Here is a 56,162-nt window from a genome sequence, read left to right on the forward strand (position 1 = left end):
CAACCACCACCGCTGCCACACCGCACTCGGCGGCAAGCCACCGATCAGCCGCGTGAACAACGCTCCGGGTCAATACAGCTAGACGCCGTCCCGGGCGTCCGGCTCGGCGCGGCTGATGTCCGCGAGCGCCGACGCCGGGTCCTCGGCCTCCGCCACGTCGCCGAGGCTGACGATGCCGACCGGCAGCCCGTTCTCCACCACCGGCAGCCGGCGCACGGCGTGCTCGCGCATGAGCGCCACCGCCGTCTCCACGCGCTCGTCCGGTGTCACCGTGACCGGGTCCCTCGTGCACACGGCCCGGGCGCTGACGGTCATGGGGTCGGCGCCGTCGGCGACGGCCCGCACCGTGATGTCACGGTCGGTGAGCACGCCGATCACGTCCTGACCGTCGGCCACCACCACGTCGCCGATGTTCTGCGTGCGCATCAGCTGCGCCGCCTCGACGAGCGAGGCGTCCGGGCGCACGGCGACCACACCCGGAGTCATCACGTCCTTGACCAACTCGGCCTTCACCGCTGTCTCCGTCCGTTGCCGGGCCGACGGGGACACCGCGGCGCACCGGGCGGGTGCTGCCGCGGTGTCCCGCGCGGGTCCCTACGCGTACTCCTGCGGACCGGTCTCCCGGGCCCGGACCAGGGCTTGGGCCAGCTCCTGGACATTGCCGTAGTGCTCCTGGCGCGGCAGCCGCTCCAGGGCCTCGACGAGCCCGTCGGGCGCCTGCCGGTCGCGCAACTCGCGGGCCAGCTCACGCGGACTCGCGGGGAACACCCTGCGGCCCAGGATCCTGGCCAGGTCCAGCCGCACGGACTCCAGGTCCGTCGGCCCGCGGCCCGGCGTCACCGGACCGTACGCGACGTCGGGGTCGTCCTCGGCGGCCGGCTCCGGGTCGTGCCACTCCTCACTGCGCGTGGGGTGCCCGGACCTGAGCAAGCCCTGCAGTTCGTGCTTCATCTCGTCGTCCCGGTGGACGCTCAGCCGGTCGCTGCCTCGCTGCATGTCTCCCTCCAGACCTTCGGGGGTCCGCACCGCGTACCCGAACACCGGGAGCCGACACGGATCCGGCGCACCGGATCGGCGGGTCGCACTGGTTTGCGCCACCGGCCTCGGGAGACCCGGATCGCACCCCCCACTCATCTCTGGGGAAGGACACGCCATGGCGTTGCTCGCTGTGCTCATTCCGCTGCTGATGCTCGGAGTGGTGCTGGTGCTGGGCCGTTACGAGGAACTGCTGCTTCCGCAGGGCGACACCGGCCGGCGCGAACCGGCCGGCGCTCCCGTCGCCCCCGCGGCCGCTACTTCTTCTCCCGCCCCGGCAGGAACTCCTGCACCTTCGCCTTGAAGCCGCGCCTGACCACCGATCCCCGGTCCGCGTCACCCTTCAGGATCGACGCGGCGGTCGCCTCCATCTGCTCCCAGGTGGCGTGCGGCGGGATCGGTGGTACGGCCGGGTCGGTCAGGAACTCGACCACGGCCGGACCGTCCGCCTCCAGCGCGGCCCGCCAGGCCGCCTCGACGTCCTCCGGCTTCTCCACCCGGATGCCGGTCAGTCCCAAAGACCGCGCGAAGGCCGCGTACTGCACGTCCGGCAGCTCCTGCGACGGCAGGAACGACGGCGCGCCCCCCATGGCCCGCAGCTCCCAGGTGACCTGATTCAGGTCCTGGTTGTTCCACACCCCGATCACCAGCCGCGGATCGTCCCACTGGTGGCGGTACTTGGCCGCGGTGATCAGCTCCGCCATGCCGTTCATCTGCATCGCCCCGTCGCCGACCAGCGCGATCGCCGGCCGGTCGGGGTGCGCGAACTTCGCGCCGATCACGTACGGCACCGCGCAGCCCATCGTCGCCAGGGTGCCGGAGAGCGAGCCGCGCATGCCCGGGCGCATGGTGATGTGCCGCGCGTACCAGTTCGCCGTCGAACCCGAGTCGGAGGTGACGATCGCGTTGTCCGGCAGCAGCGGGTCCAGGGCGCGGGCCACGTGCTCCGGGTTGATGGGATCGGCCTCGAGGGCGGCCCGGCGGTCCATGACGTCACGCCAGTGCGTCACGTTGTCGCACACCGTGTCGTACCACTCGCGGCCGCGGCCGCCCTCGATCAGCGGGATCAGCCGCTCCAGCGTGGCCCTGGCGTCACCGATCAGGTTCACCTCGTAGGGGTAGCGCATCCCGATCATGTGCGGATCGATGTCGATCTGCACGGCCCGCGCCTTGCCGAACTCCGGCAGGAACTGGGAGTAGGGGAACGACGAGCCGATCGTCAGCAGCGTGTCGCAGTCCCGCATCAGCTCGTACGACGGGCGCGTGCCCAGCAGGCCGATCGAGCCGGTGACGTAGGGCAGTTCGTCGCTGAGGACGTCCTTGCCGAGCAGCGCCTTGGCGACGCCCGCGCCGAGCAGTTCGGCGATCTGCTCCACCTCGGCCCGCGCGCCGGCCGCGCCCTGCCCGACCAGGATGGCGACCTTGTCACCGGAGTTGAGGATCTCGGCGGCCCGCCGCACCGAGTCCTCGGAGGGCACCGCCGTCCACGAGCCGCGGTCCAGGCTGGAGGGGACCATCTTGAACTCGTGCGTCGGCGGGGAGTAGTCGAGCTCCTGCACGTCGCCGGGGATGATGACCGCGGTCGGGCAGCGGCGCGCGTACGCGGTGCGCACGGCCCGGTCCAGCACGTTCGGCAGCTGCTCGGGGACCGTCACCGTCTCCACGAAGTCGGAGGCGACGTCCTTGAACAGCGCGTGCAGGTCCACCTCCTGCTGGTAGGAACCGCCCATCGCGGTGCGGTGCGTCTGCCCGACGATCGCCAGCACCGGCACATGGTCCAGTTTGGCGTCGTACAGACCGTTCAGCAGATGGATCGCGCCCGGCCCCGACGTCGCCACGCACACCCCGAGACGGCCGCTGAACTTGGCGTAGCCGACGGCCTGCAGCGCCGACATCTCCTCGTGCCGCGACTGCACGAACCGCGGCTCGTTCTCGGCCCGGCCCCACGCGGCGAGCAGGCCGTTGATGCCGTCGCCCGGATAGCCGAAGACGTGCTCCACCCCCCACTCGCGCAGCCTGTGCAGGACATGGTCGGAGACCTTGGTGCTCATGTACGACCTCCCGGACGCGTGGGGACGGAGCCGTCCCTACGAGTCACCCTGCGCGACGGCGGAAAACGCGCGGGCCGGGACCCGGGTTTGCGGGCGGGGGCCGGGGGCAGGCGCACCCCAGTGCTTCGGACAGGAGGCACGTCCGTGGGAGCGGCCCCGTGCGCCGCCACCGGCGCCCTCGTCCGCACCGTTTCGGCGTTCCCACGGTGACCCGTCCAACCCAGAGCACTATCAAGGGAATTGCGACGCATCATGCAGACCCGAACCAGCGCCAGGCAGCATCCCCACGACGACGCCCCCGACACCGCCGGCGCCTTCCGCAGGCTCTCCACGCTGCCCGCGGGCCCCGAGCGGGACGCGCTCCGTGACGAGATCGTCGAGGCCTGGCTGCCCATGGCGGACCGGCTCGCCGGACGCTTCCGCAGCCGCGGCGAGAGCTTCGACGACCTGCGCCAGGTCGCGGCTCTCGGCCTGGTCAAGGCCGTCGACCGGTACGACCCCGAGCGCGGCCACGCCTTCGAGAGCTACGCCGTGCCCACCATCACCGGCGAGATCAAGCGGCACTTCCGCGACCACATGTGGACGCTGCACGTGCCCCGCCGGGTCCAGGACCTGCGCAACCGCGTGCGCTCCGCCTGTCAGGAGCTGTCCCAGACGGTCTCCGACCGCCGGCCGACCGTGGCCGAGATCGCCGAGCACACCGAGATGAGCGAGGAGGACGTCCGGGCCGGCCTGGAGGCGCTGGAGAGCTTCACGGCGCTGTCCCTGGACGCGGAGCTGCCCGGCAGCGAGGACGGCTACTCCCTGGGCGACGCGCTCGGCGCCACGGACCCGGCGCTGGACACCGTCGTCGACCGGGAGGCCGTCAGGAGGCGGCTCGCGGCACTGCCGGAGCGGGAGCGGGCGATCCTGTACATGCGGTTCTTCGACGACATGACGCAGAGCCGGATCGCCGAGGAGCTGGGCATCTCGCAGATGCACGTCTCCCGGCTGATCAGCCGGTGCTGCGGGCGGGTGCGGGAGCAGGTCATGCGGGACGTCGCCTAGGCCGCGTCCGCGCGGTCCCTTCGTCCGCCCGCCGGGCACGACCGGGTCCTCGTTCACCCGGTCGGCGGGATGCCGTCCCGCGAATGGGGGCCGGCCGCGCGCGGCGACGGGCCGGGCTGGCTGTGATGGCAGCAGGGCCTTCCGCCGCCGCCCGAAGGAGCTCGCTCCATGCGCCGCACCCCCCGCGTACTGTCCGTAGCCGCCCTGACCGGCTGGGCCCTGCTGGGCCCCGCCCCGGCGGTGCTCGCCGAACCCGCCGCCGAGGTCGCTCCCGCCACCGTCCGGCCCGGCGGCACGCTCACGGTCTCCGTCACCTGCGATCCGGCCGGGGGACCGCCGCCCGAGACCCTCGACGCCACCTCGCAGGCCTTCGAAGAGGGCACGGTGGCGCTCCGGAAGGTCACCGGCAACGACGACGAGCTGTCCGGCCCCGCCTACCGCGGCACGGCCCTCATCGTCTCCGCCGAGAACTTCGAGGGCGACCCGGACGCCCTCGGCGAGGACTCCGCGTGGACCGTCGACGGCACCTGCCCGGCCGCCCCCGGCGGGGAGGGCAAGCAGTGGAGCGCGACCTTCACGGTCGCCCACGGCACAGGCCCCCACCCGCCGTCCCACCGGCCCACCCACAAGCCCCCGCACCACCCCTGCCCGACGCCGTCGCACCACCACGAACCGCACCCCACCGCATGCGGGGAGGCCCCCGTGCAGCGCGGTGTGCGGGCCGGTGGCGGCGGGACGTTCACCGACTCCGTGCCCGCCCTGGTGATCGGCGGGGTGCTGATCGCCGGCGCGTGCGGCGCCGCGGTGCACCGGCTGCGCAACCGGGAGGGCGACGCCCACCGCTGACCTGGGCGCACACCACGAACCCCGGCGCGCGTCACCACCTCGCACGCCCCCCGCTTCCCCGGCCCGGCCCGCTCATGCTGTGACCGTCACGACCCGGGCGGGGCCCATGGGGCGGCCGCACCGTGGGTACTCAGTGGCCGAGGGACGGGACGCCGCACGGACCACCGGGCGGCGGACGGCGCAGGCGCAGAAGACGGCACGACACGGCGGTACCAGTCACTGCGGAGGTACGGATGCGGCGGACGGACCCGGAAGGCCACGGCCCGGTCCGGTTCGGGCCGCCGCTCCCCGAGGACGGCCTGCCCGTGCTGCCCGAGCTGTCCGCGGTGCTCGCGGCGGCGGCCTCCCGCGGCGGCCACGAGCCGGTCGGCGGCGGAGCCGCCCTCAGGGAGGCCGCCTGCGGCTACTGGGACCGGCGCGGACTGCACTGCGACCCCGGCCGCGTGGCCGCCGCCCCCGGCGCGCCCACCCTGCTCCTGGCGCTGACCGCGGCCCTCGGCGGTGACGTCCTATTGCCGCGGCCCTGCGCCGCCTGGTGGGCCCCGTACGCCCGTCTGCTGGGGCGCCCCGCCTTCCACGTGCCGACCCCGCCGGAGAGCGGCGGCGTGCCCGACCCGTACGCCCTGCTGGAGACGGTGCGCAGGGTCCGCGCCGAGGGCGGCGACCCGCGTCTGCTGGTGCTGTCCGTCGCCGACGACCCCACGGCCACCGTGGCCCCTCCCGAGCTGCTGCACGAGACCGTCGAGGCCGCCCAGGGGGAGGGCCTGCACCTGGTCAGCGACGAGACCTGGCGCGACACCCTGCACGATCCGCACGACACCGTGCTGCTCAGCCCGGCCGAGATGCTGCCCGACCGGGTCACCGTCGTCTCCGACCTGGCCGGCGCCCTGCTCCCGCCCGGCTGGCCGGCCGCCGTGGCCCGCTTCCCTGCCGGCGCCGACGCCGACGGCCTCCACGCGCGCGTGCTCGACGTCCTCACGGCCCTGGACGGCCGCGTCGCCGCCCCGGTCGCCGCGGCCGCCGGCCACGCCCTGGGGGAGCCGGATGCGGTCGCCCGGCGGGTGACCGCCGCCGTGCGCCTGCACGCCCGCCTGGCCGCCGCCGCGCACTCCGCCGTGGTCTCCGCCGGCGCCCTGGCCCGGCCCCCGCGCTCCGGCCGCCACCTGTACGCCGACCTCGGCCCGCTGCGCCCCGCCCTGGCCGCGCACGGCGTCGGCGACGCGCAGGAACTGGAGGACTTCCTCACCGCCCGGCTCGGCATGCCCGCGCCGGGCGGCCACCGGTTCGGCGACGGTCTCGAGGCCCCGCGCGTGCGGCTCTCCACCGGAGCGCTGCTGGCCGGCTCCGACAGCGAACGCGCGGAATGCCTCACCTCACCCGCGCCGTTGGAACTGCCGCACGTGCAACGCGCGTTGAGCCGGCTCAAGTCGGTCTTCGACGATCTCCGCGACGACGCTCAGCGAGGGGAGCCTCCGCGATGACGCAGCAGTCCGAGTCGACCACCGGACCCATCACCGGCTCGGCCACCGGCCGCGTCCCCCGGGAAGCCGACGCCGCGGCCCTCCCGTCCCCCCTGGCGGCCCCGCCCCCCGTGGCGGCCCCGTACCCGCCCCTGGCAGAACCCCGGCCCCTGGCCGAACGCCGGGTGTGGCCGCGCACCTTCCACGACCGGCTGACCGCCCCGCTCCCCGGCCTGAAGGCCATGGCCCGCTTCGCCCGCGAAGGCGCCGTCAGACCCGGCCCCGAGGGCCTGGCGGACATCCCCCGCCTGCCCTACGCCCCGGCCCCGCTGCCCCGCGTCGACGCCCGCACGGTCGCGGTCACCTGGGCCGGACACGCCAGTTGGGTCCTGCGCATCGGCGGGCTCACGGTCCTCACCGACCCGGTCTGGTCCCGCCGCATCCTCGGCACCCCGGCCCGCATCACGCCCGTCGGCGTCCCCTGGGAGGACCTGCCGCGCGTCGACGCCGTCGTCATCAGCCACAACCACTACGACCACCTGGACGCCCCCACGCTGCGCCGACTCCCGCGCGACACCCCGGTGTTCGCCCCGGCCGGGCTCGCCCGCTGGTTCCACCGCCGCCGCTTCACCCGCGTCACGGAGCTCGACTGGTGGGAGGCGGCCGAACTGGACGGCGTCCGCTTCGACTTCGTGCCCTCCCACCACTGGTCCAAGCGCACCCTCACCGACACCTGCCACAGCCTGTGGGGCGGCTGGGTGCTCACCGACCGGGACGGCCGGCGGGTCTACTTCGCCGGCGACACCGGCTACGGCCACTGGTTCTCCCGCATCGGCCGCCGCTACCCCGGTATCGACCTCGCGCTGCTGCCCGTCGGCGCCTACGACCCCCGCTGGTGGCTCAGCGACGTCCACTGCGACCCGGAGGAAGCCGTGCGGGCGGCCCAGGACCTGGGAGCGGCCCGGATGGCCCCCATGCACTGGGGCACGTTCGTGCTGTCGGCCGAGCCGGTGATGGAACCCCTCACCCGCGTGCGGGCCGCCTGGAAGAAGACGGGCCTGCCCCGCGAGAACCTGTGGGACATGCCGGTGGGCGCTTCGAAGGTGCTGTAGGAAAACGCGCCCGGAAGGGGAGCGGGGAACCGCGCGGGCAACCACACACGACCCGCACCCCGCGCATCACAGGCGCTCCCACGGACGCTGCGGCCCGACAGAGCCCTACCGCACCCGCCGCACCACACCCGGCACGACGCTGATCAGCAAGGTCAGCCCGATCGCCGCCACGACACCCTCCCACGGCTCGTCGAACAACGACCCGCCGAGGATCCCGATCAGCTGGTACGTCACGGCCCAGGCCAGACAGGCCGGGAAGTTCCCCCGGGCGAACCGCCGCAGCGGCCACTTCGCCAGCAGGCACGCCAGCATCACCGGGATCCGCCCGGCCGGCACCAGCCGGGACAGCACCAGCACGGCGACCCCGTGCCCGGCCAGCTTCTCCTGCGCCTGCGCCAGCCGGTCCTCCGGCGCCCGCGCACGCAGCGCCTCCAGCCATCGCGACCCGTTCTTCGACTGCAGGCCGCGCCGCCCCAGCCAGTACAGCGCCGCGTCCCCGAGGAACGCCGCGAGCGACGCCGTCACGAACACCATCGCCAGCGAGAACGGCGCCGTCTGGTGGAACGCCACCACCGCGGCCGAACTCACCAGCGCCCCCGTCGGGATGACCGGCACCAGCGCCCCGGCCAGCACCAGCAGGAAGAGCGTCGGATACCCGATCGCCTGCTGCGTCGACTCCGGCACCACGGACGCCGGGGTGAGGACCGACGCGGCGAGCAGGGGCAGCCCGGCCTGTGCCACGGGCCCGGACCACGTCACCGCGCCGCCGCCAGCCGCACGCTCTCGCCGTGCCCGAGCCGGTGCACGGCCGCACCGGGTGCGTGCCGGGCCGCCAGCCGTACGAACTCGTCGCCCGGCGCGTGGAACTCGTGGGGGCGCACGGCGTCCATCCCGATCGGCCAGTACGTGCCGTAGTGCACCGGCACCGCGCTGGGCGCCCCGAGACGCGCCAGCGCCTGAGCCGCCCGGCCCGCGTCCAGATGCCCCTCGCCCAGGTACGGCCCCCAGCCGCCCACCGGCAGCAGCGCCACGTCGACCGGCCCGACCTCCTTGGCCATCTCGTCGAACAGCCCGGTGTCCCCCGCGAAGTACGTCCGGGCCTCGCCGGTCACGACGTAGCCGAGGGCGGGGGAGCGGTGCGGTCCGACCGGCAGCCGCCGCCCGTCGTGGCGCGCCGGCACGGCCCGAACGACGACGTCGCCGACCGCCGTCTCGTCGCCCGGCGCCACCTCGCTCACCCGCAGGTGCGTGAGCCGGCGCAGCGCGGGCACCGCCCGGCGCGCGCCCCGGGGCACGAGCAGGCGCGTGCCCGGGGCGAGCCGCATCAGCGACGGCACGTGCAGGTGGTCGGCGTGCAGGTGCGAGACCAGCGCGAGGTCCGCGCGGTGGGCGCCGGGGGGCGGCAGGGCCCCGCGCCGGCGGCGCAGGTGCGCGAGCCGGCGCGCGAACAGCGGGTCGGTGAGCACGCGCACGTTCGAGTCCTCCACGGTGCAAGTGGCGTGACCCCACCAGGTGATCTCCACCGGCACTTCTCTGCCTCCTTCGCGCGACTCCCCGAAGCCTACGTGCAGGAGTAGGGTCGGCGGCGAAACCGGAGGTGAGGGGGGACGCCATGGTGCCGGTGCGGGTCACGGCGATCGCGAGTCTGACGCCGCTGGAGGAACTGGACCAGGATCCGTTCCTGGTCGACTCCCGCAGCCAGCACGCGATGTGCGCCCGCTGGGCCGCCGAGCGCGGCTACACGGTCAGCCGCGAACTGCTCGTCCGGGGACTGCGGCCCGACCACGGCGCCCTGTGGGACGGGGTACGGCCCGGCCTCGACCTGTTCGTGGCGCCCAGCCGCCGCGTCCTGGAGAGCGCGCTCGCCTCCGTCGAGGAGTTCACCGCGGAGTGCGCGCGGCGCGGGGTGCGCGTCGAGACGGTGGGGCACGCGGAACCGGCGTACGACGCGGCGATGAAGGCGTGCGTGCACCGCCGCCTGTCGATGCCGACGGCGGGCTACGACGGCCGCTGAAAAGCCCTGGCCGGGGGTAGGAGCCGGGGACGAAGGAGCCCTGCCGGGCGTTGTGACACCGTGGGGGAGGGCCCCAGGTGGCGGCGGGCCGGGACGTGAGGTGGCTGGGCGTGCGGGGCGAGTGGTGGCGGCGGGTCGCCAGTCAGGTCGGGCGGAGTGTCGCCGTGTGGGCGGTATCCACCGTCACCATGCTGGTGCTCGCCGGGATCCTGCCGGACTTCCGGCTCCGCTCGGCGGACGGCGACAGCGCGACCGACATCGCCGTCACGGCCGCGTTCGGCGCCGGCGCCTTCGGCGTGCTGTCGGCCGTGGTGTGGCCGCTGCTGGTCCGGCTGCTGCTCCTGGTACCGGCGCTCGTGCTGGGCCTGCTGGTCTTCTTCCTGAACGGGGCGCTGCTGCTGCTCGCCCTGAACCTGAACCCCGCCGAGCGCGGCGCCGCCGCCCCGGAGACCGCCGTCGTGGTGGCCGCGGTGATGTCGGCCGTGGCGTCCGCGACCGGCGCCGCCCTGGCCGTGCGCGACGACGACGCCTACCGGCGCCGGCTGTACCGCCTCTCCGACCGCCGCCGCCGGTCCGGACCGCCACCACCGTCCAGCCCCGGCACCGTCTTCCTGCAACTGGACGGCGTCGGCCACGACACGCTGCTCGACGCGGTCGGCGAGGGCCTGATGCCCACCGTCGCCCGCTGGCTCGACCCGGGCCCCGGCGGCCGTCCCAGCCACCGGCTCACCCCCTGGCGCACCGACTGGTCGAGCCAGACCGGTGCCAGCCAGCTCGGCATCCTGCACGGCAGCAACCACGACGTCCCCGCCTTCCGCTGGTACGAGAAGGACACCCGCGAGGTCGTCGTCTGCAACCGCCCGACCAGCGCCGCCGAACTGCAGCGCCGCGCCGTCCGGCACGCCGGGCACGGCGGCCTGCTCACCGTCGGCGGCGCCAGCCGCGGCAACCTCTTCGGCGGCGGTGCCGACGAACAGGCCCTGGTGCTGTCCATCGCCACCCGCCGCCGCAGCCGCGAGAACCGCTCCCGGGACGGCTACTTCGCCTACTTCTCCGACCCGGCCAACGCCGTGCGCACGGCGCTGTCCTTCATCGCCGAGGTCGGCCGCGAGATCGGCCAGTCCACCCGGGCCCGCCTGCACAAGCAGCGCCCGCGCGTCTCCCGCGGCGGCCTCTACCCGCTCGTCCGCGCCTTCGCGACCGTCGTCGAGCGGGACGTCGTCGTCTCCGCCGTCACCGGCGACATGCTCGCCGGACGCACCGCCGTCTACGCCGACCTGGTGGCCTACGACGAGGTCGCCCACCACTCAGGACCGGCGAGCCGTGACGCGCGCAAGGTCCTGCAGCGCCTCGACCGCTGCCTCGCCCTGATCGAGAACGTCGCCGAGCACGCCCCCCGCCCGTACCGGATCGTCGTGCTGTCCGACCACGGCCAGAGCCCCGGCGAGACCTTCCGCTCCCGCTACGGCCTCACCCTCGCCGACCTGGTCCGGGCCGGCTGCGGACTGCCCGTGCCGCGCCGGGCCGAGCGCACCCGCAGCGGGGCGGAGGCCCGCGCCGCCGTCCGTGCCGCGCTGCGCATCCCGGTCGAGGAGAGCGGCGAGCGGCACCGGCCCGGGCGCCGCGAGGAACCGATCGTGCTGGCCTCCGGCAACCTCGGGCTCGTCTCCTTCCCGGACGTCGGCCACCGGATGAGCAAGGAGGAGATCGACGCCCGCCACCCCGCGCTGCTGCCGACCCTCGCCAACCACCCCGGCATCGGCTTCCTGCTGGTGCGCAGCGAGAAGCACGGCGGGGTCGTCCTCGGCGCGTACGGCGCCGAGATCCCGCTGGCCGACCTCGACGACAACCCGGGCCCGCTCGCCGCGTTCGGCCCGGGCGCCGCCGACGCGGTCCGCCGCACGCACTCCTTCCCGCACGCCGCCGACATCATGGTCAACTCCTTCCACGACCCGGCCGACGGCGAAGTCCTCGCCTTCGAGGAGCAGATCGGCTCCCACGGTGGTCTCGGCGGCGCCCAGGCCAAGCCGTTCGTGCTGTCGCCGCTCGCGCTGTCCGTGCCCGTCGAGGACGGGGCCGAACTCGTCGGCGCCGAGCAGGTGCACCGGGTGCTGCGCCGCTGGCTGCGCGAGTCGAACGGACCGCAGGTGCCGCTGGAGACCGGCGAGGAGGAGCGGGCCGCCTGAAATTCGGCTGCGCCGCACCGGCCGTCCGCCCACACTGTTCGGACCGGACGCCGCACCTCCGCGCGTCCCCGTCGAACACCCCCGAGGAGTCGCTGCTTTGCAGGCAGCCGTCACGGTCACGCCCGCCCGCATCCCCGACCTGCTGCTCGGCCTCGCCACGGTCCGGCCGGTCTTCATCTGGGGCGCCCCCGGTATCGGGAAGTCCTCCCTGGTGCGGAACTTCGCCGAGTCGCTGGGCCTGGAGTGCGTCAGCCTGCTGGGCACCCAGCTCGCCCCCGAGGACCTCATCGGCGTCCCGCAGATCCGCGACGGCCGCTCGGTGTTCTGCCCGCCGGAGGCGATCGCCCGCGACGAGCCGTACTGCCTGTTCCTCGACGAGCTCAACGCGGCCACGCCGGACGTGCAGAAGGCCTTCTACTCGCTCATCCTGGACCGCCGCATCGGCACCTACGAACTGCCCAAGGGCTCGATCGTCATCGGCGCCGGCAACCGCGCCACCGACAACGCGCTCGCCCGGCCCATCGCCTCCGCGCTGGTCAACCGGCTCACCCATGTGCACCTGGAGGCCTCCGCCAAGGACTGGCTGGCCTGGGCCGGCGGCAACGGCATCCACCCGTGGATCGTGGACCATCTCACCGACCGGCCCGACCACCTGTGGTCCAAGCCGCCGAAGACGGAGGAGCCGTTCTCCACGCCCCGCTCCTGGCACATGCTCTCCGACGCCCTGCACTCCTTCGGCCGGGACCTGGACGAGGAGACGCTGCGGGTGCTCGTGCACGGCACGCTCACGCCCGCGCACGCGCAGGCCTTCTGCGGCTACGTCAAGATCGTGCGCAGCCGGTACGGCATCGAGGCGATCATCAAGGGCGACGCCCGCTGGCCGAACCGGCCGGAGGACCGCGACCTGCTCTACTACCTCGCCGACTCCTTCCGCGGCCGTCTGGTCAAGGAACTGCCCGTCAGCAAGGAGCACATGTCGGCCAACGGCCGGCAGACCGCCTACCGCGCCAAGTCGCTGCTGGTGCAGCTCGCCGAGATCTCCGTCGAGGTCGCCCAGACCGTCATCGCCTCCGACGCCGACGGCAACCCCGTGCTGCCCTCCTGGTTCCTCGTCGAGGCGGCGCGGGACATGCCCCGGCTGGTGGAGGCGCGGCGGTGAGCCGCGGCCACGGCAAGGACCAGCGCAGGAAGAAGAGGGACCTCGCGGGGGAGGCGTTCGCCGAGGGCATGCGGCTGATGCGGGCCAACCCAACCCTCGCGGCCGTGGAGTTCGACGTCTGCCGGCAGGAGGAGTGCCGCTTCGCGCCCCGGGACGGCCTCGTCGCCGTCGACTCCGACGGCGACCTGCACGTCCACCCGGAGCGGCTCGCCGAGCCCGCCGCCTGGGCCTGGGCGCTCGCCCACGCCGTGCTGCACCTGGGCTTCGGGCACGTCCCCGCGGCCAAGGGCGACCGCGTCCAGCCCGACCGCTTCGACCTCGCCGCCCGCTGCGTCGTCGTCAACCGCTTCCTGCTCGGCTCCGCCGTCGGCGCCACCCCCGAGCACCTGCCCGCCTCCTACCCGGACGGCGACGAGGAGCAGCTCGCCGCCCGCTGGCGGCGCGCCGGACTGCCCCCGGTGTACGAGCGCTGCGGCACGGCCGGCGACGAGCCCGACCAGGTGCTGGTGCCGTGGGTGGGCTGGTCGAGCCCGCCCGACTGGCAGCTGGCCTTCGCCACCGCCCTGACCCGGACGGTGTCCGCCGCGATGGACCTGGCGGGCGGCCGCCGCGACAGCCTGGACGGCGAGGCTCCCCGGCCGCGCCCCTGGCAGCGGGCGCTGAGCTGGTTCATCTCCTCCTACCCGCTGCTCGGCGGCATCGCGTCCGGCATCAAGCTGGTCGCCGACGCCGAACTCGCCCGCGCCCACGGCATCGCGGTCGCCGCGGTCGACGCCGAGGCGGGCGAGATCTACATCAACCCCCTGCGCGGTCTCGAGGACGAGGAGTGGCGGTTCGTCCTCGCCCACGAGATGCTGCACGCCGCCCTGCGCCACGGCGACCGCTGCGGCACCCGCGACCCCTACCTGTTCAACGTCGCCTGCGACTACGTCGTCAACGGCTGGCTGACCGAGATGGAGGTCGGCACCATGCCGGAGGGGCTGCTGCACGACCCGCAGCTGGCCGGCCTGTCCGCCGAGGAGGTCTACGACCGCATCGCCGGCGACCTGCGCCGACGCCGCCGCCTGGCCACCCTGCGGGGCAAGGGCGTGGGGGACATCCTCGGCGGCCCGCTGGGCTCGCCCCGCGACTACGTCGACCTCGACGCCTTCTACCGCCGCGGCCTCGCCCAGGGCCTGGACCTGCACCAGCGGCAGGAGCGCGGCTTCCTGCCCGGCGGGCTGGTCGAGGAGATCCGGGCGCTGAGCCACCCGCCGCTGCCCTGGGACGCGCGCCTGGCCCGCTGGTTCGACGAGTTCGTGCCCCGTCCCGAACCCGTCCGCTCCTACGCCCGGCCCGCCCGGCGCCAGGCGTCCACCCCCGACATCCCGCGCGCCGGGCGGTACTTCCCGCCCGAGGAGATCGCCCGCTGCACCTTCGGCGTGGTCCTGGACACCTCCGGCTCGATGGACCGCGTCCTGCTCGGCAAGGCGCTGGGCGCGATCGCCTCGTACGCCGAGGCCCGTGACGTACCGGCCGCCCGGGTCGTGTTCTGCGACGCCGCCCCGCACGACGCGGGCTACGTGCCGGTGACGGAGATCGCCGGCCGGGTGCGGGTGCACGGCCGGGGCGGCACCGTCCTGCAGCCCGGCGTCGACCTGCTGCACCGCGCGGAGGACTTCCCGCCCGGCGCGCCCGTCCTGATCATCACGGACGGCTGGTGCGACGCCCTGCGGGTGCGGCGCGAGCACGCGTACCTGATCCCGCCGGGGGCGCGGCTGCCGTTCAGCGCCAGAGGGCCGGTCTTCCGCGTGAGTTGAGCCGGAGTGTGATCGGATGGTGGCCGGGAACCCCGAGCGACCGGGTTCCGGATACTCAGCGAAAGGAATGCGTCATGGCAGCCACGCGCTCCGCCCACACCGTGTGGGAAGGCAACCTCTTCAAGGGCAACGGCGTCGTCACCTTCGACTCCTCGGGCATCCTCACCGAGCAGCCGGTCTCCTGGGCGGCCCGTACCGAGGAGCCGGGCGGGAAGACCAGCCCGGAGGAGCTGATCGCCGCGGCCCACTCCAGCTGCTTCTCGATGGCCTTCTCCAACATCCTCGACAAGGCCGGCACCCCGCCCACCAAGCTGGTGACCTCCGCGGACGTCACGTTCCAGCCGGGTGAGGGCATCACCGGCATCCACCTCACCGTCGAGGGCACCGTCCCCGGCATGGACGAGGCGGCCTTCCTCGCCGCCGCGGAGGAGGCCAAGGTCGGCTGCCCGGTCAGCCAGGCCCTGAAGGCCACGCCCATCACCCTGACGGCCAAGCTCACCTGACCCGCACCCCGACGTCACGCGGGCCCGCCCGAAGGGGCGCGGTCCGCGTGCCGTGGACGGTACGGGCCGTGTGCCGCCCACCGGGACACGGCCCGCACGCGTCGCCGGTTCGCCCCGTGCGCCCGGGGTAGGAACCAGTCGTTTCCCCACCGACGGGCCGGAAGGAACGCGATGCTGCCGGGAACGTCCACCAGCGCGACGGCGCTCGACTCCGCCGGCCGGGACCGGACCCGTGTCCTGCTGCTGTTCAGCCTCTCCGGCCGGCTGCGCCCCCGGGACACCGGACTCGGCGCCCTCGTCGACCGCTACGACTACGGCCGCTTCGCCCCCCACCTGACGACCAGCCAGGACGTGCTCCCGCTCCCGGTCCTCGACGAGCTGGTGGCGCCCGGGCGGCTGCGGCTGCCGCACGGCGACCACGGCCTCGGCCTCGCGTCCGTGCGGATCCTCGTCGTGACCACCCCGCGCGGCGACGCCACCCTGGTCCTGGACTGCGACTTCGCCGGCGAGACCCCGGCCGGGGCCCTCGCCGTCTGGCTGGCCGGCACCTGCTTCGACCGCGAGCGCATCGAACTCGACGACCGCCCGCTGCTGCACACCCTCGCCGCCCGGCTCGGCGGCCGCCCCCCGGCCCTCGGCCAGAACGTGCACCAACTCGTCTTCCCCGGCGGCCGGTTGCAGCAGGAGCTGCTCGGCGCCGACGTGGCCCGCAAGGCCGTCCTGCTCAACGAGATCGTCTACCGCGGCAGGATGCCGTGGAACCCCGCCGCGCCCCACGACCAGAGCTTCGCACCGCACCTGCGCAACCACGGGCTCACCCTGTCCGCCCTCGGCCGGGGCGTCTCCGTCCAGGCCGGCTGGGCCCCGCACGTCGAGAACGGCCTGGCCCTCGTGGCGATCGGCATGATCTCCGCCCTGGCCGTGCTCCAGCGCACCCGCCTCGCGGCCTTCGCCCTGATGAAGGTCAACGAGCAGAGCCCGGCCGACTCGCCCACCGGGATCCGCTCCCTGATCTCCCGCCTGTCCGCGGGCGTCAACGAACTCCAGCTGGACCTCGCCTTCGGCGTCGAGGCCTACGTCGACAGCCTGCTGATCCCCGAGACGATCACCGAGGCGTTCCAGTCCTCCCTGGGTGACGCGCTCGGCATCCGCGACAGCCTGGAGAACTCGGCCCGCATGGTCGAGCGCCTCACCTCGGTGATCAGCGCCCGCTCGGCCGCCCTGGACGCCGCACTCGCCGAGCGCGACGACCGCCGCGACCGCACGGTCTCCGGCCTGGTCGCCACCGCCACGCTGATCGCCCTGCCGCCGACGCTGCTGCTGGCCTTCTTCGGCGTCAACGGCACCGACGTGGACGAGCACCGCTCCATCCTCGACCTGCGCGCCTACGGGACGGCCTACGCACTGGCCTGGCTGCCCTTCGTCGTCCTCGTCCTGACCGGCTGGATCCTGCTCAGACGGGTCCGCGCCGGCTCCGGCGCGCTGCCGCCCGCCCCCGACGACGAGTTCCCGTCCGTCCCGAACCCGCGCACGCCCTCCCGGAGCCCCCGGCCATGACGCACCATCCCGCCGTCTCCGCCCACCGGGGCGGCTGTGAACGCGCCGGCGCCGCCACCTGGGAGGCGTACCGGGACGCGCTGGAGTCCGGCGCGGAGTACGTCGAGTTCGACGTCCGCCGCACGGGCGACGGTGTCCTCGTCGTCCACCACGACCCCCGGGTCGGCGCCACCGGGCCGCCGCTGTCCGCGCTCACCCACGCGGAGCTGAGCGAGCGGGCCGGCTACGAGGTGCCCGTGGTGGACGAGGTCATGGCGCTGATCGCCGGGAAGCTGGTGGCCCACCTGGACCTGAAGGAGGTGGGCTACGAGCGGGAGGTGATCGACCGGGCGGTGGCCCTGCTGGGCGAGGACGGGCTCGTCGTGACGACGCTGGAGGACCGTTCCGTCGCCGCCGTCACCCGCTCCCACCCCGGCGTCCGCACGGCGCTGTCCCTGGGCCGGGACCGCGGGGAACTGGCCCTGGCCCGGCTGCCGGGGACCCGCCTGAGCGAGCTGTTCCCGGCCCGCAGGATCCGGGCCTGCGGTGCCCACGGCGTCGCCGTGCACCAGCGGCTGGCCAGGGCGAACGTGCTGCGCGAGGCGACCCGGCGCGGTCTGTTCACCATGGTGTGGACCGTCAACGACGACACCCTCATGCGTGCGTTCCTCGCCCACCCGCGCGTCGACGTGCTCGTCACCGACCGGCCCCGGCGTGCCGTCGCGCTGCGCGACCCGATCACCCCCACGCGGCATTGACAACAGCGCACTCAAGTTTTGTGCTGGAGAGTGTGCCGGGTGCCCTGGCGGAAGGGGACAGCGATGGGACGTGCGGTCGGGATCGACCTCGGAACCACGAACTCGGTGGTCGCCGTGCTGGAGGGCGGTGAGCCCACGGTGATCGCCAACGCGGAGGGCGCCAGGACCACGCCCTCGGTCGTGGCGTTCGCCAAGAACGGCGAGGTGCTGGTCGGCGAGGTCGCCAAGCGGCAGGCCGTGACGAACGTGGAGCGCACCGCCCGCTCGGTGAAGCGGTACATGGGCGACACCGCCTGGCGCTTCCCGGAGCACGGCGACATCGACGGCACCCGCTACCGCGCGCAGGAACTGTCGGCGCGGGTGCTGCAGAAACTGAAGCGGGACGCGGAGTCCTACCTCGGCGAGGACGTCACCGACGCGGTGATCACCGTCCCCGCCTACTTCGACGACTCCCAGCGGCAGGCCACCAAGGAGGCCGGGGAGATCGCCGGCCTGAAGGTGCTGCGCATCATCAACGAGCCGACGGCCGCGGCCCTCGCCTACGGCCTGGACAAGGAGAACGACCAGACGGTCCTGGTCTTCGACCTCGGCGGCGGCACCTTCGACGTGTCACTGCTGGAGATGGGCGAGGGCGTCATCGAGGTGAAGGCCACCAACGGCGACACGCACCTCGGCGGCGACGACTGGGACCAGCGGATCGTCGAGTACCTGGTCAAGCGCTTCAAGGGGCAGCACGGCGTCGACCTGGCCCGGGACAAGATGGCCGTGCAGCGGCTGCGCGAGGGCGCGGAGAAGGCGAAGATGGAGCTGTCCAGCTCCACCGAGACGACGATCAACCTGCCCTACATCACGGCCTCCGCCGAGGGGCCGCTGCATCTGGACGAGAAGCTCACCCGGGCCCAGTTCCAGGAGCTCACCGCGGACCTCCTCGACCGCTGCAAGGCCCCGTTCCACCAGGCGGTCCGGGACGCGGGCGTGCAGCTCTCGGCGATCGACCACGTCATCCTCGTCGGCGGCTCGACCCGCATGCCCGCCGTGACCGGCCTCGTCAAGGAGCTCACCGGCAAGGACCCGCACAAGGGCGTCAACCCCGACGAGGTCGTGGCCCTGGGCGCCGCGCTCCAGGCGGGGGTGCTGCGCGGCGACGTCAAGGACGTGCTGCTGCTCGACGTGACCCCGCTGTCCCTGGGCATCGAGACCAAGGGCGGCATCATGACGAAGCTCATCGAGCGCAACACCACGATCCCCACCCGGCGTTCGGAGATCTTCACCACCGCAGCGGACAACCAGCCCTCGGTCGGCATCCAGGTCTACCAGGGCGAACGCGAGATCGCCGCCTACAACAAGAAGCTCGGCGTCTTCGACCTCACCGGCCTGCCGCCCGCCCCGCGCGGCGTCCCGCAGATCGAGGTCGCCTTCGACATCGACGCCAACGGCATCATGCACGTCTCCGCCAAGGACATGGCCACCGGCCGCGAACAGAAGATGACCGTCACCGGCGGCTCGGCCCTGCCCAAGGACGACATCGACCGCATGATGCGCGAGGCCGAGCAGTACGCCGAGGAGGACCGCAAACGCCGCGAGGCCGCCGAGACCCGCAACCAGGCCGAGCAACTCGTCTACCAGACCGAGAAGTTCCTGCGCGACAACGCCGACAAGGTGCCCTCCGACACCGTCTCCGAGGTCGAGTCGGCCGTCGGCGAGCTCAAGACCCTGCTCGACCAGCAGGCCGACACCGCCGCCCTGCGCACCGGCGTCGAGAAACTCGCCGCGGTCAGCCAGCAGATGGGCCAGGCGATGTACGCCCGGGCCCAGACCGCAACCGAGCAGCCACACCCACCCCAGGACGGCACCACCGGCACCGCACCGCAGGACGAGGAGGGCGTGGTCGACGCGGAGATCGTGGACGACGACAAGGACCGGCGGGACACCGGGGGCGGCGCCGCCTAGGGCCCGCCCCCGGCGGGCGGCAGGGTCGCGCACACCGCGTCCAGGACCGTGGCGTACGGCGTGCCGAAGTCCGTGAGGCGGGAGCGGAGCAGCTCCAGGCCGTCGTGGTGGTCGGCCAGGAGCTGGGTGTCGCCGGTGCGGGCCGCGCACTCCAGGACCGCCGGCAGGAAGTCCGGCGGTTCCTCGCCGGTCGTCTCCAGGCCGTGGGCACGGTACAGCTCCTCGGAGGGCGTCGGGGCCGCCTCGCGCCACGCGCTGAGGTAGAGGCTGTGGTCCGGCTCCGCCTCGAAGACCTCGACGTAGTGCGCCGCCAGCTCGCGCGGCGGGGTGAGCGCCGCGTGGTCGGCGAACTCCCGCAGCGGCGGGGCGGCTTCGCGCACCAGCGGCAGCCGGGTGCGGAAGTCGTCGTCGGGGAACATCAGGCACAGCGCGGCCGCCTGGTACAGCACCTCGAATCCGGGCATCGGACCTCCTTCGGGTGCGCTCCCTCGGCTGCCCCGTGGTGCCGACGCTAGGGGCGGGCCAGGAACCACACCTGTCGGCGGGGCCCGTACGGGTCAGTACCCGTGCCATGACGTCAGCGGGTCGGGCAGCCCGCCTCAGTAGCGGTCCCGGTACTCCCGCAGCAGTTCCTCCGTGCGCTGGGCGGAGCCCGCCCGGGCCGTCATGTGGTCCAGGACCTCCAGATGCGCCGAGACCTCCTTGCGCGAGTCGAGGTACAGCGCGCCGGTCAGGTACTCGGTGAACACCATGTCCGGCAGTTCCGGCTCGGCGAAGCGGAACAGGGAGAACGGCGCGTACGTGCCCGGGTGCGGGCCGTCCCTGAACTCGGCGACCTGCAGCGTGACGCGGTCGCGGGCCGCGTACTCCAGCAGCTTGTCCAGTTGCTCGCGCATCACCCGGCCGTCGATGCTCACGGGGCGCCGCAGCGCCGTCTCGTCCATGATCACCCACAGGTGCGGCGGGTCGGCGCGCTCCAGCAGCCGCTGCCGCTCCATCCGCAGCGACACATGCCGCTCGACCGCCTCGGGACCGGCGTTCGCGATGGTGCCGGACTCCAGCACGGCCCGCGCGTACCCCTCGGTCTGCAGCAGCCCGGGCACGAAGTGCGGCTCGTAGGACCGGATGATCCGGGCGGCGCCCTCCAGGCTCACGTACAGGCTGAACCACTCGGGCAGCACGTCGTGGAACCGCTGCCACCAGCCGGGCCGGTTCGCCTCCTCGGCGAGTTCGACGAACGCGGTCACCTCGTCGTCGGCCACCCCGTACGCCGTCAGCAGGATCTGCACGTAGGGGATCTTCAGCGCGACGTCGGCGGTCTCCATCCGCCGGACGGTCGCCGGGGCGACGCGCAGCACGCGCGCGGCCTCGTCACGGCTGAGGCCCGCCGCCTCGCGCAGCTCCTGCAGCCGCTTGCCCAGCACCACCTGACCCACGGTGGGTGCGGCCCGCCGTTCGCTCACGCCACGCCTCCCCAACGTGCCCAAGTTCGCGATCAGTGTGGCATGCCCGGCGGCCCGCTTCACAGGCCCGGCGGCGTGGAGATCGCGGACCGGGGGAGCGCGGCGGCATTACCCCACGGGTAATCGACCGTGCGCCGCCCGCACGGGATCGTGAAGCCACCGGGTTCCGGGCCGGCGCACTCCGGCCCGGGACCCGCCCCATCGACCTACGGAGGATGACGCCCCATGTCCGCGACCCAGCTCGCCGCGCTCGCCCGGACCTCCGACCCCCAGACCATGCTGCGCCGCTTCCTGGCCCTGGACGCCGCCGTGACCGGAACCAACGCGCTCGCCTACCTCGCCCTGTCCGGCCCGCTGGGGCGGTTCCTCGGGGCCGACCCGAACCTGCTGCTGGCGCTGGGCGCCTTCCTCGCCCTCTACGCGGCCGGCGTGGGCCTGCTCGCCGCCCGGCGCCGGCCGCCCGCGCTCGGCGTGCGGGCGGTCGTCGAGGCCAACCTGGCCTGGACGGCGCTGAGCCTCGTGGCGCCGGTCCTGTGGCTCTCCCCGACCACGGCGGGCGCGGTGTGGACGGTCCTCCAGGCGCTGACCGTGGCCGGTTTCGCCGCGCTCCAGTACACCGCGCTCAGAGCCCGTCAGCGTCAGGACAGCGCCGTCTGAAGGTACTTCGCCGTCGCCGGGTCCGCCGGGAGCAGCGTCTCCACGGCCAGCTCGGCGACGGTCACGTCCATCGGCGTGTTGAACGTGGAGATCGAGGAGATGAACGACAGCGTCCGCCCCTCGTGCGCGATCCGCAGCGGCAGCGCGAAGTACGGCACCGGCTCGGCGGGCTCCCCGGCCGGATCCTCGTCCGGCACCGGATACGCCGCCACCTCCTCGTACAGCGCCCGCAGCTGCTCGGAGCGGCGCAGCGCGATCTGCCGTTCCATCTGCTCCAGCAGGTGTCCGCGCCAGGCCCGCAGATTCCGGATCCGCGGTGCGAGGCCCTCCGGGTGCAGCGCCAGCCGCATGGCGTTCAGCGGCGGCTCCAGCAGGGCCGGCCCGACGCCGTCGACCAGCGCCATGATCCCCCGGTTGGCCGCCACCACGTCGTACCGCGCGTCCACCACCAGCGCCGGGTACGGCTCGTAACCGCCGATCAGCCGTTCGATGCCCTCGCGCAGCGCCCCCAGCGCCGGGTCGTCCAGCGGCGTCTCCGGATAGCGCGGGGCGTAACCGGCCGCCAGCAGCAGCGCGTTGCGCTCCCGGACGGGGACGTCCAGGTGCTCGGCCAGCCGCAGCACCATCTCCTCGCTCGGCCGGGACCGGCCCGTCTCGACGAAGCTGATGTGGCGGGCCGAGGAGTCCGCGCGCAGGGCCAGCTCCAGCTGGCTGACCCGCCGCTGCTCGCGCCAGGCCCGCAGCAGGGGACCCACGCCCTGCTCCGCGGTGGACGGGTGAGTGGTCATGCCGGGACCGTAACCGAGAACCGCCCCACCGGACAGGGCTCACCGCTGCGACCAGGGTCCCGGACGCCGTGCTGTGGCAGGCTGAGAGGCGACCGGGACACCCGCAGCGAGGGAAGGAGCACAGCGCATGCCCGTCGAACCGCTGTCGCAGCAGGAGATCGAGGACCGGCTGGCCGAACTGCCGGGCTGGTCGCTCGACGGGGACCGCCTCACCCGCTCCTACCGGCTCGGCTCGCACTTCGCCGCGACGGCGATGGTCGTGCACATCGCGCAGGTCCAGGAGGAACTGGACCACCACTCCGACCTCACGCTCGGTTACCACAGCGTCTCCCTGTCCGTGCACACGCACAGCGCGGGCGGCGCCGTCACCGAGAAGGACTTCGAGCTCGCCCGCAAGGTGGAGGACCTGGCCCCCGGACACGGGGCACACTGACCGGGTGCTCGACTACGACAAGGAAGCGGAGCGGTACGACGCCTCCCGCGGCGGCGAGCCCCGGGCCGCCGCCGCCGCGGACGCGGTGCTCGCTCTCGTACCGCCCCGGACGCGCGACCTGCTCGACGTCGCCTGCGGCACCGGCATCGTCACCCGGCGGCTCGCCGCCGCGCGCCCCGGCCTGCGGGTGACGGGCGCCGACCTGACCCCCGCGATGGCCCGCCAGGCCGCCGCCCGGCTGCCCGGCGCCATCGTCCGCGCCGACGGCCGCCGACTGCCCTTCCGCGACGGGCAGTTCGACGCCGTCTGCACGGTGTGGCTGCTGCACCTGGCCGCCGGGCCCGCCGACGTGCGGGCCGTCGTCGGCGAGTGCGCCCGGGTGCTGCGTCCCGGCGGGGTGTACGTCACGACGGTCGACAAGGCCGCCTCGCACAACGTGGGCAGTGACATCGATGTCGTCCTGTCCTCCCGGCCGCCCAGCCCGGTCTGGGACGCGGCGGCCGACGTCGAGGCGCACGCCGCCGCCCACGGTCTGGTCCCGGCCGGGCAGGCCCGGTTCACCGGGCACGGCCAGGGCCGCAGCCCCCGGCGCACGATCGCCGACCTGCGCCGGGGCTGGTTCGTCACCCTGCCGCCCGGCGAGCCCCTCGCGGAGGAGTACGCCGAGCGGCTGGCGCGCCTGCCCGACCAGGACCGGCCCCGCCCCGACCCGGTGTTCAGCCTGCGGGCGTTCTGCAAACCCGGCTAGCCCCGACCGAGCCCGGTCCGTCGAAGAGCCGCCGGGACGCGCCTCCGGCCGGCAGGTGCGGCATGTCGATGCCGGCGGCTCCGCCGAACTCCCGCCACGCACTGTCCGGGTCGAGGAAGTCGGTGCACCGGCGGTGGCGCACCGCCCGGTCACCGTGCGGGACGTCGAAGTGCGTCGGGTCGCGGTCCGGGCGGCCCGGGACCGGCCGGCCCGCCGCGGCGCCCCGGAAGTGCCCGGCGCGACCCGGATCCGGGCCGCGCCCCCGAAGGCCCCTCAGGCCACCGTGCAGCTCTGGTCACCCAGCCTGAACGCGGTCGGTCTCGTGTTCGTCCCGGACGCGTTCGCCGTGAAGCCGAAGCTCACCGACGCACCCGCCGCCACCGTGCCGTTCCAGCCGACGTTGCGCGCCGTCACCGCCGTGCCCGACTGCGCCGCCTCGGCGTTCCACGCCTGGGTCAGCTTCTGGCCGTCGGCGAAGGACCAGCCGAGCGACCAGCCGTTCCAGGCGCCGGTACCGGTGTTGGTGAGCTGCACCTCCGCCTGGAAGCCGCCCGACCACTGGCCCGTCACCTTGTACGTCACCTTGCAGGCGCCGGCCGGCTCGGGGCCGGGCCCCGGATCCGTGGTGCCGCCGTCGGAGCTGTCCCCGTAGACGACGCCGCGGCCGTTCGTCGAGACGTAGACCCGGCCGTAGACCCGCGGGTCGCCGGTGATCGCCGCGCCGGTCCAGCCCCACTGGTGGGCGTCGTCGTTGACGCGGGTCCAGCTCGCGCCCTTGTCGGTGGAGCGGAAGATGCCGCGCACCCCGCCGATCTTCGCGCTGGTGTAGAGCGTCTGGTAGGAGGCACCGGGCGCCGCCTTGCCGAAGCCGACGGTGTCGGCCTGCTCGACGTTCGGCAGCTTCGTGAAGCTCGTGCCGCCGTCCGTGGAGTGCCACAGGCCGTACGCGCCGTCCGGGGCGCCGCCCGCCAGCCAGATGTCGCCCTTCCCGCCGGGCAGTGCCTTGAAGCGGACGCTGTCACCGCCGGGCAGGCCCGTCGCCGGTGACGCCTCGAACGTCGCCCCGCCGTCCCTGCTGACGTAGAACTTCCCGGACTTGAAGCCGTAGAAGGTCCTGGCGTCGACCCGGTCCGACTCGACGATCGCACCGGCGGGGATCCCGGCCGACGCCTGCCACGACGTGCCGAACCCGGTCGTGACGTGCACACCGGTGCCCTCGGGGCTCCACACGAACCGGCTGCCGTCCGCGGCCGCCGCGACCGTGCCGCCGCCGCTCACGCCCGACGGGTCACTCCCGCCGAACCAGTTGGCGCCGTTGTCCGTCGAGAACGCGATGTGCGGGCCCGAGTCCAGCTGGCCCACGCGGACGACGGTGTCCGGCTTCGACTCAGCGAAGTCCAGGCTCGTCGTCGTCGTGAAGTTCGGCTGCGTGAACATCATCGGCGGGACCTTCGTCAGGTCCGTGTGCCGGAAGCCGCCGACGTCACCGAGCGCGCTCAGCAGTGGTGCCCCGGACGGGGGAGAGGCGAGGTCGTTGACCGCGGTCTCCTCCAGGCCCCGCACCATCGGTGTGACGGTGAACTTGCCGCCGCTGTCCCAGTTCCCGAGGTTCTCGGTGCCGTAGATCGTCGCGCCCGTCCCGTACATCATGCGGTTCGAGTCGAACGGGTCGATCTCCAGCGCCTCGGTCATCCAGCCCAGCTTCGGCGTCTGCTCGGGTGGCTGCGGGTTCGCGCCCCAGGTCAGCCACGGCGCGGACGACACGTCCATGGTGTAGCGGTTCTCGCGGTTCGGGTACGAGGTGTAGTCCCAGGCCTTGGTCCAGGTCGCGCCGCTGTCCGTGGAGCGGAAGATCTGCGTGTCCGGCCACCAGGCGCTGTACGCGGTCGCCATCACCGTGCCCGGCTTCTGCCGGTCCACGGTCAGCCCGCTGAAGCCGTAGAACGTGTCGGCCTCCGCCACGGGGCTGATGTCCGTCCAGGTGCCCGTCGCGGTCGCGTAGCGCCACAACCGGCCCTTGCCGCCGTCGTACGGGCCGCCCTTGTCGCTGTACGCGAGATACAGGTGGCCGTTCCTCGCGTCGAGCACGCCCTTGTGGGCGAGGTGGCCGGTGGGCTGGCCGGCCAGCCGCTGCCAGGTCGCGCCCGCGTCGGTCGACCGGTACACGGCGTTGTCCTTGTCGGCGACCCCGACGTAGACGGTCTTCGTGGCGTTGCCGGCCGTGCCCGTAAACTCGTCGAAGGTGACCCAGACGATGCCCTGGTTGTCGGACGCGTAGCCGGAGGTGTCGCTCGGATCCTGCACGTAAGTGCCGGCGTTCGGGAAGTTCGCCACCTGCGACCAGGTCACCCCCGAGTCCGTCGACCGCCACAGGCCCTTGCCGCTGGGCGCGCCCAGGTACAGCACGCTGTTGCGGTTCGGGTCGACGGCCAGCCGCTCGCCCATGCCCCGCCCCGGCATGTTGCCGCCCAGCTTGAACGGCAGGACCGTCTTCTGCCAGCTCGCCCCCCGGTTCGAGGAGCGCATGACCGCGCCGTTCTTCGGGTCCCAGCCGTTGGTGTAGGTCCCGACCGCCGCGTACACCCGGTCCGGGTCGACGGAGTCGGACGCGATGCTGACCACGCCCGTGTGCCCCCAGTCGTCCCAGCCGACCGAGTCCAGCAGCGGCGTCCACGTCTTCGACGACTCCTGCCAGCGGTAGGCGCCGCCGATGTCGGTGCGGGCGTAGGCGAGGTTCCTCTCGGAGCGGTTGAAGACGATCCCGGGGACGAAACCGCCCCCGTCGATCCGGGCGTTCTTCCAGGTGTAGGTGTCGGCGGTGATCCGCGGCGACGGCGGGTCGGCTGCCAGGGCGCCGGGGGCGCCCGACAGCAGCCCGGCCGCCAGCGCCAGCACGGCCGTGAGGATGCGGGTTCTTCGCACGGTGGGGCTCCTTCCGGTGAGGGAGAACGTGCGAGGGCCGGGCGGCTCCCAGTGCGGGTGGGAACCGCCCGGCCGGCCGGCCCCGTCGTCAGGTGACGGGACCACGAACGCGGAGCCTCGGACGCAACCGCTCACCCGCGGAGCGCCCGGCGGGGGCTATTCGAGAAGCTCCGCGTACGAGCCCATGGCCAGGGCGATGTCCGCCTGGGCCCAGAACCGGTGGTACGTGAAGGACGGCACGGCCCCGCCCGCGAGATAGCTCTCGATCTTCGACCACGCGGGGTCGTCCTCGTAGAAGGACCGGATCGAGTCGAACGTCGACGACGAGTTGATCGCGTCGCCGTTCGGCATCGTCCCCGTCCAGCCGCTCGGGACGTGCACCGGGTCGTCGAACCGGTTGTAGTCGGCCCGGTTCTCCGGGACGGCGATGCCCAGGGCGTCCTGGTGGTTGTCCCACATCCCGTCCAGCAGCTTCTTCGCGGCCGCCGCGGCCTCGGTGTCACCCGAGCGGTCGGCGTAGTACGTCAGCGTCTTGGCGTACGCGGCCGCCACCCCGACGTCGTTGGTGTAGTCCACCACGCTGACGTGCAGCCCGCTGTTGGAGCCGGGACTCGACGCGTTCCAGGTGTCGGGCTGGCCCGACCACTGCAGCGTCGACGGGATGCGGAAGGTTCCGTCCGGGTTGAACGTGGTCTTGGACAGCGCCCAGTTGACCCACTTGTCGAGGACCGTCTTGGCCTGCGCGTTGCCCGTCTGCTGGTAGAGCTCGGCGACCCGTTCCATGGACCACGCCTGGAAGCCGAACCACTGGTTGGACGGCGGGTCGTGGTACACCGGCTTCTCGTCGTAGTACATGCCGTAGAACGTCGACTTGCCCGAGGGCGGGGTCGCGTACCGGCCCGCCCAGCTGTTGGTCGCGCCGCCCGCGATGGCGCCCTCCTCCGACTGCAGCCAGCGGTAGAACTCCAGCTGCCGGTCCATGGACTTGGCCCAGTCCGCCGCGCCCGTCGCCGACTTCGGCTTCAGCGGGGCGTGGTTGGCGAGCGCGTACGCGGCCAGCGGGTTCTGGTAGCCGCCGTGGGCGTGGCTGGAGCCGATGCGCCAGGCCCAGCCCGCGCTGGTGTCGGTGGCGCCGCCCCAGGCGTAGTACCAGGACATCAGGTACATCGAGGCGTCCTTGCCGGTGCCCGCCGGGCAGGTCGAAGGCCCGACGCAGTTGCCGATCTTCTTGAAGTACTTGTCGAACATGGAGTAGCGCAGGTAGTCGCCCATCTTGGCCGCCTTGGCGACCGTCGCGGAGACCTGCCCGCCCTTGCCCTGCTCCTTCGCCCACAGGTCCGCCCAGTAGGCGGCCTGCACGGCCCGGGCGTCGGCGTCGGGCGCGTTGGTGAACTTCCACTGCTTGGCGTACGAGGCGTCACCCGTGAACAGGTCCAGGAAGCCGTTCTTGCCGCCGTACTTGAAGGCGTCGCAGGTCGGCTGCGGCACCGTCTCCCACACCGACTCCTGCGCGCCGCGCTGGAAGGTGTTGATGTACGACGGGCCGGTGTCCGACGGGCCCGCCTCGCACTTGCCGGGCGCGTTGCCGAAGCCGTAGACGTTGTCCACGTCCTGCAGCCAGTGCATGCCGTAGACGTCGTCCGTGCCGTACGCGCTCTTCAGCTCGGCCGCGATCGGGTCCGGGCCGACCGGGACACCGCTGTCGAGCCTGGCCGGGTACTCGTTCGGCGTGTCCAGCTCGGGCGCGTACGTCGCCGGCTTGGAGGCGTTGTAGAAGGAGTTGGTCGGCTGGTCGGCCTTGGTGGGGATCATGTACTTCTCCATGAGCTCCCACGCGCCGTTGAACTTCGACCAGTCGCCGGTCACCTTGCCGTACATGGCCTGGAGCCACAGCAGGTAGCTGTACGCCTCCGAAGTGGTCTCATGGCCGTGGTCCGGCGCCTCGACGATCAGCGTCTCGACCGAGTGGTACGGGATGCCCTCGGGGGAGAAGTAGCCGTTCGCCGGGTTGGTGATCTTCCCGTACAGCTCCAGGAAGCGCGCCTCGTACGCCTTGGTCGCGCCCAGCTGCGTCACGGTGACCGCGGCCTTGGCGTGACCCGCCGCCGTCGACTCGAACACGGCCGACCCGGAACCGGAGTTCGCGGCGGTGACCGTCACCTTCTGCGCGGTGTTCCAGTTCTGCGGCGTGAAGGTGAGCGAGGCGCCGGACGAGATCGACAGGTTCGTGTTGCCGCTCGCGCGGGCCGAGGTCACCGTCACATTGGAGGCCGGCTGCTTGGACAGCTTCACCTCGTACGTGCCCGACGAGCCGGACTGCACGCCCAGTTGGAGCGGGGATGCGACCACGGCCGGACCGGAGGCGACGGTGATGCCCACCGGCGTGGAATTGGCCGAGGCGCCAAGGCTGTCGTACGCCTTCGCCACCAGGGAATGACTGCCCGCGGTCAAGCTGGAGACCGAGAGCGCGTACGGCGCGCTGGTGTCCGTGCCGAGCAGCGTGGTGTCGTCGTAGAACTCGACCTTGCTGATGGTGGCGTTGTCCGCGGCGGCGGCCGTGGCGGCCAGCGGGACGGCCTCGCCCTGGGTGTAGACGGCGCCGGCCGCCGGGCTGGTCAGCACGGTGATCGGCGGCTGGTGCGCGCCGGTGCACGGGGTGCCGTTGACCGAGAAGGACGTCGGCGCGGTGTTGGTGCCGCTGTAGCCGAACTGGGCTCCGGTGGAGACGGCCGCGCCCGCCGCGACCCGGGCGTTGTGCGCGGCGTTCTTCACGGTGATGTTCTGCCCGGACTGCGACCAGGTGCCGTTCCAGCCGTTACCCAGCTTCTGGTTGCCGGAGTAGGCGTAGGTCAGCGTCCAGCCGTCGATGACGTCCGTGCCGCGGTTGGTGAGGGTCAGGTCCACCGTGAAACCGGAACCCCAGTCGTTGGTCTTGTAGTCGACGCTGCACTGGAGCGGCGCCGCCTGGGCGGGAGTGGACCCCGAGGAGAGCATCGTCAGCGGAAGCGCGAGAGCTGCGAGGGCGGCGGTCCACAGGCGGCGTACGCCTCTGCGTCCGACGGGTGGGGGATGCATGGTGCTGGTTCCTCCTTGCGGCTCGGAGAAGTCAAGGCTTGAACCAGTGGGAGCGCTCCCATAGTGAAGACACGTCAGGTACTGGTCAAGATGTTCGAAGAGTCGAAAAGATTCGACACGGCCCGCTCCGGGAAAGTCGGCAACTCCCCTGTTCATCCCCGGTACTTGGCGCTACCTTCCTGGACACCAGTGGGAGCGATTCCATCAGTCGACGCGTCCGTCACGGCGGGCCCGACCTGCAAGGAGTCGCTCATGCGACACCTCTCGCGTTCAGTACTTTTAGCCGCCGCCCGCGCGGCCGCCCCCTGCTGCGCGCATGCCGGTGCCGGGTTCCTCGTGTCCTTTCGGAGCGCGCCCTGAACGGCTGACACCCCCAGCGAAAGGGACATCCGCACTCATGAGCCGTACGAGAACAGTGTTACTGGCCGCCATGGCCCTGGTCGCCGGCGCGACCGGCACCGCGTTCGCCGTCGACCCGGGCGGCCTCGGCACCGCCGCCGTCCCCTGCACCGTCGACTACAAGATCCAGAACCAGTGGAGCACCGGCTTCACCGCCGCCGTGACCCTCACCAACAACAGCGCCGCCAAGTCCTCCTGGTCGCTGAAGTGGTCCTACGCCGGAGACCAGAAGGTCACCAGCGGCTGGAACGCCAGGATCAGCCAGAGCGGTGCCGCCGTCACCGCGGCCAACGAGAGCTACAACGCCCAGCTGGCGACCGGGGCCTCGGTCAGTTTCGGCTTCCAGGGCAGCTACAGCGGCAGCAACGCGATCCCCGCCACGTTCACCCTCGACGGCGTGACCTGCAACGTCGACGACGGCGGCTCCGGCGGCCCGACGGATCCGCCGGACCCGGGCGGTCCCGCCAACCGGGTCGACAACCCCTACGTGGGCGCCAAGGCGTACGTGAACCCGGAGTGGTCGGCGAACGCCGCGGCCGAGCCGGGCGGCAGCCGCGTCGCCAACCAGCCGACCGGTGTCTGGCTGGACCGGATCGCCGCGATCAACGGCGCCGGCGGCAAGATGGGCCTGCGCGCCCACCTCGACGAGGCCCTGCGCCAGAAGGGCTCCGGCGAACTCGTGATCCAGTTCGTCATCTACAACCTGCCCGGCCGGGACTGCTCCGCCCTGGCTTCCAACGGCGAGCTGAAGGCCGACGAGATCGGTCGCTACAAGACCGAGTACATCGACCCGATCAAGGCGATCCTCGCCGACCCGAAGTACGCCTCGCTGCGGATCGTCACCACGGTCGAGATCGACTCCCTGCCCAACCTCGTCACCAACACCGGCAGCCGCCCCACCGCCGTCCCCCAGTGCGACGTGATGAAGGCCAACGGCAACTACGTCAAGGGCGTCGGCTACGCGCTGAACAAGCTCGGCGACGTGCCGAACGTCTACAACTACGTCGACGCCGGCCACCACGGCTGGATCGGCTGGGACGACAACTTCGCCCCCTCCGCCGCCCTGTTCAAGGAGGCGGCGACCGCCGAGGGCGCGACCGTGAACGACGTCCACGGCTTCATCACCAACACGGCCAACTACAGCGCCCTGAAGGAGAACAACTTCTCCATCAGCGACAACGTCGCGGGCAAGTCCGTGCGCGAGTCGAAGTGGGTCGACTGGAACCGCTACACCGACGAACTCTCCTTCGCCCAGGCCTTCCGCAACCAGTTGGTCTCGATCGGCTTCCCCTCCGGCATCGGCATGCTGATCGACACCTCCCGCAACGGCTGGGGCGGCACCGCCCGGCCCGCCGGCCCCGGCCCGCAGACCTCCGTGGACGCCTATGTCGACGGCGGCCGCTACGACCGCCGCATCCACCTGGGCAACTGGTGCAACCAGGCCGGAGCCGGCCTCGGCGAGCGCCCGCAGGCCAGCCCCGCCGCCGGGATCGACGCCTACGTGTGGATGAAGCCCCCGGGCGAGTCCGACGGGTCGAGCAAGGCCATCGACAACGACGAGGGCAAGGGCTTCGACCGGATGTGCGACCCGACCTACACGGGCAACCCGCGCAACAACAACAACATGTCCGGTGCCCTGCCGGACGCGCCGATCTCCGGACGCTGGTTCTCCGCCCAGTTCCGGCAGCTGATGCAGAACGCCTACCCGCCGCTGTCATGAGCGGCTGACACCCCGTCCCCACGGGTCCGCCGGGGCTTGCCGCCCCGGCGGATCGGGGTGCGGACCTCTTGCGGGAGCGGCAACAACGGTGGCCTTCTCGCGGTGCGTCGGCGCACGCTGACCGCATCCGAGCGAGAGGCTGACCCCCATGGCGCACGACCACCACGACCACCCGGCCGGGCCCGGGCTGGCCCACCACCACGCACACACGGACATCGACTGGGCCGAGATGGGCCCGGTACTGGAAGCCTCCGCGGAACTGTTCGCACCCCTGTACGAGCGGGCCCTGGGCTGGCTGGCGCAGGAGGTGACCGAGCCGGGGCTGATCGTCGACGCGGGCAGCGGCCCGGGCGTGGTGGCGTGCCTGTTCGCCGAGACGTTCCCGGGCGCGCGGATCGTCGCGGTGGACGGGTCCGAGCCGCTGCTGGAACGGGCCCGGGCCCGGGCCGAGCGGCAGGGGGGCGCCGACCGCTTCGGCACGATCGCCGGTGAACTCCCGGACGCGCTCGGCGAACTCGACTACCCGGCCGACCTGCTCTGGGCCGGCCGCAGCCTGCACCACCTCGGCGACCAGCGGGCCGCGCTCGCCGCGTTCGCGCGGCGCCTCGCGCCCGGCGGCACGCTGGCCCTCATGGAGGGCGGTCTGCCGCCGCGTCACCTGCCGCGGGACTTCGGCCTCGGCCGGCCCGGCCTGCAGGCGCGGATCGACGCGGTGGAGGCGGAGTGGTTCACACAGATGCGCCGCGACCTGCCGGGCCATGTCGCGGAGACGGAGGACTGGCCCGCCCTGCTGGCCGCCGCGGGCCTGAAGCCCGCCCGGACGCACACCTTCCTGCTGGATCTGCCCGCACCCGCCTCGGACCGGGCGCGCGCCCATGCGATCGCGTCCCTGTCAGGGGTCCGGGACCGGCTCACCGGGGCCCTCGACGCCGAGGACGTCGCGACCCTCGACCGTCTCCTCGACCCCGACGACCCCGCGGGCCTGCGCCGTCGCCCGGACGTGTTCGTCCTGGAGGCGCACACCGTGCACACGGCGGTCCGGGCGGTCTGACCCGGGACCTTGACTTCGAGCGTGCTTCAACTGATGGACTCCCCGGCATCGCACATCCGACCGCTTACGCAGGGGGAATCCATGACCGAGAACCAGGTGGCGCTCATCACCGGCGGGGGAAGCGGCATCGGCGCCGCCGTCGCCCGGCGGCTGCTGGACGCCGGGTACCGGGTCGCCGTCACCGGGCGGGGGGAGGAGCGGCTGCGCGCCTTCGCCGAGGAGCTCGGGCGGCCCGGGGAACTGCTGACGATCGCGGGGGACACCGCCGTGTACGACGACGTCCGCTCCGCGGTCGAGACCACCGTCAAGGCGTTCGGCCGGCTGGACACGGCCGTCGCCAACGCCGGTTTCGCCACCCACGACACGGTCGCCGAGGGCGATCCGGCCGGCTGGACCGACATGGTGCTGACCAACGTCCTCGGCCCGGCCCTGCTGATCCGGGCGTCCGTGGACGCCCTGAAGGAGACGCGCGGCCGGATCGTGCTGGTCGGCAGTGTCGCCGGGTTCGTGCACACGCCGGGCAACATCTACGGGGCCACCAAGTGGGCGGTGACCGGGCTGGCGGAGAACACCCGGCGGCAGGTCACCGAGTGGGGCGTGGGTGTGACCCTGGTCGCGCCCGGCCGCACGGAGACGCCCTTCTGGGACACCTACGGCAGCCTCCCGCCCGGCCACCTCCTCACCGCCGGCCAGATCGCGGACTCGGTGGTCTGGGCGCTGCGCCAGCCGGCCGGCGTCGACGTCAACACGGTCGTCGTACGGCCGGTGGGGCAACCGGTCTGAACGGGCGCACACGGGCAGCGCCCCGGTCCCGGGCCCGTCGGGGCGTCGGAACCGGGGCGCTGCCCGTGCGGTTCAGGATCCGTTGAACTCGGCCGGGTCGGGGCCCAGGCGCCGGTCCTCGTTCAGGGCGCTGATCGCCGCCAGGTCCTCGGCGTCCAGGCTGAAGTCGAAGACCTCGATGTTCTCCTTGATCCGCGAGGGCGTCACGGACTTCGGGATCACCACGTTGCCCAGCTGGATGTGCCAGCGCAGCACGACCTGCGCGGGCGTGCGGTCGTGCTTGCGGGCGATGGCCACGATCGCCGGGACCTCCAGCAGGCCCTTGCCCTGACCCAGCGGCGACCAGGCCTCCGTGGCGATGCCCCGCTCCGCGTGGTACTCACGCGCGTCGTGCTGCTGCAGGTGCGGGTGCAGCTCGATCTGGTTCACCGCGGGCACGACCGACGTCTCGCCGATCAGCTTCTCCAGGTGCTCGGGCAGGAAGTTCGAGACACCGATGGCCCGGATCCGGCCGTCGGCGTGCAGCTTCTCGAACGCCTTGTAGGTGTCGACGTACGTGCCCCGCTCCGGCATCGGCCAGTGGATGAGGTACAGGTCGACGAAGTCCAGGCCCAGCCTCTGAAGCGACGTGTCGAAGGCGCGCAGTGTGGAGTCGTACCCCTGGTCGGCGTTCCAGAGCTTCGTGGTGACGAAGAGCTCCTCGCGGGGGAGACCGGAGGCGGCGATGGCCTTGCCGGTGCCCTCCTCGTTGCCGTAGATCGCCGCTGTGTCGATGCTGCGGTACCCGGCCTCCAGCGCCGTCGTGACGGCCGCCTCGGCCTCGTCGTCCGGCACCTGCCAGACGCCGAAGCCCAGCTGGGGCATCTCGACGCCGTTGTTCAGGATGATCGGGGGGACCTTGCTCACGAGCTCTCGATCCTTCGGTTTGTGGTCAGTGGCACTCCCATCGTCAACGATCACGGGCCGTGATGCATTCCTGACGGGAGAATTCACAGACCACGCCTGCCCCGTGGCACCGCACGTCACGCCCGGTACAGGGCCTCGACCTCGTTCTCGTACGCCTTTTCGATCGCCTTGCGCTTGAGCTTAAGCGACGGGGTCAGCAGCCCGTGCTCCTCGGTGAAGGGCTGGGCCAGGATGCGGAAGGTGCGGATCGACTCGGCCTGCGAGACGAGGGTGTTGGCGGCGACCACCGCACGCCGCACCTCCGTCTCCAGGTCCGCGTCGCGCACCAGCTGCGCCGGGGGCATCTGCGGCTTGTTCCGCATGGTCAGCCAGTGCTCCACGGCCTCCTGGTCGAGGGTGATCAGGGCGGCGATGTACGGGCGGTCGTTGCCGACCACGATGCACTGGTTGACCAGCGGATGGTCGCGGACGCGCTCCTCCAGCACCCCGGGCGAGACGCTCTTGCCGCCTGAGGTGACCAGGATCTCCTTCTTGCGGCCGGTGATGGTGAGGTAGCCGTCCTCGTCGAGCGAGCCCAGGTCGCCGGTGGCCAGCCAGCCGTCGTGCAGGGACTCGTCGGTGGCCTTGGGGTTGTTGAGGTACCCCTGGAACACGTTCTGCCCGCGCAGCCAGATCTCGCCGTCGTCCGCGATGTGCACGGTCATGCCCGGGATGGGCTGGCCGACCGTGCCGAACCGGGTCCGCCCGGGCGGGTTGGCGGTCGCCGCGGCGGTGGACTCGGTCAGGCCGTAGCCCTCGTAGATGTGCACGCCCGCGCCGGCGAAGAACAGCCCCAGCCGCCGGTCCATCGCCGAGCCGCCGGACATGGCGTGCTTGATACGGCCGCCCATCGCGGCGCGGATCTTGGCGTAGACGAGCTTGTCGAACAGCTGGTGCTGCATGCGCAGGCCCGCCGAGGGGCCGGGCCCGGTGCCCCAGGCCCTGGCCTCCACCGCGTCGGCGTACTTGATGGCGACGTCCACGGCCTTCTCGAACGGGCCGGAGCGCCCCTCCTTCTCGGCCTTGCGGCGGGCCGCGTTGAACACCTTCTCGAAGATGTACGGCACCGCGAGGAAGAACGTCGGCCTGAACGCGGCCAGGTCCGGCAGCAGGGCCGCCGCGTTGAGCTGCGGCTGGTGGCCGAACTTGACCTTGCCGCGGATGCCGGCGACCTGGACCATCCGCCCGAAGACGTGGGCCAGCGGCAGGAACAGCAGGGTCGCCGCCTCGTCGCCCTTCCGGGAGTGGAACACCGGCTCCCAGCGCTCGATGACCGTGTCCGCCTCGTACATGAAGTTGCCGTGCGAGATGACACAGCCCTTGGGGCGGCCGGTGGTGCCCGAGGTGTAGATGATCGTGGCGACCGAGTCGGGCGTGACGGCCTGCCGGTGGCGGTGCACCATCTCGTCGTCGAGGTGCGCGCCCGCGTCGTACAGCTCGTGCACGGCGCCGGAGTCCAGCTGCCACAGGCGGCGCAGCTGCGGCAGCCGGTCGATGACGGTGGCGATGGTCATGGCGTGGTCCTCGTGCTCCACGACCGCGGCCGTCACCTCGGCGTCGTAGAGCATCCAGAAGCACTGCTCGGCGGAGGACGTCGGGTAGATGGGCACCACCTGGGCGCCGATCGTCCACAGCGCGTAGTCGAACAGCGTCCACTCGTAGCGGGTGCGGGACATGATCGCGACCCGGTCGCCGAACCGGATGCCGCCGGCCAGCAGCCCCTTCGCCAGGGCGAGGACCTCGTCGCGGAACTCGGCGCTGGTGACGTCCCGCCACTGCCCGGAGTCGTCCTTGCGGCCGAGCGCGATGTGCAGCGGGTCCTCCCGGGCATGCTGGAAGACCGCGTCGGCCAGACCGCCCACCGCAGGTGCCAACGCCAACGGAGGGTTGGAAAACTCGTGCAAACCCCGCTCCCCGCTCCTCAGCGCTTCTGATGAGTGACGCTCCGCACAGCGCCGTGAAAGCTACCCCAAGCAACCAATGTGCGGGAGGGGGGTCGAAGGTGAGCAGCGCTCTCGTCCGCGCTGGTCAGCGAGGGAAAAAGCGCGCACATGGGGAAGGGTCGGACAGAAACCTGACGGTTGAGTAAGTTTCGGTGGCGTAATCTCCACCGAATCTGTACGACTCCAGCGGCCGGGTGCCGGCCACCGGCGCGGCGTCACTTCTGTCAGCGCGCCGACGGCGGATTTCGTCACTCCGGTTGCCTACAGGCCCCCCTTGCGGGCGGTGCGGTGCAGCCGGTCGCCGCCGGACAGCAGCGCCGCCGCCAGGGCGTCCGCCGCTCCCTGCGCGGCGGACCGGCGAGGGCCGTGGACCACGACGAAGTCGACCTGCCCCAGCTCCGGCAGGCCCGCCCGGTCCGGGACCCGGACCAGGCCCGGCGGGATGAGACCGCGCGAGTGGGCCATCACACCCAGACCCGCCCGGGCCGCCGCGACGAGGCCGTTGAGGCTGCCGCTGGTGCACACCACGCGCCACTCGCGGCCCTGCCGCTCCAGCGCCTCCAGGGCGAGGGCGCGGGTGATGCCCGGCGGCGGATAGACGATCAGCGGCACCGGGCGGTCCGGGTCCAGCCGCAGGCGCTCCGCGCCGATCCACACCAGCCGGTCGTGCCGGACCAGCTCGCCGCGCGGATCCTCGGGCCGCCGCTTGGCGAGGACGAGGTCGAGCTTCCCGGCGGCCAGCTGCTCGTGCAGCGTCCCCGACAGCTCCACCGTCAGCTCCAGGTCGACCTCGGGGTGCTCGTGCCGGAAGCCCTCCAGGATCTCCGGCAGCCGGGTCAGCACGAAGTCCTCCGAGGCGCCGAAGCGCAGCCGGCCGCGCAGCCGGGTGCCCGTGAAGAACGCCGCCGCCTGCTCGTGCACCTCCAGGATGCGGCGCGCGAAACCCAGCATCGCCTCGCCGTCCTCGGTGAGCTCCACCGAGTGGGTGTCCCGGGTGAACAGCGTCCGCCCGGCCGCGTCCTCCAGCCGCCGTACGTGCTGGCTCACCGTCGACTGCCGCAGCCCGAGGCGCCGCGCGGCCTGCGTGAAGCTCAGGGTCTGCGCCACCGACAGGAAGGTCCGCAGCTGCGAGGGGTCGTACATGCCCGCCACGCTATCGCGGAACGTGATGACAGTCAGAGCGGTGTACGGGATTCCCGATCGCCGAGGGGAGGAGCAGGATGGAAGGGGGCCGTCCCGGCCCTCCCGGGACCCGTCCGCCCGAGTCCGTACCGAGTGAGTGGAGCCACGTGAAACGCCTGCGCCGGCCGCGCCGGATGCCGATCGACCCGTACGTCCTCCTCCTGCTGGCGACGGTGGGCCTCGCCGCGCTGCTCCCGGCGCGCGGGACCGGTGCCGAGGTGGCCTCCGGCGCCTCCACGGCGGCGATCGCCCTGCTGTTCTTCCTGTACGGGGCCCGGCTGTCCACCCGCGAGGCGCTGGACGGACTGCGCCACTGGCGGCTCCACATCACGGTCCTGGCCTGCACCTTCGCCGTCTTCCCGCTGCTCGGCCTGGCGGCCCGCGGGCTGGTGCCGGTGATCCTGACGCACCCGCTGTACCAGGGACTGCTGTTCCTGACGCTCGTCCCGTCCACCGTGCAGTCGTCGATCGCCTTCACCTCGATCGCCCGCGGCAACGTGCCCGCGGCGATCTGCGCGGGCTCCTTCTCCTCCCTCGTGGGCATCCTCGCCACCCCGCTGCTCGCGGCCTCCCTGCTCGGCGGCAGCGGCGGCGGCTTCTCCGCCGACTCGCTGCTGCGGATCGTGCTGCAACTGCTCGTGCCGTTCGTCGCCGGGCAGCTGCTGCGCCGCTGGATCGGCGGGTTCGTCACCCGCCACAAGAAGGTCCTGGGCCTGGTGGACCGCGGCTCGATCCTGCTCGTCGTCTACGCCGCGTTCAGCCAGGGCATGGTCCAGGGCATCTGGCACCGGGTCAGCCCCCTGCAACTGGGCGGGCTGCTGGCCGTCGAGGCCGTGCTCCTCGCCGTGATGCTGCTGCTGACCTGGTACGGCGGGAAGGCGCTGGGCTTCGGCCGGGAGGACCGGATCACGCTGCAGTTCGCCGGTTCGAAGAAGTCCCTGGCCGCCGGACTGCCCATGGCGAGCGTCCTGTTCGGCGCGCACGCCTCGCTGGCCGTGCTGCCGCTGATGCTGTTCCACCAGATGCAGCTCATGGTCTGCGCGGTGATCGCCAGACGCCGCTCGCACGACCCCGGCGCGGGCGAGGTCAGCGCGCCGGAGCCAGCCGCAGCGTCACGAACCGCGGTCGGTACAGGGACACGTTCCGGCTGAGCCGGTCGGCGGCGCTCGCCGTCTCCAGCCAGTTGACGTCGTAGCTCAGCACGAGCCGCCCCTCCCCGCTCAGCACGGGATGCGCCTGCGGGTTGTAGGCGGCGACCTGGCCCGGCGGCAGCGGCGGGCTGAACTCCTTCACCGGGCCGTGCCACGGGCCGCCGGGCGAGCAGGCCCAGTACGCGGCCACGGTGGTCAGACCCCTGGTGCCGGTGGCCATCGTGAACAGCACATAGGTCCCGCCGTCCCGCACCACCGAGAACGCGCTGCCCACGCCCCGCCGCCGCCCGTCCCCGAGCACCGGCCGGGGCCGGGCGCCGGCCGTCCAGTCGGAGCCGTCCCAGTACTGCCAGGCCGCCGGGTCCGCCAGCCGGCCCTCCGGCACGCGGGCCGCGTGGGCGTGCGAGGCCGGGCGGGACGCGGCCTGGCCGTCGTCGCCGCCGAAGACGTAGGTCCAGCCGTCCTCCTCGACCAGCGTGGTGCCGAACAGCACACGCCGGGACGGGTCGGGGACCAGCTGCTGGTCGAGCACCCTGACGACCGACTCCAGGCGCAGCCCGGGCAGGGAGAGGGTGGCGACCTCGGTCGCGGTGGGCACGCCGTAGATCCACGGGGAGGGGCCGGCCGTGCGGACCCACAGCAGGACGCGGACGACCTTCTCCTCGGCGCCGGGGGAGCGGGGCTCGACACGGGCGGCGACCGGCCAGCGCCACTGGTGCGGCGCCGGGTCGGCGAACAGCGGTGCGGGCAGGGTCGATTCGAGGCGGCCGTCGCGCATCAGCACGGCCGAGTTGCGCACCAGCGGCGCGGTGGTGTCCCGCCAGGCGTAGGACTCGCCGTGCGGGTTGGGCGGGGCGTGCACCCGGCCCAGATAGGTGTCGGAGAACAGCCAGAGCACGCGGCCGTCCGGCAGCCGGACCGAGTGGGTGCCGTCGCCGCCGGTCCAGTCGTCGGTGCGGGAGGCGTCGTCGCCGTAGCGGGCGAACTCGGCGGTGAGGCGCTCGTCCGCCTGCCAGGAGCCGACCGTGCGCGCCCGGCAGGCGCCGTCGTCGGGGCCGGTGTCCTCGTCGTCCGGCCGGGCGATGAGCAGCGCGGCCCCGAGAACCAGGACCAGCAGCAGGCCGATCCCGGTTCCCGTGCGCTGTCGTGCTCGTGCTGCGTATGCGTCGTCGGGCACGCCCCGTGACGTTAGTTGCTGCCGCTCACCTGGTCCATGGGGAGCCACACCACCGTGCCCCGCGCGGCCGCGCCCGAGGCGCCGGAGGCCAGCTCGCGGTCGGACAGGGCCCGGTTCCACACGCGGACGTCGTCGACGGCCCCGGTGAGGTACGCCCTGCTGTCCATGCGCTGCCCGACGTGCACGCCGAAGGGGGAGTTGCGGCTGACCGAGCCCGGCACGTCCGCGGTGCTGAGGGCCTGGCCGTCCAGGAAGAGCGTCAGCTGCCCGCCGCCGCGGCGCAGCGCCAGATGGTGCCAGCGGCCGTCGTTGCGGGCGCCGGTGCTCCACACCGACGCCGTCCGGACGGTCGCCGCGTCCGACCGGGTGGTGATCAGCGCCCGGACCCGGTCGCTCGCCGGCTCGCCGCGCAGCCAGACCTGCGGCTGGGTGCTGCCGATGCCGCCCATCCACAGGAAGGGCTGCTCGCCGGTGGTGGCCGTGTAGCGGAAGAACAGCGACGCCGTGAAGTCCCCCTCGCCGAGCGGGAGTGCGGAGCGGTAGGGCAGGCGCACGGCGTCGTCGGTGCCGTCGAAGGACATCGCGCTGCCCCGCACACCGGCCGTCCGCCCGGCGCCCCCGAGGACGGCCGCGGGCCTGGCGCCCGCCGCCGCGTCACGGGTGGTCGGGTCGGCGCCCCGGCGGGGCTTCAGCCAGTCCTCGGTGAAGCGGGCGAAGCGGATCTCGTCCCGGGCGTCGACCGCGCCGGCCTCGTAGAGCAGGCCCACCGTCGAGCCGTCGACCGCGGCCATGTCGGAGTAGCCGGACCAGTCCGTGGTGACGACCGTGCCCCGGTCCACGCTCTCCCAGGTGCGCCCGCCGTCGTAGGAGGAGCGGACCATCATCGTGCGGCGGCGGTCGGGGTCGGCCGGGGCGGACAGCAGCATGCGGTCGCCCAGCCGCAGCGTGGCGCCCTGCACCTGTGGCGTGTAGAGGTCCGGCAGGGCCCGGAAGGGCGCGGTGAAGCTGTCGCCGCCGTCCGTGCTGAACGCCTGGGCGCGGTGGCCGAGGTCGGTGCCGTCCTGCTCCCGGCCGCTGACCAGCAGGGCGCCGTCGGCGCGCTCGGTGAGCGTCACCTCCGACGGCTTCTGCCGGAACGTGCCGTCCTGCTCTATCGGCCAGGAGTCGGTGGCGCCGATCCGCCAGTGGTCGCCGCCGTCGTCGCTGACGATGAGCGCCGCGTGGTTCTCGGAGACCCGGCTGCCGTTCCACGTCTCGGTGTTGACGCCGAACACCAGTCGTCCGGCGTGCTCGCCCCGGGTCAGCTGGATGCCGTGCACGGGTCCGGTGGCGTACCAGCTGTTCCAGTCCTCGGGGAGGATCTCGTCGCTCAGGTCGCGCGGCTGCGACCAGGTCCGGCCGTCGTCGTCGCTGTACTGCAGGTGCGGGGTGCGGTCGCAGGGGATCCGGCAGTTCCCGGCGTCCGTGCGGCCGGTGTTGTACGTCTCGGCCAGCAGGATGCGGCCGGTGCGGCGGTCCACCAGGGGCGCCGGGTTGCCGTGTGTGTCGCCGGCGCCCTCGTTGACGACCTGGAGCGGGCCCCAGGTGCGGCCGCCGTCCGTGGAGCGCTTGAGGACGATGTCGATGTCGGCGGCGTCACCGCAGTTGAGGACCCGGCCCTCGGCGAAGGCGAGCAGCGTGCCGCTGGTGGTGCGCACGATCGCCGGGATCCGGAAGCACGCGTAGCCGGGGTCCTGGGAGGCCTTGAAGAGGACCTGCTGCTCGAACCCGGCCGGGGCCGCGGCCCGTCGGGCCTCGGCCGGTGCGGTGGGCGCGAGCAGTGCCACTGCGGCGACAGCGGCGGTCAGGGTGGATCTCAGACGGGTGCGAAGACTTGACGGCATGGTGCGACCTGCCCTTCATGCGTCTGTCGGCTGGACCACCGGGGCGTGGGACCGGACATCCTGTCAACCGGACATCCCACGTCCAATGTGTGAGCCACAGACGGTACTTGGCTTCTCAGACCCCCCACAAGAACCGTGCGTCAGGGGATCAGGACGACCTTGCCGAGGTTGGACCGCGCCTCGATCTCCCCGTGCGCCTTCGCCGCGTCCTCCAGGGCGAACTCCCCGTGCACGGCGGGCCTCAGCTCCCCGGCGGCGAACAGGCGCCACAGCTCCTCGCGCCACTGCTCGTACAACGCCGGCCTGCCGCGGGCGATCCGGGCCAGCTGGAAGCCGATGACCGACTTGGCACCCGCGAGCAGGTCGTACGCCCGGACGGTGCCGCCGCCGGAGCTGTACGCCACCAGCCGTCCCTCGGGGGCGAGCGCGGTTAGGGCCGGGGTGAGCAACTCCCCGCCCACGGCGTCCAGGACGTAGTCGGCGGGCGTGCCCCAGCTGTCGTCGTCGTAGGTGACGACCCGGTCGGCGCCGAGATCCCGCACGAACCGGGCCTTGGCGGGGTCGGAGACGGCTCCGACGACCCGTCCCGCGCCGCGTGTCCTGGCCAGTTGCACGGCCAGATGGCCGACACCGCTCGCCGCGCCCGTGACCAGGGCCGCCTCGCCCGGCTCGGGGCGCGCCGCCTCCAGGGCGCCGAGCGCGACCAGGCCGCTGCGGACCAGCGCGACCGCGGTGACGGCGGTGGCGTCCCGTGGCAGCGGGGAGGCCGTCGCCTCGTGCAGGAGCGCGAAGTCGGCGTAGGCGTGCCCGAAGCAGAGCCCGGTCACCCGGTCGCCGGTGGAGAAGCGCGTGACGCCCTCCCCGACGGCTGTGACCTCCCCGGCGATCTCGCCGCCGAGCGGGACCGGTTCGGCCGCCTCCGTGACCTTCCGGACGACCGGGAGCGTCACGCCGATCGCCTCCACGCGCACGAGCAGCTCTCCGGGGCCGGGCCCGGGGACCGGGGCCTCCTCGACGAACAGGGGGCCGCCTCGGGATTCGTAGCGGACGCGGCGCATCGCACCTCCGGGGTCGCGGGTCGCCCAACAGGTCGTTGGTGATCCCTACGGTTTCGTCGGGGTGGCCAACGGTATAGGACGATCATAGGGAGAACCAACGATTTCTTGGTTAGGCTGCGGCCATGTCGGAAGCCCCCCTGCCCGCGATCCGCTCCCTGCCCAGCTGGCTGCTCGGCCGCGCCGCCGCCCGGGGCCGCGCCCTGGTGGCCGAGGCGCTGGCCGGGCAGGACCTGCGGATGTGGCACCACGTGGTGCTGTCGGCCCTGCGCGACCTCGCCCCCGTCGCCCAGGCCGACCTCGGCCGCGCGGTCCGGCTCGACCCCAAGGACCTGGTCGGCATCCTCAACGACCTGCAGGCGGGCGGCCTGGCGGTGCGTGAGCCCGATCCGCGGGACCGCCGCAAGAACGCGGTGTCTCTCACGCCCCGGGGAGCCCGGCTGCTCGAACGCTGCGAGACGGCGGCCCGCGCCGCCAACGACGAGCTGCTCGCCCCGCTGTCGGAAACCGAGCGCGAGCAGTTCACGGCGATGCTGCGGCGGATATCCGGCACGGCGGACTAGGGCACCCGACCGCGGTTTCGGCGGATCAGGGCATCCGGTCACCCGCGCCCGGCGGCTCAGGGCATCCGGTCACCCGCGCCCGGCGGCTCAGGGCATCCGGTCACCCGCGCCCGGCGGATCGGGGCATCCGTCCGCCGCGCTCGGCGGACCAGGGCAGGCCACCGCCCCCCGGCAAATCAGGGCATCCGTCCGCCGCGCCCGGCGGGGGCCGAGACGGGGCCCCTGCGGCGCAGGGGGCGCTCCCCGCCGGTCGGGGCCCCGCCGCCGTGCAGCGGGGCGAACCTGCTCAGCCCTGGGCGGCCGCGGCCCGCACAGCGATCCGGTCCTCACCCGCGTACACGTTCATGGAACTGCCCCGCAGGAAGCCCACCAGCGTCAGGCCCGTCTCGGCGGCCAGGTCCACCGCGAGCGAGGACGGCGCCGACACCGCGGCCAGCACCGGGATGCCGGCCATCACGGCCTTCTGCGCCAGCTCGAAGGAGGCCCGGCCCGACACGAGCAGGATCGCCCGGGACAACGGCAGCTCCCCGTGCTGCAGCGCACGGCCGACCAGCTTGTCGACCGCGTTGTGCCGGCCCACGTCCTCCCGGACGTCGAGCAGTTCGCCCTCCTCCGAGAACAGGGCCGCCGCGTGCAGGCCGCCCGTCCGGTCGAAGACCCGCTGCGCCGCGCGCAGCCGGTCGGGCAGGCCCGCCAGCAGCTCGGGGGTGATCCGCAGCGGCGGGGTGTCGGCGACGGGCCAGCGGGCCGTGGTGCGCACCGCGTCCAGCGACGCCTTACCGCACAGGCCGCACGAGGACGTCGTGTAGACGTTGCGTTCCAGCGTGATGTCCGGGATCACCACGCCGGGGGCGGTCTGCACGTCCACGACGTTGTAGGTGTTCGAGCCGTCCGCCGTCGCCCCGGCGCAGTAGACGATGTTCCGCAGGTCCGACTGCCCGGCCAGCACGCCCTCGCTGACGAGGAAGCCCGCCGCCAGCGCGAAGTCGTCGCCCGGGGTGCGCATCGTGATCGCCAGGGGCTTGCCGTTCAGCCGGATCTCCAGAGGCTCCTCGGCGACGAGCGTGTCGGGCCGGCTGGAGACCGCCCCGTCCCGGATGCGGAGCACCTTGCGTCGTTCCGTGACTCGTCCCATGTCCTGATCAGTCCCGGTTCTGTACGTGCTGGTAGCCGAAGCGGCCCTTGATGCAGAGGTTGCCGTGGGTCACCGGGTTGTCGTGCGGTGAGGTGACCTTCACGATCTCATTGTCCTGCACGTGCAGCGTCAGGTTGCAGCCCACTCCGCAGTACGCGCACACCGTGGTCGTCTCCGTCTGTCTCGACTCGTCCCAGGTACCCGCAGCGCGCATGTCGAACTCGGACTTGAACGACAGCGCGCCCGTGGGGCACACCTCGATGCAGTTCCCGCAGTACACGCACGCCGAGTCGGTCAGCGGCGCGTCGTGCTCCACGGCGATCCGCGCGTCGAAACCGCGCCCGGCGACCGAGATCGCGAAGGTGTTCTGCCACTGGTCGCCGCAGGCATCGACGCACTTGTAGCAGAGGATGCACTTGTCGTAGTCCCGCACGTACAGGTCGTTGTCGATCCTGCGCTCCTCGTCCAGCCGGGCCGCGTCCGGGCCGAAGCGGTCCGGCTTCGCCTCGTACTCCTTGAGCCACTCGGCGACCCGGGGCGTGGTCGACAGGTCGACGGAGGACGCCAGCAGCTCCAGGACGATCTTCCGGCTGTGCCGGGCGCGCTCGGTGTCCGTGCGGACCTCCATGCCCGGCTCGGCCCTGCGGGAGCAGGCCGGCACCAGGGTGCGGGCCCCCTCGACCTCGACGACACAGACCCGGCAGGCGTTCTTGGGCCGCAGGGTGTCGCCCTCGCACAGGGTCGGGATGTCCTTGCCCGCGGCCCGGCAGGCGTCCAGGATCGTCGAGCCCTCGGGGACCCGGGCCTGCTCACCGTCGATCGTGAACTCCAGCAGCCGGCGCGGGATCCCCAGCGGTGTGACGGTCATTCGTACGCCCCCAGACGGTCGATGGCGGATTCCACGGCGTTCCACGCGGTCTGGCCCAGACCGCAGATCGAGGCGTCCCGCATCGCGCGGCCGACCTCCCGCAGCAGGGCGATGTCGCCCGCCGCCGCCGCGCCCGTGCGCTCCGCGATCCGGTGCAGCGCCTCCTCCTGCCGCACGGTCCCGACCCGGCAGGGCACGCACTGCCCGCACGACTCGTCGCGGAAGAACTCGGCGATGCGCAGCAGCAGCCGGGGCAGGGGCACGCTGTCGTCGAAGGCCATCACGACCCCCGAGCCCAGGGTCGTGCCGGCCTCGCGCGTCCCCTCGAAGGTGAGCGGGATGTCCAGCTCGTCGGCGCGTACGAAGCCCCCCGCCGCGCCGCCGAGCAGCACCGCCCGCAGCCCGTCGCGCACCCCGGCCAGCGCGAGCACCTCGCCGAGCGTCGCCCCGAACGGCACCTCGTACACACCGGGCCGCGCCACGCTCCCCGACACGCAGAACAGCTTCGGTCCGGTCGAGCGCCCGGTGCCGATCGCGGCGTACGCGGGTGCGCCCATCGTCAGGACCGGCAGCACGTTGACCAGCGTCTCGACGTTGTTCTCCACCGTCGGCTTGCCGAACAGGCCCTTCTCCACGGGGAACGGCGGCTTGGAGCGCGGCTCGCCCCGGTAGCCCTCGATGGAGTTGAACAGGGCCGTCTCCTCGCCGCAGATGTAGGCGCCGGCGCCGCGCCGGATCTCGATGTCGAAGCCGTACCCCTGGCCGAGGACGTCGTCGCCGAGCAGGCCCCGGGCCCGGGCCTGCGTGATCGCGTGCTCCAGCCGGCGCAGGGCGCGCGGGTACTCGCCGCGCAGGTACAGGTAGCCCAGGTGGGCGCCGGTCGCGTACCCGGCGATCGTCATCGCCTCGACCAGCGCGTACGGGTCGCCCTCCATCAGCACCCGGTCCTTGAAGGTGCCCGGCTCGGACTCGTCGGCGTTGCAGACGAGGTAGTGCGGACGGTCCGGCTGCGACGCGGTGGCCTGCCACTTGCGGCCGGTGGGGAAGGCGGCCCCGCCGCGCCCGACCAGACCCGAGTCGGTGACCTCCCGGATGACGCCCGCCGGACCGAGCTCGAAGGCCCGGCGCAGGGCGCTGTAGCCGCCGTGGGCGCGGTAGTCGTCGAGGGACGCCGGGTCGGCCACGCCGATCCGGTGCAGCAGCATCAGGCCGTCCTGCCCGGCCTGGGGCACCGCCAGCGCGGCCGGTGGCTCCTCGGGCGCCGAGTCGGGGGCGCTCGCGGCGAGGACGGCCTGCGCCACGGTCGCCGGTGCCGACACCGCCGTACGGACCGGGTCACCGGCGCGGATCGCCAGTGCGGCCGGGGCGCGTTCGCACAGGCCCAGGCAGGGGCCGCGCTGCACGCTCACCCCGCTGCCGGGGCCGAGCCGCTCCTCGATCCCGGAGCACAGCTCCGGTGCCCCGGCCGCCGCGCACGCCAGGTCCGTGCACACGTGCAGCACGGTCGCCGGGCGCGGCTTGACGGAGAACAGGGCGTAGAACGTGGCGACCCCGTACGCCTCCGCCGGCGGCACCGTCAGACGCCGGCACAGGTAGTCGAGGGCACCGTCGCTGATCCAGCCGATCCGGTCGTTGATCGCGTGCAGCCCCGGCAACAGCAGGTCGCGGCGGTCCCGGGCCTCGCGTCCGCCCCGGGCCCACCGCAGATCGGCGGCCCGCATCTCGTCGCGGGCGGCGCCCTCCCAGGAGGACTCGGGGGGCCCGAGCAGGGCGTCCACGGCCGCCCGTTCCTCGTCCGTCGGTTTGCTGTCGCCGAAGTGCAGGTCCACGGTGCGTCACCCCACGATGGTCGCGATGGGCAGCTTCTCGATCCGGATCGCCGACGCCTTGAACTCCGCCGTCCCGGCGATCGGGCAGTTCGCCTCGATCGTGAGCGCGTTGGTGTCCACCTCGTCCGGGAAGTGCATGGTCATGAACGCGAGCCCGGGCCGCAGCGCGGGATCCACCCACACGGGCGCGGTCACCGACCCGCGCCGCGAGGTGACCTGCACCTGCTCGCCGACGACGACGCCGTAGTGCTCGGCGTCCTCCGGGCTCAGTTCGACGTACTCGCCGCGCCGCAGCGGGGAGGCGTAACCGCCGCTCTGTACACCGGTGTTGTACGAGTCCAGCCGCCGCCCGGTGGTGAGCCGGATCGGGTACCGCTCGTCGGTGAGGTCCACGGGCGGGTCGTGGTGCACGATCCCGAACGGCGCGAGACGCCCGCGCCGAGCGGGGTCGGGGTCCCACAACCGGCCGTGCAGATAGCTCGGTTCGAGAGCGTCGGTGCTGGGGCAGGGCCACTGGATGCCCTGGTGCTCCGCCAGGCGCTCGTACGTCATGCCGTGGTGGTCGGGGGAGAGCGACCGCAGTTCGTTCCACACGGTCTCGGCGTCGGCGTACTTCCAGTCGTGGCCGAGCCGGGCGGCCAGGTCGCAGAGGATGTCGATGTCCTCGCGGGCCTCGCCGGGCGGGGTCACGGCCCGGCGCACGCGCTGGACCCGCCGTTCGCTGTTGGTGGTGGTGCCCTCGGTCTCCGCCCAGCCGGCCGTGGCGGGCAGGACGACGTCCGCGAGCTCGGCCGTCCTGGTCAGGAAGATGTCCTGCACGACCAGGAAGTCCAGCGCCTGCAGCCGTCGTACGGCCTGCTCGCTGTCGGCCTCCGACTGGGCCGGGTTCTCGCCGATGCAGTAGACGGCCTTGAGATGGCCCTCCTCCATGGCCTCGAACATCTCCGTGAGGTTCAGGCCGTAGTGGGGCTGGATCACCGTGTCCCAGGCCGACTCGAACTTCAGCCGGGTGTCCGGGTCGAGGATGTCCTGGAAGCCCGGCAGGCGGTTGGGGATGGCGCCCATGTCGCCGCCGCCCTGCACGTTGTTCTGCCCGCGCAGGGGCTGCAGCCCGGAGCCGTAGCGGCCGACGTGCCCGGTGAGCAGGGACAGGTTGATCAGGGCGCGGACGTTGTCGGTGCCGTTGTGGTGCTCGGTGATGCCGAGCGTCCAGCACAGCTGGGCCCGCTCGGCCCGGGCGTAGGCGTGGGCCAGCTCCCTGATGGCGGCGGCCGGTACGCCCGTCACCTTCTCGGCGAGCGACGGCGTCCACGGCTCGACCAGGGCCCTGTACTCCTCGAAGCCGGTGGTGGCGCGCTCGACGAACGCCTCGTTGACGAGGCCCGCGTGGATGATCTCGCGGCCGATCGCGTGCGCCATCGGGATGTCCGTGCCGACGTTGAGGCCCAGCCAGCTCTCCGCCCACTCGGCGGTGGAGGTGCGGCGTGGATCGACCGCGTACATGCGCGCCCCGTTGCGGATCCCCTTCAGCACGTGCTGGAAGAAGATGGGGTGCGCGAAACGGGCGTTGGAGCCCCACATCACGATGACGTCGGTGTGCTCGATCTCCTCGTACGACGACGTCCCGCCGCCCGAGCCGAACGCCGCCGACAGCCCCGCCACGCTCGGGGCGTGGCAGGTGCGGTTGCAGGAGTCGACGTTGTTGGTGCCCATGACGACCCGGGCGAACTTCTGCGCCACGTAGTTCATCTCGTTGGTGGCGCGGGCGCAGGAGAACATGCCGAAGGCGCCGCGGTTGCGTTCGAGGCCCTCCGCCGCCCGGTCCAGCGCCTCCTCCCAGGTGGCCCGCCGGAACGGCTCGTCGCGGGAGTCCCGCACCAGCGGGTGCGTCAGCCGGGTGTAGGTCTTCGGTTGCCGCTTCCTCATATGAAGCTCCTGACGCTCCTCATGCGGCGCTCCTCAGCGCGAGCAGGTCCGAGATGGCGTGCACGGTGCGCAGGGTGGGCACCTCCACGCCGGTGATCTCCGCCAGCTCGACGACCGCGGCGAGCAGCACGTCGAGTTCGAGCGGCTTGCCGCGCTCCAGGTCCTGGAGCGTGGAGGTGCGGTGGTCGCCGACCCGCTCCGCGCCCGCCAGCCGGCGCTCGATGGAGACCCCGACCTCGCAGCCCAGGGCCTCGGCGACGGCCAGCGTCTCGGTCATCATGATCTCGATGACCCGGCGGGTGCCGCCGTGCAGGCACATCTGCCGCATGGTCGCGCGGGCCAGCGCGCTGATCGGGTTGAAGGAGATGTTGCCGAGCAGCTTGAGCCAGATGTCGTTGCGCAGGTCCGGCTCGACCGGGCACTTCAGCCCGCCCGCCTGCATGGCCTCGCTGAAGGCCGCGCAGCGGGCCGAGCGGCTGCGGTCGGGCTCGCCGACGGAGAACCGGGTGCCTTCCAGGTGCCGTACGACACCGGGTCCTTCCAGCTCGGTGGCCGCGTAGACCACGCAGCCGACGGCCCGTTCGGGCGCGAGCACCGCACTGACCGCGCCGTCCGGGTCCACGCTCTCGATCCGGTGGCCGTCGTAGGGACCGCCGTGCCGGTGGAAGTACCACCAGGGGATGCCGTTCTGAGCCGCCACGACGGCCGTGGTGCCGTGCAGCAGTGGCGCGATCAGCGGCCCGCACGCCGCGTACGCGTTGGCCTTCAGGCCCAGGAAGACGTAGTCGACCGGGCCGACCTCGGCCGGGTCGTCGGTCGCGTGCGGGTGCGCGGTGAAGTCGCCGCGGGGGCTGAGCACCCGGACTCCGTGCCGCCTCATGGCCGTCAGATGCGGTCCACGGGCGATGAGATGCACGTCGGCACCCGCGCGGTGGAGCGCGGCGCCGACGTAGGCGCCGATGGCACCGGCGCCGAGAACTGCGACTTTCATAACGAGGGAGCTCCGTTCGGTCGAGGGTACCGAGGAACTGCCGAGACTCTGTCGACGAAATATTGTCTACAGTATGGAAGTTGGGGCGGCAAGGGTCCGCGCACCGACCGTTCGGCGCAGACGGCATACCGCTCACCGCATACGGTCGACGCGCCGCCTTCTCAACCGCCCCACGGGTCCCTACCGTCCGGGGGTCATGAGTCCCCCCGTCGCGCCCGTGGGCTGGAGCCGCTGGCTCGTCCCGCCCGCCGCTCTGTCCGTACACCTCTCCATCGGCCAGGCCTACGCCTGGAGCGTGTTCAAGCCGCCCCTGGAGTCCGCCCTCGGGCTCAGCGGCACCCAGAGCGCGCTCCCCTTCCAGCTGGGCATCGTCATGCTGGGTCTGTCCGCCGCGTTCGGCGGCACGCTCGTGGAGCGCAAGGGCCCGCGCTGGGCGATGACCGTCGCCCTGGTCTGCTTCTCCTCCGGTTTCCTGCTCTCCGCGCTGGGCGCGTCCCTGGAGCAGTACTGGCTGATCGTCCTCGGCTACGGCTTCGTCGGCGGCATAGGCCTCGGCATCGGCTACATCTCACCGGTCTCCACCCTCATCAAGTGGTTCCCGGACCGGCCCGGCATGGCCACCGGCATCGCCATCATGGGCTTCGGCGGCGGCGCGCTCATCGCCTCGCCGTGGAGCGCCCAGATGCTGGAGTCCTTCGGGTCCGACAGCTCCGGCATCGCGCTGGCGTTCCTGGTGCACGGGCTGTCGTACGCCGTCTTCATGCTGCTGGGCGTGCTGCTGGTCCGGGTGCCGCGCACGGACAAGCCGGTGGAGAGCGGGCCGAGCCCGTCCGCCGGCCCGCAGGTCTCCGCGAACCGGGCCATCCGCACCCCTCAGTTCTGGTTCCTGTGGATCGTGCTCTGCATGAACGTCACCGCCGGCATCGGCATCCTGGAGAAGGCCGCGCCGATGATCACCGACTTCTTCGCGGACACCTCCACCCCGGTGTCGGTGACGGCCGCCGCCGGCTTCGTCGCCCTGCTGTCGGCGGCGAACATGGCCGGGCGCATCGGCTGGTCCTCCACCTCCGACCTCATCGGCCGCAAGAACATCTACCGCGTCTACCTCGGCGCCGGCGCGCTGATGTACACCCTGATCGCCCTGTTCGGCGACTCCTCCAAGCCCCTGTTCGTGCTGTGCGCGCTGGTCATCCTCTCCTTCTACGGCGGCGGCTTCGCGACGATCCCGGCGTACCTGAAGGACCTCTTCGGCACGTACCAGGTCGGGGCCATCCACGGGCGGCTGCTCACCGCCTGGTCCACGGCCGGGGTGCTCGGGCCGCTCATCGTGAACTGGATCGCCGACCGGCAGGAGGAGGCGGGCCGGCACGGCGCGTCCCTGTACGGGCTGTCCTTCGTCATCATGATCGGCCTGCTCGTCGTCGGCTTCGTCGCCAACGAACTCGTCCGACCCGTCGCCCCCCGTCACCACGTCACCGCCCCGAGGGAGGCCGCTCATGCCGAGCGACAGCAGTCAGAGCCCGCCTAGCGCCGACCGGCGGTGGCTGATCGCCCTGGCCTGGGTCTGGGTGGGCCTCCCGCTCGCCTACGGGCTGTACGAGCTGGTCCGCAAGGCGACGCAGCTGTTCACCGGGTAGCCGTTCGACAGGTGTCCGGGCGTCCGGGGTCCTGACGGAAGCCGACAACGAGGGCGCTCGTTTCCTGTCGTCTCGGCTGCCGTCGTACCCGCGAGTCACTGATCAGACTGGTGGATCCGCTACCCAAGGCAACGAGGGGGACCCACCCAATGAACGGCTCGCGCATCGCCGCCGTCGGCCACTACCAGCCCGCCAAGGTGCTCACCAACGAGGACCTGGCGGGCCTGGTGGACACCAGTGACGAGTGGATCAGGAGCCGGGTGGGGATCCGCACCCGCCACATCGCGGGCCCCGACGAGCCGGTCGACGAGCTCGCCGCGCACGCCGCGGCGAAGGCCCTCGCGGGCGCCGGGCTGGCCCCGTCCGACATCGACCTGGTGCTGGTCGCCACCTCCACCGCCGTCGACCGCTCGCCCAACACCGCCGCCCGGGTCGCGGCCCGGCTCGGCATCCCGCAGGCCGCGACCATGGACCTCAACGTGGTGTGCGCGGGCTTCACCCACGCCCTGGCCACCGCCGACCACGCCGTGCGCGCCGGGGGTTCCAGCCGGGCGCTGGTCATCGGCGCCGACAAGATGAGCGAGGTGACCGACTGGAGCGACCGCACCACGTGCGTGCTGGTCGGGGACGGGGCCGGGGCCGCGGTGGTGGAGGCCGCCGACGAGCCGGCGATCGGGCCCGTGCTGTGGGGCTCGGTGCCCGAGATGGGCCACGCCGTGCGGATCGAGGGCACCCCGCCGCGCTTCGCCCAGGAAGGGCAGAGCGTCTACCGCTGGGCGACGACCCAGCTGCCGCCCATCGCGCGCCGGGCGTGCGAGCGGGCCGGGCTGCAACCGGCGGACCTCGCCGCGGTCGTGCTGCACCAGGCGAACCTGCGCATCATCGAACCCCTCGCCGAGAAGATCGGCGCCGTGAACGCCGTCGTCGCGCGCGATGTCGTCGAGTCCGGCAACACCTCGGCGGCGAGCATCCCGCTGGCCCTGTCCAAGCTGGTGGAGCGGGGCGAGATCTCGACGGGCGACCCGGTCCTGCTGTTCGGCTTCGGCGGGAACCTCTCCTATGCCGGGCAGGTCGTCCGCTGCCCCTGATCCGGGCCGCGGTGTGACGCGGTCGACTCCCCGAAACCCTGGCTCTTGTGCGCCGTAGACTGTAGACGAAAGACAATCGATACTGACTCTGCGGCGACACCGGCGTCTTGCCGTGCCGTGCACGGCCCTGCCGAGGAGGGGGACCGCGATGCTGTCGACAGGCCTGCCCCAAGGGGCGGTACCCAAGCTGGAACGCCCGGGTCCGCTGCGCGACCGTGTCTACGAGGCACTCCTCGAACTCATCACCACCCGGGCCCTGCAGCCCGGCCAGCACCTGGTCGAGAGTGAACTCGCCGGGCACCTGGGGGTCTCCCGGCAGCCGGTGCGCGAGGCGCTGCAGCGGCTCAACACCGAGGGGTGGGTCGATCTGCGGCCCGCCCAGGGCGCCTTCGTGCACGAGCCGACGGAGGAGGAGGCCGACCAGCTCCTCACCGTCCGTACGCTCCTGGAGGCCGAGGCGGCCCGGCTCGCCGCGGCCAACGCCGACAGCGCCGGCATCGCCACCCTCGAAGCGCTGTGCGCGGAGGGCGAGAAGGCCGTCGAGGCCGACGACGTGGACGGGGCCGTCGCCATGAACGCGCGCTTCCACGCCAAGATCATGGAGCTGGCCGGCAACACGGTCCTCGCCGAACTCGCCGCCCAGGTCGACCGGCGCGTGCGCTGGTACTACACGCCGGTGGCCCGCCAGCGGGGCCACCAGTCCTGGATCGAGCACCGGGCGCTCATCGCCGCGGTCACCGCCCGGGACGAGCAGCGGGCCACCGAGCTGATGCGTGAACACACCGAGCACACACGCCGGTCGTACCACGCGCGGGCCCGTTCGTAGGGTCCGGCCGGCCGGCGACACCAGCTGATCCGCGCCGCCCGGGCCCGCGCCGCGCGGGCCGTCGGCATGGCCGTTCCCGTGCGGCGGCCGGGGCGTCGGCGCGCCCTTCTCCGTGCGTCGGCCGGGGCGTCGGCGCGCCCTTCTCCGTGCGTCGGCCGGGGCCTCGACATGCCCTTCTCCGTGTGCGGCCGGGGCCTCGGCATGCCCGTTTCCGCCCGTCGGACGGGCCGTCCGCGCCCGCCCGGGAGCACTCCCGTCCCCGTCTTTGTCCTCTGAGTGGAAAAAGTGAGGGGCAATTCCTGCGTGACTTCTTCCCACTCCCGGCAGCCGCTGCTACGTTCCCTCCGAAAGCAACGCCACCGCGGTGGCGGAAAACCGGCGCGCACAGGCCGATCGAGGCGGGGAGGGGCTCGTGAGACGTATGACCGCACGACCCGGAAACGCCCATCAGGCCCGACTGCTCAAACTGTTGCGCGACGGTGGCCCCAACTCCCGCGCCCAGCTGGGCGACCAGGTCGACCTCTCGCGGTCCAAGCTCGCCGTGGAGGTGGACCGGCTGCTGGAGACGGGGCTGGTCGTGGCCGACGGACTCGCCGCCTCGCGCGGCGGCCGCCGCTCCCACAACATCCGGCTCAACCCCGAACTCCGCTTCCTCGGCGTCGACATCGGCGCGACCTCGGTCGACGTCGCCGTCACCAACGCCGAGCTGGAGACCCTCGGGCACATCAACCACCCGATGGACGTGCGCGAAGGTCCGGTCGCGATCTTCGAGCAGGTCCTGGCCATGGCCGCGAAGCTGAGAGCCTCCGGGCTCGCGGAGGGGTTCGACGGCGCCGGCATCGGCGTCCCGGGCCCGGTCCGCTTCCCCGAGGGCGTCCCGGTGGCACCGCCGATCATGCCCGGCTGGGACGGCTTCCCCGTACGGGAGGCGCTCAGCCAGGAACTCGGCTGCCCGGTCATGGTCGACAACGACGTGAACCTGATGGCGATGGGGGAGCAGCACGCGGGCGTGGCCCGCACCGTCGCCGACTTCCTCTGCGTCAAGATCGGCACCGGCATCGGCTGCGGCATCGTCGTCGGCGGTGAGGTCTACCGCGGTACGACGGGCAGCGCCGGCGACATCGGGCACATCCAGGCCGTCCCCGACGGCCGCCCCTGCGCCTGCGGCAACCGGGGCTGCCTGGAGGCCCACTTCAGCGGCGCGGCCCTGGCCCGCGACGCCCTGGAGGCCGCCCAGCAGGGTCTGTCGGCCGAACTGGCGTCACGGCTGGAGACCAACGGCGACCTGAGCGCCGTGGACGTCGCCGCCGCGGCCGCCGCCGGTGACGCCACCGCCCTGGAACTGATCCGCGAGGGCGGCAACCGCACCGGCCAGGTCATCGCCGGCCTGGTCAGCTTCTTCAACCCGGGCCTGGTGGTGATCGGCGGCGGGGTGACCGGACTCGGCCACACCCTGCTCGCCGCGATCCGCACCCAGGTCTACCGCCAGTCGCTGCCCCTGGCGACCGGCAACCTGCCCATCGTCCTGGGCGAGTTGGGACCCGCCGCCGGAGTCATCGGCGCGGCCCGGCTCATCAGCGACCACCTGTTCTCTCCCGCGTAGCCCCGTCCTTCCCCGCGCAGTCCTGTCCTCCCCGTAGTCCTGCTCCTCTCCGTAGTCCTGCTCTCCCGCACGGTCCTGCTCTCCCGCGCCGTCCCGCACCTTCGCGCAGTCCTTCTCGACAGCACGGCTCACCAGCACAGCACCCTGCCTTGCTCTGCCCTGCCCTGAACCGGCCCGCACGCCCGCCAAGGGGACCTCATGGCACCAGAACCACCGCTGCTCAGCATGTCCGGCATCACCAAGTCGTTCCCCGGAGTCCGGGCCCTCGACGGCGTCGACCTCGACGTCGTGGCCGGCGAGGTGCACTGCCTGCTCGGCCAGAACGGCGCCGGCAAGTCGACCCTCATCAAGGTCCTGGCCGGCGCCCACCAGCCCGACACCGGCACCATCCGCTGGCGCGGCGAGGACGTCACCCTGCGCTCGCCGATCGCCGCCATGCGCCTCGGCATCGCCACCATCTACCAGGAACTCGACCTGGTGGAACACCTGTCGGTCGCCGAGAACGTCCACCTCGGACACGAGCCGACGGCCGCCGGCTTCGTCGTCCGGGGCAAGGCGGCCAGGGCCTCGACCGCCGCCCTGCTCAAACGGCTCGGCCACGCGGAGATCGACCCGGGCCGCCTGGTCGGGGAGCTCTCGGCCGCGCAGCAGCAGATCGTGTCCATGGCCCGGGCGCTCTCCCACGACGTGCGGCTCATCGTGATGGACGAGCCGTCCGCCGCCCTCGACCCGGACGAGGTCGACAACCTCTTCCGCATCGTCGGCGACCTGACCGCCGCCGGAGTCGCCGTCGTCTACATCTCGCACCGCCTGGAGGAGATCCGCCGCATCGGCGACCGGGTCACCGTCCTGAAGGACGGCCGCG

General features: G+C 72.9%; 48 protein-coding genes (1 of these 48 running past the window's edge). 27 read left to right on the top strand and 21 right to left on the bottom strand.

What is annotated here, in order from left to right; translation table 11 throughout:
* Positions 1 to 78: 78 nt before the first annotated feature.
* A complete protein-coding gene (locus ACPXCS_RS00005) occupies positions 79 to 486 on the bottom strand; it encodes a CBS domain-containing protein (protein WP_425946102.1) in 408 nt (135 codons plus the stop codon).
* A 108-nt stretch (positions 487 to 594) separates the two neighbouring features.
* A complete protein-coding gene (locus ACPXCS_RS00010; RefSeq protein WP_425945774.1) occupies positions 595 to 996 on the bottom strand; it encodes a DUF2795 domain-containing protein in 402 nt (133 codons plus the stop codon).
* A 157-nt stretch (positions 997 to 1,153) separates the two neighbouring features.
* On the opposite strand from ACPXCS_RS00010, the gene ACPXCS_RS00015 reads away from it, so the two are divergent.
* Positions 1,154 to 1,339, top strand: coding sequence for a hypothetical protein (locus ACPXCS_RS00015; protein WP_425945775.1), 186 nt, complete (start codon positions 1,154 to 1,156; stop codon positions 1,337 to 1,339).
* Here ACPXCS_RS00015 and ACPXCS_RS00020 read toward each other — a convergent pair.
* Positions 1,293 to 3,086 (bottom strand): thiamine pyrophosphate-requiring protein, encoded by a 1,794-nt coding sequence (locus ACPXCS_RS00020; RefSeq protein WP_425945776.1) that lies wholly within the window; start codon positions 3,084 to 3,086, stop codon positions 1,293 to 1,295. The two genes, ACPXCS_RS00015 and ACPXCS_RS00020, sit on opposite strands and share 47 nt — an antisense overlap.
* Before the next feature lie 252 nt (positions 3,087 to 3,338).
* On the opposite strand from ACPXCS_RS00020, the gene ACPXCS_RS00025 reads away from it, so the two are divergent.
* The 4 genes from ACPXCS_RS00025 (at position 3,339) to ACPXCS_RS00040 (ending at position 7,551) form a co-directional block, all read left to right on the top strand.
* Positions 3,339 to 4,133, top strand: coding sequence for an RNA polymerase sigma factor SigF (locus ACPXCS_RS00025; protein WP_425945777.1), 795 nt, complete (start codon positions 3,339 to 3,341; stop codon positions 4,131 to 4,133).
* 168 nt (positions 4,134 to 4,301) lie between these two features.
* Positions 4,302 to 4,979, top strand: coding sequence for a hypothetical protein (locus tag ACPXCS_RS00030; RefSeq protein WP_425945778.1), 678 nt, complete (start codon positions 4,302 to 4,304; stop codon positions 4,977 to 4,979).
* A 233-nt stretch (positions 4,980 to 5,212) separates the two neighbouring features.
* Positions 5,213 to 6,460 (top strand): aminotransferase class I/II-fold pyridoxal phosphate-dependent enzyme, encoded by a 1,248-nt coding sequence (locus tag ACPXCS_RS00035; RefSeq protein ID WP_425945779.1) that lies wholly within the window; start codon positions 5,213 to 5,215, stop codon positions 6,458 to 6,460.
* Positions 6,457 to 7,551, top strand: coding sequence for an MBL fold metallo-hydrolase (locus ACPXCS_RS00040; RefSeq protein WP_425945780.1), 1,095 nt, complete (start codon positions 6,457 to 6,459; stop codon positions 7,549 to 7,551). Before ACPXCS_RS00035 ends, ACPXCS_RS00040 begins: the two co-directional genes overlap by 4 nt.
* A 105-nt stretch (positions 7,552 to 7,656) precedes the next feature.
* Here ACPXCS_RS00040 and ACPXCS_RS00045 read toward each other — a convergent pair whose 3' ends face one another.
* Positions 7,657 to 8,292 carry a DedA family protein gene (locus tag ACPXCS_RS00045; protein ID WP_425945781.1) on the bottom strand — a complete coding sequence of 212 codons (636 nt, stop codon included), beginning with the start codon at positions 8,290 to 8,292 and terminating at the stop codon, positions 7,657 to 7,659.
* 14 nt (positions 8,293 to 8,306) lie between these two features.
* Positions 8,307 to 9,080, bottom strand: a complete 774-nt coding sequence (locus ACPXCS_RS00050) for an MBL fold metallo-hydrolase (RefSeq protein ID WP_425945782.1) — start codon at positions 9,078 to 9,080, stop codon at positions 8,307 to 8,309.
* A gap of 83 nt (positions 9,081 to 9,163) precedes the next feature.
* On the opposite strand from ACPXCS_RS00050, the gene ACPXCS_RS00055 reads away from it, so the two are divergent.
* From ACPXCS_RS00055 to dnaK, 8 genes are all read left to right on the top strand, one after another.
* Positions 9,164 to 9,565: a hypothetical protein gene (locus tag ACPXCS_RS00055; protein WP_425945783.1), complete on the top strand. Its 402-nt coding sequence runs from the start codon at positions 9,164 to 9,166 to the stop codon at positions 9,563 to 9,565.
* Positions 9,566 to 9,675: 110 nt separating this feature from the next.
* Positions 9,676 to 11,751 carry a phage holin family protein gene (locus ACPXCS_RS00060; RefSeq protein WP_425946103.1) on the top strand — a complete coding sequence of 692 codons (2,076 nt, stop codon included), beginning with the start codon at positions 9,676 to 9,678 and terminating at the stop codon, positions 11,749 to 11,751.
* Positions 11,752 to 11,848: 97 nt separating this feature from the next.
* Positions 11,849 to 12,910 carry an ATP-binding protein gene (locus ACPXCS_RS00065; RefSeq protein ID WP_425945784.1) on the top strand — a complete coding sequence of 354 codons (1,062 nt, stop codon included), beginning with the start codon at positions 11,849 to 11,851 and terminating at the stop codon, positions 12,908 to 12,910.
* A gap of 68 nt (positions 12,911 to 12,978) precedes the next feature.
* Entirely contained in the window at positions 12,979 to 14,709 is a 1,731-nt protein-coding gene (locus ACPXCS_RS00070) for a DUF2201 family putative metallopeptidase (protein WP_425946104.1), read from the top strand.
* 74 nt (positions 14,710 to 14,783) lie between these two features.
* A complete protein-coding gene (locus ACPXCS_RS00075; RefSeq protein WP_425945785.1) occupies positions 14,784 to 15,212 on the top strand; it encodes an OsmC family peroxiredoxin in 429 nt (142 codons plus the stop codon).
* A gap of 171 nt (positions 15,213 to 15,383) precedes the next feature.
* Positions 15,384 to 16,769 (top strand): hypothetical protein, encoded by a 1,386-nt coding sequence (locus ACPXCS_RS00080; RefSeq protein ID WP_425945786.1) that lies wholly within the window; start codon positions 15,384 to 15,386, stop codon positions 16,767 to 16,769.
* Positions 16,766 to 17,506 carry a glycerophosphodiester phosphodiesterase family protein gene (locus ACPXCS_RS00085; RefSeq protein WP_425945787.1) on the top strand — a complete coding sequence of 247 codons (741 nt, stop codon included), beginning with the start codon at positions 16,766 to 16,768 and terminating at the stop codon, positions 17,504 to 17,506. Before ACPXCS_RS00080 ends, ACPXCS_RS00085 begins: the two co-directional genes overlap by 4 nt.
* Positions 17,507 to 17,569: 63 nt before the next feature.
* On the top strand, positions 17,570 to 19,456 hold the full coding sequence (gene dnaK / locus ACPXCS_RS00090) for a molecular chaperone DnaK (RefSeq protein ID WP_425945788.1): 1,887 nt from the start codon (positions 17,570 to 17,572) through the stop codon (positions 19,454 to 19,456).
* On the opposite strand, the gene ACPXCS_RS00095 is transcribed toward dnaK, so the two are convergent.
* Complete coding sequence (locus ACPXCS_RS00095; protein WP_425945789.1) at positions 19,453 to 19,920, bottom strand: nitrate reductase molybdenum cofactor assembly chaperone; 468 nt, start codon at positions 19,918 to 19,920, stop codon at positions 19,453 to 19,455. The two genes, dnaK and ACPXCS_RS00095, sit on opposite strands and share 4 nt — an antisense overlap.
* A gap of 135 nt (positions 19,921 to 20,055) precedes the next feature.
* A complete protein-coding gene (locus ACPXCS_RS00100; RefSeq protein ID WP_425945790.1) occupies positions 20,056 to 20,919 on the bottom strand; it encodes a helix-turn-helix domain-containing protein in 864 nt (287 codons plus the stop codon).
* Between the two features lie 225 nt (positions 20,920 to 21,144).
* Here ACPXCS_RS00100 and ACPXCS_RS00105 point away from each other — a divergent pair, with 225 nt between their 5' ends.
* Positions 21,145 to 21,576, top strand: coding sequence for a hypothetical protein (locus ACPXCS_RS00105; RefSeq protein ID WP_425945791.1), 432 nt, complete (start codon positions 21,145 to 21,147; stop codon positions 21,574 to 21,576).
* Here ACPXCS_RS00105 and ACPXCS_RS00110 read toward each other — a convergent pair.
* Entirely contained in the window at positions 21,558 to 22,364 is an 807-nt protein-coding gene (locus ACPXCS_RS00110) for a helix-turn-helix domain-containing protein (protein ID WP_425945792.1), read from the bottom strand. The genes ACPXCS_RS00105 and ACPXCS_RS00110 overlap by 19 nt on opposite strands.
* Before the next feature lie 127 nt (positions 22,365 to 22,491).
* On the opposite strand from ACPXCS_RS00110, the gene ACPXCS_RS00115 reads away from it, so the two are divergent.
* Together ACPXCS_RS00115 and ACPXCS_RS00120 are read left to right on the top strand one after the other, a co-directional pair.
* Entirely contained in the window at positions 22,492 to 22,797 is a 306-nt protein-coding gene (locus ACPXCS_RS00115; protein ID WP_425945793.1) for a 4a-hydroxytetrahydrobiopterin dehydratase, read from the top strand.
* 4 nt (positions 22,798 to 22,801) lie between these two features.
* Entirely contained in the window at positions 22,802 to 23,545 is a 744-nt protein-coding gene (locus ACPXCS_RS00120) for a class I SAM-dependent methyltransferase (protein ID WP_425945794.1), read from the top strand.
* Between the two features lie 273 nt (positions 23,546 to 23,818).
* Here ACPXCS_RS00120 and ACPXCS_RS00125 read toward each other — a convergent pair whose 3' ends face one another.
* A complete protein-coding gene (locus tag ACPXCS_RS00125) occupies positions 23,819 to 26,467 on the bottom strand; it encodes a cellulose binding domain-containing protein (protein ID WP_425945795.1) in 2,649 nt (882 codons plus the stop codon).
* A 156-nt stretch (positions 26,468 to 26,623) separates the two neighbouring features.
* Positions 26,624 to 29,542, bottom strand: coding sequence for a glycoside hydrolase family 48 protein (locus tag ACPXCS_RS00130; RefSeq protein WP_425945796.1), 2,919 nt, complete (start codon positions 29,540 to 29,542; stop codon positions 26,624 to 26,626).
* Between the two features lie 397 nt (positions 29,543 to 29,939).
* On the opposite strand from ACPXCS_RS00130, the gene ACPXCS_RS00135 reads away from it, so the two are divergent.
* From ACPXCS_RS00135 to ACPXCS_RS00145, 3 genes are all read left to right on the top strand, one after another.
* Positions 29,940 to 31,661, top strand: a complete 1,722-nt coding sequence (locus ACPXCS_RS00135; RefSeq protein WP_425945797.1) for a glycoside hydrolase family 6 protein — start codon at positions 29,940 to 29,942, stop codon at positions 31,659 to 31,661.
* A 148-nt stretch (positions 31,662 to 31,809) separates the two neighbouring features.
* Positions 31,810 to 32,712 carry a class I SAM-dependent methyltransferase gene (locus ACPXCS_RS00140; RefSeq protein WP_425945798.1) on the top strand — a complete coding sequence of 301 codons (903 nt, stop codon included), beginning with the start codon at positions 31,810 to 31,812 and terminating at the stop codon, positions 32,710 to 32,712.
* Between the two features lie 81 nt (positions 32,713 to 32,793).
* Positions 32,794 to 33,495, top strand: coding sequence for an SDR family oxidoreductase (locus ACPXCS_RS00145; protein ID WP_425945799.1), 702 nt, complete (start codon positions 32,794 to 32,796; stop codon positions 33,493 to 33,495).
* 72 nt (positions 33,496 to 33,567) lie between these two features.
* On the opposite strand, the gene ACPXCS_RS00150 is transcribed toward ACPXCS_RS00145, so the two are convergent.
* From ACPXCS_RS00150 to ACPXCS_RS00160, 3 genes are all read right to left on the bottom strand, one after another.
* A complete protein-coding gene (locus ACPXCS_RS00150; RefSeq protein ID WP_425946105.1) occupies positions 33,568 to 34,359 on the bottom strand; it encodes an aldo/keto reductase in 792 nt (263 codons plus the stop codon).
* Positions 34,360 to 34,517: 158 nt separating this feature from the next.
* Positions 34,518 to 36,344, bottom strand: coding sequence for an AMP-dependent synthetase/ligase (locus tag ACPXCS_RS00155; protein ID WP_425945800.1), 1,827 nt, complete (start codon positions 36,342 to 36,344; stop codon positions 34,518 to 34,520).
* A 300-nt stretch (positions 36,345 to 36,644) separates the two neighbouring features.
* The gene (locus tag ACPXCS_RS00160) at positions 36,645 to 37,526 is read right to left on the bottom strand and encodes a LysR substrate-binding domain-containing protein (RefSeq protein ID WP_425945801.1); all 882 of its coding nucleotides are present in this window, start codon (positions 37,524 to 37,526) and stop codon (positions 36,645 to 36,647) included.
* A 173-nt stretch (positions 37,527 to 37,699) separates the two neighbouring features.
* Between ACPXCS_RS00160 and ACPXCS_RS00165 the strand changes: the two genes are divergently transcribed.
* Complete coding sequence (locus ACPXCS_RS00165; protein ID WP_425946106.1) at positions 37,700 to 38,716, top strand: bile acid:sodium symporter family protein; 1,017 nt, start codon at positions 37,700 to 37,702, stop codon at positions 38,714 to 38,716.
* Here the strand turns inward: ACPXCS_RS00165 and ACPXCS_RS00170 are convergent.
* The 3 genes from ACPXCS_RS00170 to ACPXCS_RS00180 form a co-directional block, all read right to left on the bottom strand.
* Complete coding sequence (locus ACPXCS_RS00170; RefSeq protein ID WP_425945802.1) at positions 38,652 to 39,893, bottom strand: DUF4185 domain-containing protein; 1,242 nt, start codon at positions 39,891 to 39,893, stop codon at positions 38,652 to 38,654. The genes ACPXCS_RS00165 and ACPXCS_RS00170 overlap by 65 nt on opposite strands.
* An 11-nt stretch (positions 39,894 to 39,904) precedes the next feature.
* Positions 39,905 to 41,776: an exo-alpha-sialidase gene (locus ACPXCS_RS00175; RefSeq protein WP_425945803.1), complete on the bottom strand. Its 1,872-nt coding sequence runs from the start codon at positions 41,774 to 41,776 to the stop codon at positions 39,905 to 39,907.
* A 140-nt stretch (positions 41,777 to 41,916) separates the two neighbouring features.
* Positions 41,917 to 42,834 (bottom strand): quinone oxidoreductase family protein, encoded by a 918-nt coding sequence (locus ACPXCS_RS00180; protein ID WP_425945804.1) that lies wholly within the window; start codon positions 42,832 to 42,834, stop codon positions 41,917 to 41,919.
* A gap of 122 nt (positions 42,835 to 42,956) precedes the next feature.
* Here ACPXCS_RS00180 and ACPXCS_RS00185 point away from each other — a divergent pair, with 122 nt between their 5' ends.
* Complete coding sequence (locus ACPXCS_RS00185; protein ID WP_425945805.1) at positions 42,957 to 43,394, top strand: MarR family winged helix-turn-helix transcriptional regulator; 438 nt, start codon at positions 42,957 to 42,959, stop codon at positions 43,392 to 43,394.
* A 286-nt stretch (positions 43,395 to 43,680) separates the two neighbouring features.
* Here the strand turns inward: ACPXCS_RS00185 and fdhD are convergent, their stop codons facing one another.
* The 5 genes from fdhD to ACPXCS_RS00210 are packed head-to-tail and all read right to left on the bottom strand — an operon-like array spanning position 43,681 to position 50,143.
* A complete protein-coding gene (fdhD, locus tag ACPXCS_RS00190) occupies positions 43,681 to 44,529 on the bottom strand; it encodes a formate dehydrogenase accessory sulfurtransferase FdhD (protein ID WP_425945806.1) in 849 nt (282 codons plus the stop codon).
* 7 nt (positions 44,530 to 44,536) lie between these two features.
* Positions 44,537 to 45,397: a 2Fe-2S iron-sulfur cluster-binding protein gene (locus ACPXCS_RS00195; protein ID WP_425945807.1), complete on the bottom strand. Its 861-nt coding sequence runs from the start codon at positions 45,395 to 45,397 to the stop codon at positions 44,537 to 44,539.
* Entirely contained in the window at positions 45,394 to 47,226 is a 1,833-nt protein-coding gene (locus tag ACPXCS_RS00200; protein ID WP_425945808.1) for an NADH-ubiquinone oxidoreductase-F iron-sulfur binding region domain-containing protein, read from the bottom strand. Before ACPXCS_RS00200 ends, ACPXCS_RS00195 begins: the two co-directional genes overlap by 4 nt.
* A 6-nt stretch (positions 47,227 to 47,232) precedes the next feature.
* Complete coding sequence (locus ACPXCS_RS00205; RefSeq protein ID WP_425945809.1) at positions 47,233 to 49,152, bottom strand: molybdopterin oxidoreductase family protein; 1,920 nt, start codon at positions 49,150 to 49,152, stop codon at positions 47,233 to 47,235.
* 19 nt (positions 49,153 to 49,171) lie between these two features.
* Positions 49,172 to 50,143: a 2-dehydropantoate 2-reductase gene (locus tag ACPXCS_RS00210; RefSeq protein WP_425945810.1), complete on the bottom strand. Its 972-nt coding sequence runs from the start codon at positions 50,141 to 50,143 to the stop codon at positions 49,172 to 49,174.
* A gap of 196 nt (positions 50,144 to 50,339) precedes the next feature.
* On the opposite strand from ACPXCS_RS00210, the gene ACPXCS_RS00215 reads away from it, so the two are divergent.
* The 6 genes from ACPXCS_RS00215 to ACPXCS_RS00240 all read left to right on the top strand — a co-directional run.
* The gene (locus ACPXCS_RS00215) at positions 50,340 to 51,671 is read left to right on the top strand and encodes an OFA family MFS transporter (RefSeq protein ID WP_425945812.1); all 1,332 of its coding nucleotides are present in this window, start codon (positions 50,340 to 50,342) and stop codon (positions 51,669 to 51,671) included.
* Positions 51,640 to 51,780, top strand: coding sequence for an MFS transporter small subunit (locus ACPXCS_RS00220; protein WP_425945813.1), 141 nt, complete (start codon positions 51,640 to 51,642; stop codon positions 51,778 to 51,780). The genes ACPXCS_RS00215 and ACPXCS_RS00220 overlap by 32 nt, the downstream gene beginning before the upstream one ends.
* 149 nt (positions 51,781 to 51,929) lie before the next feature.
* The gene (locus ACPXCS_RS00225; protein WP_425945814.1) at positions 51,930 to 52,868 is read left to right on the top strand and encodes a beta-ketoacyl-ACP synthase III; all 939 of its coding nucleotides are present in this window, start codon (positions 51,930 to 51,932) and stop codon (positions 52,866 to 52,868) included.
* 148 nt (positions 52,869 to 53,016) lie between these two features.
* Entirely contained in the window at positions 53,017 to 53,694 is a 678-nt protein-coding gene (locus ACPXCS_RS00230; protein WP_425945815.1) for a GntR family transcriptional regulator, read from the top strand.
* Positions 53,695 to 54,115: 421 nt separating this feature from the next.
* Positions 54,116 to 55,297, top strand: a complete 1,182-nt coding sequence (locus tag ACPXCS_RS00235; protein ID WP_425945816.1) for an ROK family protein — start codon at positions 54,116 to 54,118, stop codon at positions 55,295 to 55,297.
* A 198-nt stretch (positions 55,298 to 55,495) separates the two neighbouring features.
* Positions 55,496 to 56,162 carry the beginning of a sugar ABC transporter ATP-binding protein gene (locus ACPXCS_RS00240; RefSeq protein ID WP_425945817.1) on the top strand. The gene runs 851 nt beyond the window's last position, so 667 of the gene's 1,518 nt are visible here — the first part of the coding sequence; it begins with the start codon at positions 55,496 to 55,498; the stop codon falls past the right edge of the window.

It is taken from the genome of Streptomyces sp. DT190 (genome assembly GCF_049846985.1).
Taxonomy (GTDB): Bacteria; Actinomycetota; Actinomycetes; order Streptomycetales; family Streptomycetaceae; genus Streptomyces.

Excerpts from the sequence above, each read along its gene's own strand:
- ACPXCS_RS00005 (WP_425946102.1), bottom strand. The coding sequence starts at position 486 with ATGACTCCGGGTGTGGTCGCCGTGCGCCCGGACGCCTCGCTCGTCGAG.
- ACPXCS_RS00010 (WP_425945774.1), bottom strand. The coding sequence starts at position 996 with ATGCAGCGAGGCAGCGACCGGCTGAGCGTCCACCGGGACGACGAGATG.
- ACPXCS_RS00015 (WP_425945775.1), top strand. The coding sequence starts at position 1,154 with ATGGCGTTGCTCGCTGTGCTCATTCCGCTGCTGATGCTCGGAGTGGTG.
- ACPXCS_RS00020 (WP_425945776.1), bottom strand. The coding sequence starts at position 3,086 with ATGAGCACCAAGGTCTCCGACCATGTCCTGCACAGGCTGCGCGAGTGG.
- ACPXCS_RS00025 (WP_425945777.1), top strand. The coding sequence starts at position 3,339 with ATGCAGACCCGAACCAGCGCCAGGCAGCATCCCCACGACGACGCCCCC.
- ACPXCS_RS00030 (WP_425945778.1), top strand. The coding sequence starts at position 4,302 with ATGCGCCGCACCCCCCGCGTACTGTCCGTAGCCGCCCTGACCGGCTGG.
- ACPXCS_RS00035 (WP_425945779.1), top strand. The coding sequence starts at position 5,213 with ATGCGGCGGACGGACCCGGAAGGCCACGGCCCGGTCCGGTTCGGGCCG.
- ACPXCS_RS00040 (WP_425945780.1), top strand. The coding sequence starts at position 6,457 with ATGACGCAGCAGTCCGAGTCGACCACCGGACCCATCACCGGCTCGGCC.
- ACPXCS_RS00055 (WP_425945783.1), top strand. The coding sequence starts at position 9,164 with ATGGTGCCGGTGCGGGTCACGGCGATCGCGAGTCTGACGCCGCTGGAG.
- ACPXCS_RS00070 (WP_425946104.1), top strand. The coding sequence starts at position 12,979 with ATGCGGCTGATGCGGGCCAACCCAACCCTCGCGGCCGTGGAGTTCGAC.
- ACPXCS_RS00075 (WP_425945785.1), top strand. The coding sequence starts at position 14,784 with ATGGCAGCCACGCGCTCCGCCCACACCGTGTGGGAAGGCAACCTCTTC.
- ACPXCS_RS00080 (WP_425945786.1), top strand. The coding sequence starts at position 15,384 with ATGCTGCCGGGAACGTCCACCAGCGCGACGGCGCTCGACTCCGCCGGC.
- ACPXCS_RS00085 (WP_425945787.1), top strand. The coding sequence starts at position 16,766 with ATGACGCACCATCCCGCCGTCTCCGCCCACCGGGGCGGCTGTGAACGC.
- dnaK (WP_425945788.1), top strand. The coding sequence starts at position 17,570 with ATGGGACGTGCGGTCGGGATCGACCTCGGAACCACGAACTCGGTGGTC.
- ACPXCS_RS00095 (WP_425945789.1), bottom strand. The coding sequence starts at position 19,920 with ATGCCCGGATTCGAGGTGCTGTACCAGGCGGCCGCGCTGTGCCTGATG.
- ACPXCS_RS00105 (WP_425945791.1), top strand. The coding sequence starts at position 21,145 with ATGTCCGCGACCCAGCTCGCCGCGCTCGCCCGGACCTCCGACCCCCAG.
- ACPXCS_RS00110 (WP_425945792.1), bottom strand. The coding sequence starts at position 22,364 with ATGACCACTCACCCGTCCACCGCGGAGCAGGGCGTGGGTCCCCTGCTG.
- ACPXCS_RS00115 (WP_425945793.1), top strand. The coding sequence starts at position 22,492 with ATGCCCGTCGAACCGCTGTCGCAGCAGGAGATCGAGGACCGGCTGGCC.
- ACPXCS_RS00130 (WP_425945796.1), bottom strand. The coding sequence starts at position 29,542 with ATGCATCCCCCACCCGTCGGACGCAGAGGCGTACGCCGCCTGTGGACC.
- ACPXCS_RS00135 (WP_425945797.1), top strand. The coding sequence starts at position 29,940 with ATGAGCCGTACGAGAACAGTGTTACTGGCCGCCATGGCCCTGGTCGCC.
- ACPXCS_RS00140 (WP_425945798.1), top strand. The coding sequence starts at position 31,810 with ATGGCGCACGACCACCACGACCACCCGGCCGGGCCCGGGCTGGCCCAC.
- ACPXCS_RS00145 (WP_425945799.1), top strand. The coding sequence starts at position 32,794 with ATGACCGAGAACCAGGTGGCGCTCATCACCGGCGGGGGAAGCGGCATC.
- ACPXCS_RS00150 (WP_425946105.1), bottom strand. The coding sequence starts at position 34,359 with ATGCCCCAGCTGGGCTTCGGCGTCTGGCAGGTGCCGGACGACGAGGCC.
- ACPXCS_RS00160 (WP_425945801.1), bottom strand. The coding sequence starts at position 37,526 with ATGTACGACCCCTCGCAGCTGCGGACCTTCCTGTCGGTGGCGCAGACC.
- ACPXCS_RS00165 (WP_425946106.1), top strand. The coding sequence starts at position 37,700 with ATGCCGATCGACCCGTACGTCCTCCTCCTGCTGGCGACGGTGGGCCTC.
- ACPXCS_RS00175 (WP_425945803.1), bottom strand. The coding sequence starts at position 41,776 with ATGCCGTCAAGTCTTCGCACCCGTCTGAGATCCACCCTGACCGCCGCT.
- ACPXCS_RS00180 (WP_425945804.1), bottom strand. The coding sequence starts at position 42,834 with ATGCGCCGCGTCCGCTACGAATCCCGAGGCGGCCCCCTGTTCGTCGAG.
- ACPXCS_RS00185 (WP_425945805.1), top strand. The coding sequence starts at position 42,957 with ATGTCGGAAGCCCCCCTGCCCGCGATCCGCTCCCTGCCCAGCTGGCTG.
- fdhD (WP_425945806.1), bottom strand. The coding sequence starts at position 44,529 with ATGGGACGAGTCACGGAACGACGCAAGGTGCTCCGCATCCGGGACGGG.
- ACPXCS_RS00195 (WP_425945807.1), bottom strand. The coding sequence starts at position 45,397 with ATGACCGTCACACCGCTGGGGATCCCGCGCCGGCTGCTGGAGTTCACG.
- ACPXCS_RS00205 (WP_425945809.1), bottom strand. The coding sequence starts at position 49,152 with ATGAGGAAGCGGCAACCGAAGACCTACACCCGGCTGACGCACCCGCTG.
- ACPXCS_RS00210 (WP_425945810.1), bottom strand. The coding sequence starts at position 50,143 with ATGAAAGTCGCAGTTCTCGGCGCCGGTGCCATCGGCGCCTACGTCGGC.
- ACPXCS_RS00215 (WP_425945812.1), top strand. The coding sequence starts at position 50,340 with ATGAGTCCCCCCGTCGCGCCCGTGGGCTGGAGCCGCTGGCTCGTCCCG.
- ACPXCS_RS00220 (WP_425945813.1), top strand. The coding sequence starts at position 51,640 with ATGCCGAGCGACAGCAGTCAGAGCCCGCCTAGCGCCGACCGGCGGTGG.
- ACPXCS_RS00225 (WP_425945814.1), top strand. The coding sequence starts at position 51,930 with ATGAACGGCTCGCGCATCGCCGCCGTCGGCCACTACCAGCCCGCCAAG.
- ACPXCS_RS00230 (WP_425945815.1), top strand. The coding sequence starts at position 53,017 with ATGCTGTCGACAGGCCTGCCCCAAGGGGCGGTACCCAAGCTGGAACGC.
- ACPXCS_RS00235 (WP_425945816.1), top strand. The coding sequence starts at position 54,116 with ATGACCGCACGACCCGGAAACGCCCATCAGGCCCGACTGCTCAAACTG.